The organism is uncultured Oscillibacter sp., from assembly GCF_910587525.1.
Classification (GTDB): domain Bacteria; phylum Bacillota; class Clostridia; order Oscillospirales; family Oscillospiraceae; genus Oscillibacter.
In genome coordinates this window covers 1-44,476 of record NZ_CAJULS010000006.1, presented here as the reverse complement: position 1 = coordinate 44,476, position 44,476 = coordinate 1, and the positions used below count along the sequence as shown (strand labels likewise).

Genomic DNA, 44,476 nt, shown 5'->3' with positions numbered 1-44,476 from the left:
ACCTGGAGGATCACAGGGGCCTTCTCCTCGCGGCAGGCCTCGGTGATGCCCTGGACGATCTCCATGTTGTTGACGTTGAAGGCGCCGATGGCGTAGCCCCCGTTATAGGCCTTCTTGAACATCTCGGTAGAAGTGACCAGTGCCATAACAATCATCTCCTCATTTTATTGCGTCCGCCCTTCCCCACTCTGTCTTTACAAGGCAGGCGGTTTCCTGCCAAATTGAAAAATACAGGATTTGAAAAGGCGAAAACGTTTTTCTCCCTAGATAATATCACAAAAAAATTAAAATGCAAGTATTTACAATTCTTTTTTTCAATGATATGATAAATTACACCATTGATTACTGTTTACGATCAGGGACAACACAAATTTTTAGGAGGTTTTTCCCATGAGTGAATTGAAAGGCGCCTGCATCTTTGGTCAGTCCGGAGGCCCCACCTCTGTCATCAACGCCAGCGCCTACGGCGTAATCAGCACTGCGCTGAAAAATCCCAACATCACCCGGGTGCTGGGCGCGGAGCACGGCATCAAGGGCGTTTTGAACGACCGCCTGTTCGATATGGACCAGGAGGACCCTGCGGAGCTGGAGCTGCTGAAGTACACTCCTTCCTCCGCCCTAGGTTCCTGCCGCTACAAGATTGCGGACCCGGACGTGGACGACACCGATTACAAACGTATCCTGGAGATTTTCAAGAAGTACGATGTCCGCTATTTCTTCTACAACGGCGGCAATGATTCCATGGATACCTGCAACAAGATCAGCAAGTATATGCAGAAGGTGGGCTATGAGTGCCGCGTGATGGGCGTGCCCAAGACCATCGACAATGACCTCTTCGGCACTGACCACTGCCCCGGCTTTGCCTCCGCCGCCAAGTATATCGCCACCAGCTGCATGGAGGTCTATCAGGATGCCCGGGTCTATGACACCGGCATGATCTGCGTCATCGAGATCATGGGCCGCCACGCCGGCTGGCTGGCCGGCGCTGCTGCCCTGGCCACCGCCTATGGCGCGGGCCCCGACCTGGTGTACCTCCCCGAGGTGGACTTTGACATGGAGCAGTTCCTCAGCGATGTGGACCGCATCTATAAGGAGAAGGGCAACTGTATGGTGGCTGTCTCCGAGGGCATCCACTACGCCGATGGCTCTTTTGTCTCTGAGGCGAAGACCTCCGCTACCGACGGTTTCGGCCATGCCCAGCTTGGTGGTCTGGCCGCCACACTGGCTGAGGCCTGCAAGGCAAAGACCGGCGCCAAGGTCCGGGGGATCGAGCTGAGCCTGCTACAGCGCTGCGGCGCCCATCTGGCCTCTGAAACCGATATTGAGGAGTCCTTTATGTCCGGCAAGGCCGCCGTGGAGAATGCCGTGTCCGGCATCACCGACAAGATGGTGGGCTTCGAGCGCAGCTATGAGAACGGTCAGTATGTCTGTAAAACCAAGCTGCTGGGCCTCACGGATGTGGCCAACACAGAGAAGAAGGTGCCTTTGGAGTGGATCAATGAGACTCACAACGGTGTTAAGAAGGAATTTATCGACTACGCCCTGCCTCTGATCCAGGGTGAGCCCACCCTGCCCAAGCAGGACTCTCTGCCCCGCTTTGCCAGATTGAAGAAGGTTTTGGCGAAGTAAGCGCCGTCTCGTCATTGAAACAACCCCGCTCTTTAGGAGCGGGGTTGTTTTTCTCATTTCTCGATACCGGACCAGGACAAACGCCATTCCCCATCCTGGTAGACCAGCTCCATAGTTAGATAGCTGTAACTCTCCCCTTCCTCCAGGTTCAACCGGTGTTTGACGGAGACCTTGGCGGAGACTGGGTCCTGGTCATTGTCCGGCATGTAATCCACAGAGGCGATGGAAAGGTACTCCCAGACGTCTTCCCCATAGGCGTCTGCGTCCGCATCTGCCGCCAACAGGTCAGAGATGCCGGAGAGGTCATTGGAAAACAGCGCCGGGAACAGCCGGTCTGTGGTTTCGTAAAGCCCCTGCATCCAATCTGGCACCGTCTCATCCGAGGGAACTACCCGGAAGCTGGACGCCATGTCCCGGAAACGGGTCCCCATTCCCTCCTCTGCCTCCAGGAAATAGCGGGAAATCAGGACAAATGTTCCCCCGCGGCCATCTTCCACAAACCAGAGCTCCGCCTGTTCAGAATCCCAATCTGTGCCGTTGCTCGCCCGAAGATAGAGGCTGCCTGGCAGGATGGCGGCCATTTCTTCCGAGGTCAACTGCGCATAATAGTCTTTCACAACGTTCTCCGCATCCGTCTTAACCATATCGGGAGCCGTTCCGGGCAGATGGAGGATATCCAGTCCCAACTCCGGGAAATCCTCTGGTAAAGGATTGGTACTTCTGATACGGTAAAGTCCATTATCTTCACAAATATAAAATTGCTCCTCGTTCACATAAATGAGGAAATCCGCTGCTTCTTCCTGAGATAACGGCGCGTAGCTGAGCAGGCGGAGGGTGCCGCCGTTGCTGCCGGGCAAAGGCAGAAATGTTTCCCGATTGTCAGGGACTACATATTCAAGGGGGGGATTATCGTAATTGTCTGGATCCTGAAATTCCGGCTGAGGCCAAAAGCGGCCCGCTGTCAGCAGTATTGCCAGACATGCCGCCGCTGTAAGGCAGTATCTGGCCCAATGCCGCTGCCGTTTTTCACTGCGGGCGACCAAATACGGATCCACTTCGCCAATGGCGTTAAACAGCCGATCCTGCTGATTCATAAAACCTCCTCCTTTTCCAAATACTGCCGCAGTTTCTCTCGGCTGCGGTACAGACAGGTCTTTACGGAGTTCTCCCGCATCCCATACCGGCCCGCGATCTTTGCCAGAGGCTCACCAAACCAGTACCGGCGCAGAAATACATTGCAGTCCCGCTCCGGCAGTGTATACAGAAAACGGCTGACCGCCTGCCCCAACTCTGCTGCCTCCAGCGTCTGCACAGTGTCATTGGCGGAGGCACACTCCGAAAGTTCCTCCAGCACCAGGGGAAACTCCCCTCCGCCCCGTTTCTCAGCCCGGGCGGACTTATAGCGGTTAAAGGCCAGGTTTCGGGTAATTTTGCCCAAAAACGGCGCCAACAGCGTGGGGCGATTCTCCGGTATAGCGTTCCAGGTCCCCAGCCAAGTGTCGTTGACACACTCCTCTGCATCCCGGGCGTCATGCAAAATATTACGGGCAATGGTTTTGCAGTACGGTCCATACGCCTTAGCAGTCTCCCGGATAGCTTCCGGGTTCCGTCTCCAGTACATCTCAACAATGACATGGTCCTCCATTCATTCACTCCTCTCTGATCTTTTGAAAGGCCTCTCACCTATCCAGACAACAAATCATCGGAAAAGTTCTCTCCGAACAGAAAAAATCCGGCGCAAAGAGCGCCGGATAAAACTCAGCGGTTTTTCTGATAGATGGTCCACAGTCCGTCCATTAAGAGGAATTTGTCATAGACAATAGGATTCCGGCAATACCGGACGATCACCGGGGCGTTGCCCCCGGTGGCCACCACGCTGACCTGCTGCCCTGGGAACTCCTCACAAATACGGTCGATGATACCGTCCAGCATTCCGGCGGTACCATAGACAATGCCGGAGCGCATACAGTCCTCCGTGGTCTTGCCAATCAGCGCCTTCGGGTGCTGGAGGGAGATGTCCGGCAGCTGGGCAGCCCGGCGGCTCAAAGCCTCCAGAGATACATTGACACCAGGGAGCAGAAGTCCCCCTTCATAGTTCCGCCCCTGGGAAATCACGCCGATAGTGGTGGCTGTACCCATATCGATAGTGATGATGGGCGGAGAAAATTTCTCTAGAGCGGCCACAGCGTCGGCTACAATATCCGCCCCCACCTGGGTCTGGACAGTCAGACGAATGTTCAGTCCTGTCTTGACGCCGGGGCCCACTACCATGGGCGGACGGCCTAAAAGCCTTGTCAGAGCTTTCTCCATCATGAAATTCAGGGGAGGCACCACACTGCACAGGATTGCACCGCTGACCTGGTTATAGTCAAAATGGTATAATGTAAACAGGTTCATTAGGTCCACGCTGATCTGATCGGCGGTTTTCCGGCTGTCTGTGTCCAGAGAGGCCAGGAACCGCAGATTCTTTCCCTTGTCAAACAGCCCTACCGAAGTGTTGGAATTCCCTACGTCAATGGCCAGTAACATGGCAGCCTCCTCCAATTCAGATTTCTTTTTATAATGTTATGATAGCACGATTTTTCCCCTCTTGCAAGCTTTCCAAAAAGCTGGTATACTAAAATGGAAAAAGGAGGCGCGCAATGTTTTTCACAGATATCCCCTCCCCTGTGGGCTCTGTGCGTCTGGCCTCTGACGGAACGGCTCTCACCGGGCTTTGGCTGGAAAACCAGAAATATTTTGCCGCCGGATTGGACCCGGAGGCGCAGAAGGCGCCGGCACTTCCCATATTTCGGAAGGCCGCGCTTTGGCTGGACGATTACTTTGCTGGAAACTGTCCCCCTGCCCTGCCGCCTCTGTCCCCTGCGGGGAGTGCGTTCCAACAAGCCGTTTGGAGACAGCTGCTGGAGATCCCCTGTGGGCAGACCCGTACATACGGGGCCCTGGCGGCGGCGCTGGGTTCCTCTCCCCGGGCAGTGGGAAACGCAGTGAGCCATAATCCCATTTCCATTCTTATCCCCTGTCACCGTGTGCTGGGCGCGGGCGGCAGCCTGACGGGCTACGCCGGAGGCGTGGAGAAAAAGCGGTTTCTCTTGACGCTGGAGGGTGTGAACACAGCAAGGTCTAGCACCCTTGAACGTGAAAAAAGGCCGGGGTTCCAGTATCTGCCGGAGGCCAGGAAGAATCTGCCCTTCGCCCCAGACGAGCCGCTTCCCCCGCCGGAGCCGGGGAAGTTTCCCTGCCCCTGCTGCGGCTACAAGACCCTTCCCGTGCCGGAAAAGGACGCCGTTGCCTATATCTGCCCAGTCTGTCTCTGGGAAAATGATGTATTCGACCCTGGCGAGGACCAGCCCAGCGATGAAAACCACGGCATGACCCTCCGCCAGGGCCGGGAGACCTTCCGGCGTCTGGGCGCCGTCCGAAAGGACCTTGTAGGGTATGTGCGCAGGCCTCTTCCGGAGGAAATACCATAAAAGAGAGGGCATTGGAAACCCAATGCCCTCTTTTAAAATTTACAGGATAATGCAGATCAGCCCGCCGCTGCCCTCGTTGATGATGCGGGTCAGGGTCTCCTGAAGCTTCTTCCGGGCATCCTCCGGCATCCGTTTCAGCTTGGCCTGGAGATCATCGTTCACCAGCTCGTGGAAGCTGCGTCCAAAGATGTTGGACTGCCAGATCTTGCTGGTATCCCCCTCGAACTCCTGAAGCAGGTAATTCACCATATCCTCAGACTGCTTTTCGTTGCCCACAATCGGCGAGACGGCGGTCTCGATGTCCGCCCGGATCATGTGGATGCTGGGGGCGCTGGCCTTGAGCTTCACACCGTACCGGCCGCCCTGTTTCATGATCTCCGGCTCCTCCAGCGTCAGCTCGCTGATGCCGGGGACGACAATGCCGTAACCCGTCTCCCGCACGTCCCGCAGGGCCCCGGCTACCTTGTCGTATTCCGCTTTCACCGCCGCCAGACGGGTCAGCAGGCTCATGAGGTCGCCGTCATCTCCCACCTCAAAGCCGGACTGCTCTGACAGCGTGTGGTAGAACAGTTCCCTGGGCAGACTCAATCTGGCCGTGGCCACGCCGGTCCCCAGATCAATACCGGTGATTTTCGCTTCACTGATATTTTCGCAGCCGCCCAGAGCGCTGATGACACCCTCGATCTCCCGGATGTGTCGCAGCTCCGCCGTTCCCTGGCGGATGGCGTCATACAGCCCTGCCTTGATGGGATGATCCGCCGGCAGAGCGTCCACCCAGGGGGGCAGGAACAGGTCCAGCTCCTGCATGGGGAACTCATAGAGGACGGCCTTGAGGATATTGGCCACATCCTCCTCCCCCAGGTCCAGGCAGTTCACCGGGGCGCAGTTCACCTCATACCGGGAGGCAATATCCCTGGCAATGGCCTCCGCCCGGTCTCCCCTGGGGTCAGCGGAGTTCAGCAGTACGATAAAGGGTTTTCCCAACTCCTGGAGTTCCCGGATTACCCGCTCTTCCGCCTCCAGATAGTCCTCCCGGGGAATGTCGGACACCGTGCCGTCGGTGGTAATGACGATACCGATGGTAGAGTGCTCTGAGATGACTTTCCGGGTGCCGATCTCCGCCGCCTCGGTCATGGGAATCTCGTGGTCAAACCAGGGTGTGGTGACCATTCGGGGTGCGTCGTCTTCAAACTGGCCGATAGCGCCCCGGACCATGTAGCCCACGCAGTCGATAAGACGCACGGAGAAGGATCCGCCATCCTCCAGCTGGATCTGGGCGGCCTCCTCCGGTACAAACTTCGGCTCTGCCGTCATGATGGTACGCCCAGAGCCGCTCTGGGGTAGCTCATCCCGGGCCCGCTCCTTGCGGTAGACGTTTTCAATGTTGGGGATCACCTGGGTTTCCATAAAGCGCTTGATAAAGGTGGACTTGCCCGTGCGCACCGGTCCCACCACACCGATGTAAATATCCCCCGCCGTGCGGGTGGCAATATTCTGGTAGATTGTAGTATTCATAGCATCCCGTCCTTTTTCCGCTCCATATTCATGGTTCACTCTATGTCCCAAGAGATAAAAGTATGACAGCCCGTCTTTTTTTAGCAAAAATGTACAAATTAAGCCCGGCTTTTTCTTGTAGTTTCCGGTCATTTTTTGTATTTACAGAGACAATTTAGCATGATAAACTGCTAATGTACTAAACGGATGGACAGCCGTCCAAATCTGGAGGATGAAATGATGAAGAATCGAAAGAAGTTTTTGGCCCTGTCGCTGGCGCTGGCCGTGGTCCTGTCTCTGGCCGCCTGCGGCGGAAAGAAGGACGAAGCTCCCATTATCGGCGGAGCGGATGGTCCCACCGGCATTCAGGTTACCGACAGCGATATGGCCTATATCAAGGATAAGGGCACCCTGATCGTTGGCATCACCGAGTTTGAGCCCATGGACTACCAGGATGCCAGCGGTGAGTGGATCGGTTTTGACGCCGATCTGGCCAAGGCCTTTGCCGAGAGCCTGGGCGTGGCCGCTGAGTTCCAGCTCATCGAGTGGGACAGCAAGGTGATGGAACTGGAGGGCAAGACCCTGGACGTAGTTTGGAACGGTATGACCCTCACCGATGATGTGAAGGCCGCCATGGAGTGCTCCAACCCTTACTTTAACAACGCTCAAGTCGTGATCGTCCCCAAGGATAAGGCTGATCAGTATCAGACCGTGGAGAGCCTGGAGGGTCTCCAGTTCGCCGCAGAGAACGGCTCCGCCGGTCAGGCCGAAATCGAGAAGCTGGGCAATTCCTGCACCGCTACCCAGGACCAGGCCACCGCTCTGCTGGAAGTTCAGTCCGGCACCGCCGACGCCGCCGTTATCGATTACCTGATGGCCGTCGCCATGACCGGTGAGGGCACCAGCTATGCGGACCTCACCTATACTGTGAGCCTCAATGACGAACAGTACGGCGTTGGCTTTCGCAAAGGTTCTGATCTGGCCGCCGCTCTCAATGAGTTCTTTAAGGCCAGCTATGCCGACGGTTCCATGCAGCAGATTGCCGACACCTATAAGATCGGTGACAAGCTGGTGGAACAGAAGTAAACAGGCGCGCTGAATCCGCAGGGGCCGATTTCAAATCGGTCCCTGCTTTCTCCCTGCAATCTGATCTTTGAGGAGTTGACAGCCATGTTCATGACCGTTGTAGGCGCCCTCAATGAGGGTTTTGTTCAGACGCTCGCCCTCTTTGCCGTCACGCTGGCCGGGGCGCTGCCCTTGGGCCTGATTGTATCATTCGGGTCTATGAGCCGCTTTACCCCATTGCGGTGGCTCACCCGGACAGTGATCTGGGTCATCCGGGGCACCCCTCTGATGCTCCAGCTGTACATTATCTTTTTCATCCCCGGCATGGTGTTGCCCTCCGGCAACCCCTGGCCCGCCGGAACTGCGGGACGGTTTATGGCGGCGGCAGTGGCCTTTATCATCAATTACTCCTGCTACTTTGCCGAGATCTATCGGGGCGGCATCCAGGGAGTCCCCGCAGGCCAACAAGAGGCGGGAATGGTGCTGGGTATGACCAAGTCCCAGATCTTTTTCAAGGTTACGCTGCTACAGATGGTAAAGCGCGTCGTACCGCCCATGTCCAACGAAATCATCACCCTGGTAAAGGACACCTCTCTGGCGCAGGTCATCTCAATTCAAGAGGTTATCTGGGCGGGCAAGGCCTTTTTGAAGAGCTCTCACGGCTACAAGGGACTGCTGTGGCCCCTGTTCTTCACCGGTGTGTACTACTTGGTGTTCAACGGCGGGCTGACGCTGCTCTTTGGCTGGGTGGAGAAAAAGCTGGACTATTTTCGGTGAGGAGGCGATAACATGGCAATTTTAGAAGTACACGACATCGAAAAACACTTCGGCGCCACCCGTGTGCTGGAGGACATCACTTTCTCTCTGGAGCAAGGTCAGGCTTTGGCCATCATCGGCTCCTCCGGCAGCGGCAAGACCACCCTCCTGCGGTGCCTTAATTTTTTGGAGACCCCGAACCAGGGCCGCATTCTGGTGAATGGAGAACTTCTATTTGACGCTGCGGACCCTAAGACCCAGCTGGAGAGCGAGATCCGGAAAAAGCGTCTTCACTTCGGCCTAGTGTTCCAGAACTTCAATCTCTTCCCCCAATACACAGCCCTGCAGAACGTCACCTTGGCCCGTGAGCTTCTGGCCAAGGAGCGGGGCGATGAGACTAAAGAACGCATTCTGGAGGCCGGCAGGGAGCTGCTAGCCCAGATGGGCCTTGCGGACAGGACCGACCACTATCCCCACCAGCTCTCCGGTGGACAGCAGCAACGGATAGCAATTGCAAGGGCTTTAGCTTTACACCCTGATATTCTCTGCTTTGACGAGCCCACCTCCGCCCTGGACCCGGAGCTCACCGGCGAGGTCCTGCGTGTCATCCGGGGACTGGCGGAACAGAAGACCACCATGATCATTGTCACTCATGAGATGACCTTTGCTCGGGACGTGGCGGATCGCATCATCTTTATGGATGGCGGCGTCATTGTAGAGCAGGGCGATCCTAGACAGGTCATCGAACACCCCCAGGAGGAGCGGACCCGGCAGTTCCTGTCCCGGTATGAGGAGGGCTGACATGGAGGCTCTAAAGCTTACCAGTCCTGCTTTTCGGGAGGGCTGTCCCATTCCAAAACGGCACACCGGTTTTGGGGAGGACCTCTCCCCTGCCCTGCGCCTGTCCGGCCTCTGTGATAACGCAGTTTCCGTTGCGCTGATTTTAGAGGATTTAGACGTCCCTCTCTGTAAAACCTACTGCCATTGGCTGATATGGAACCTGCCTCCTATGACAGATATTCCGGAGGGAATTCCCCACGGACCGTCAGTCTTATCCCTGGGAAATGCCGTTCAGGGTATTGGATACGGCGCTAACCGCTACCGCGGCCCCCATCCGCCGCCGTTTTTGCGCATCCCCCACCGGTATGTTTTTCGTTCCTATGTGCTGGACTGCCGTTTGAACCTCCTGCCCGCCTCCCGGCGGCGGACACTTATGAAAGCCATGTCCGGCCACATTTTGCAGGAAGCCTCCCTTCTGGGCATCTTCCGGCGAACATAAGATGAAAAGAGCGTGGAGCACGCCGCAAGGCGGTCTCCACGCTCTTTTCTTATGCCCGTTTTTTGGGAATCAGCAGCAGCTTTTCTCTGGGAATATCCTGCTCCTCCTCCAGTTGATTTGCCGACAGGATCGTTGGAATGGTGGTATTGTACTTCTTCGCCAGATCCCAAGCGGTCTCCTGTTTTCCCAGACACCGCAGTACCAGAGACGGCGCGCCGCTCAAATCCTTGACAGACTCTGTATCCAGCTTGGCGGCAGAGATGCAGATTTTCTTCACCCGTGCGCTGGCCTCGGCCCGGAAATCCACAGGAAAGCGTACCTCAATGCCTCGGTCACCCAAGGTACCCTGCACCTCTTCAGCGCAGACAGCCCGGGCGGTGATTCGGCAGTCCTCTGGCAGCTCCAGCTGGCAGACCACATCGATGCATCGCTCCGCTACCAGCGGCACGCCGCCTTCATCCAGATACAGCGCCTGAATAGAGGCCCCAGTGCGCAGGGTGACGCCCTCTCCCTCCCTGCTGACAGACACCGGTCCGCAATTGACCGACAGGGACAGGATGGAGTCAGCTACCACACCAATCTCCAAAACCTCCCGGACAGTCTGCCGGCGCGTCATGGTCTCGCAAAAGCTGGTCAAATTCAGCGGCCCGGCTTCATAAGTCATGTCATAAGCGGTGGAGTAAAGGTCGTTTAATACTGTGACCTCCTCCTCTGTCCGGAGGAGGGCCACAGCGTGAAAATACAGTGTCACCGAAATTTGACGGCCCTCGTCGTCCGCACCATCAATCTGGAAGTCTGTCCCGGTGAGCTGCAGCTGCACAGTGGCCGCCGCTCCCTCCGAGGCCCCCTCCATCTCCATGATCTGGGAGAAAGGCAGCTCGGCGGAGGTCGTACAACAGCGGCCCTCCGCCGTGCGATAGAGCAGAGTGACACTGAACATCCCTTTGAAAACCAGCTTGCTGCCCACGACCTTTGCCTCGGTAACGGTGCCGCATACCCGGCTTGTCAGTAACTCCGCTGCGCCCTCCCGCCCGGGAGAGAGGTTTATCTCCTCTGAAAAGGTATAATCCTTTTCAGCAATGTGAGTCAGTAAAATAGCATGCTGCTGTTCCTGCCGCTTTTCCACACAGAGATTATCCTCCGCCTCCACATCGGTGCAAAAGTCCAGGGGAGCCCGCTGATAGCCAGTGAGACGCGTTACCAGCTTGCAGTGGGTGAAAACTTTTCTTGGATTCAGCATTCGGGTCTCCAAAAATTCCGACTCGGTCTCCGCCGTCAGATATGTACAGCCTGCCATGGCCCGGCTGTCACTCTCCACTGTAAAGGGCATGGCAAATTCCAGCGTGCGGATACCGCTCTCCCCGTCCGGCGTATACAGCACCGTCACCCGGATGGTACCGGACACCTCTGCTTTCCCATCCCGCAGTTCCCTGCTGTGGAGGAATACTTTCCCCTCTGTCTCAATGATCCGCGCAATGTCCGGGCAGTAGTCCGGCACAATGGTCTCCGTCGTCTCCTCTTGGGTCAATGCCAGTTCTCCGCCCACCTCATAGGCGTTCAGACCGGCTCTTTTCAATTCCAGCTCCATAAATGACAGTCCTTCCTTTCCCGGCAGTTCATGTCCCAGTCTATGAACCACCAGAGACGTTTATGCCATCTTTTGAAGGACAGCCTATTTTTGCATGGTGAATGATAAAGCAGGATCAATCCTTGATCTTAAACAGCCGGCGCAGAATACCCCGCAGGGCTTTGGGCGATTTCCAGACCACGATGTTCATATGAATACTCCTTTCTACCGCTTACAGCAGGCAAGACCACACGCAATCAACAAAAATGCTACCAGGAACATCAGCAACCCCGCGGGGAAGATAGCCGCAATCAGGATCCCAGCTCCCAGCGCTACCGCGAGAACCCCCAGAAACCAACTGCCTCCCGGCCCTCGATTGCACATGTGTCCCGCCCCCTCTTCCGGATATAGTGTGGACTGCCTATGAAGTATGACACACAGCTGCTTTCATAGGTGTGTCAACTACAACAGTATATCCTCAGAGTCTGTCCGTGGTGCTAAGCAATAAAAAGGACCGCTGGACAATTGCATCCAGCAGTCTTTAAAAATGCGATATAAAGATATTTTTATTCAATATAATGGAATTATTTTTTCCCTTTTTGCCTCTGCCAATCCTGAAGCGGTTTCAGTTCCTCATAAAGCCGCAAATAACCACTGTGGCGGCTCTTTTGAATTTTTCCCTGGTTCAAAGCCTCCAACACGGCACAACCTTTCTCCTTGGTGTGGCTGCACCCAACAAATTGACACTTATCCAGATAAGGAGCAAATTCCAAAAAGGTCTCCGGCAGGCGGTTCTTCAACTCCAGATTCAGCTCATCCGTCTCAAAGGAGGAAAAACCTGGGGAGTCCACCACCTCGGCCCCACAGCTCAGTTTGTAAAGCTCCACATGGCGGGTAGTGTGGCGGCCCCGCCCGAGGGCCTGACTGATCTCTCCCACCTGAATACGGAATGCAGGGTCCAGTGCATTCAAAATGCTGGACTTTCCAACACCGGAATTTCCTGTAAAGGCAGATAACTTTCCAGCAATCAGAGCTTTCAAATTCTCCATGCCCTCCCCGGTCTCCGCGCTGACGCGGAGTGTTGGAAAGCCGGCGGCATGGTAGATTTCGTATAGTTCATCCGCCTGGTCCAAGTCGCATTTATTCAGGAGAACCACGACCTGGCACCCTTTCAGCGCCGCGGTAGCTGCCACCCGGTCTATGAGGTACGGGTCTGTCCTAGGAATGGCGGCAGAGGCGATGACCACCAACTGATCGATATTAGCCACGGCAGGTCGGGCAAAAGTATTCCTTCTTGGGCAAATGCGCTCCACAAATCCTTCGCCTCCGCCCAGTTCCCGGATCTCTACCAGATCTCCCACCAGGGGGGAAATTCCGTCCTTGCGGAATTTCCCCCTGGCGCGGCAGGTGAGAATCTGACCGTTTGTCTCTACATAATAGAAGCCGCTGAGGGCTTTTTGAATTCGTCCCTCTGCCATCATGTGCCAAACGTAATGTCTTCTTCACGGAATAGTTCACCGTCAATATAGACAGTTATATGGGCTGTCCCTGTTCCCTCCAGAGGAATGAAATAGCTGCCGGGACGGCAGTCCACAGGCTCATTCAGCAGGCACTCCGTATCTTGGAAAATCTGCAGAACGGCACTGTCACGGTCTGTAGGCAAGGGGATGGTATAGCTATACGTCATAATGTCGCCTACTCCCTCTTCCGGACCATCGCTGACCACCACGTTAATCTTTGTACCGGGGGCCACTTCTCCGGACGCGGGGTCCTGACGAATGATCAGCCCCGCATCCACCTCAGAGCTGTTTTCATATGTGACCTCACCAATATCCAGTCCAAATCCTTGCAGCATGGCCCTGGCCACATCGACCGAGATATTATTTACGGGGATAACATGAACCGGCTGCGGCCCTTTGCTGAGAACCACCCGAATGGTATCCCCGTTTTTCAGCACCGATCCCTCGGCGGGCTCAAAGGAGATCACGTGACCCTCAGTCACCTCATCGTCATACTCTCGTTCTGCTTCCTCAATGGTCAGATTGAACTTCTTCTTCAGATCCTGCATCATCACCGTGACTTCCGCCATGGAGCGGTCCTTCAGGTTCAGCATATTTCCAGTCTCCTGACCGGCGCTGATCCAGACCTGGATCTCCAGATTGTCTCCTTTGCGGGTCTCCCCTGCCGCCGGCTCCTGTTTGGCAATCTCTCCCGGGGCGTATTCGTTGGAGTATAGGGCCTCGTCCTGCTGCGTAATGGTGAAAATGTCCTTGACCTCCGGCAGATTGCCGGCATTTTCCAGGGTGTAGCCTAACACACTGGGAACAGTGTACTGCTCCGGCGCCACTGGCTGAAAAGAGCCCAGAATGGAGCGGAACAGCACTCCTGCCAGCGCCAGCGCCAGCACACAGGCCACCACAACCAACGCTACACGTCCCTTGCTGACGCCTCTCTCCGGTGGATCGTAGTCGTCGTAATCCCGGCGGCGTTCCCGCTCCCGGACAGAAGTGGAGCGGTGAGAAACCGCAATGCTGCTGCCGTGGGGCCCGCTGGTCCTCAGCTTCATAGTGGGCTCGTCCACCTCCTCAGGCCGCAGATCCCGCATCTCAAAGTCCAGATTGGTGTCCGGATTTTTGCGAAAAGCCTCCAGATCCAGAATCATTTCATCCGCAGAGCCATACCGGCGGTTGATATCCGGGGCCATGGCCTTCATGCAGATCAGCTCCAGCTGTTCAGGAATCTCAGGATTTACCTCCCGGGGGGGCAGTGGAATGGAACTCAGGTGCTGAATGGCAACGGACACAGCGGAGTCCCCCTCAAAGGGCAGCCGTCCCGACAGCATCTCATACAGCACCACACCGGCGGAATAGATATCGCTGCGGGCATCGGTCCGGTCGCCCCGAGCCTGTTCCGGCGAGATATAGTGGACGGAGCCCAGGGCCTCCTGTGTCAAGGTCTGGGCAGAATTTTCAAGGCAGGCGATGCCAAAGTCGGCCACCTTCACGCTGCCGTCCCGCAGAACCATAATATTCTGGGGCTTGATATCCCGGTGCACAATCCCCCGGCTGTGGGCGTGAGAGAGGCCGCGCATGATCTGCGTGATAAAATGGAGGGACTCCCGCCAATTCAAACGGCCACGTTTCTCCATATACTGCTTCAGCGTGATACCGTCAATGAGCTCCATGACGATATACTCGATGTCACCGCCCTTGGACACATCGTAGACAGATACGATATTGGGGTGAGACAGCTGAGCGACTGCTTGGGACTCCGCATTAAAACGGCGGCGGAAATCTGCGTCCTGGGCTAAATCGCTCTTTAATATTTTAATGGCTACCAGGCGGTTCAGCCGGTGGCATTTGGCCTTGTAGACCACCGCCATTCCGCCCATACCGATTCGCTCTAAAATCTCATAGCGATTATCCAGCATTTTTCCGATGTATTGGTCCATACGTCTCCCCCCTTCTTACAGCATTTGCAGCAGCACAGCCGTCACATTGTCCGGCGCGCCGTGCTCCTTGGCGATCTGCAGCAGCCGCTCCAGGGAATGTTCCGGGCCCTGGCCGCCGAGGATCTCGGAGAGCATCTCCTGGTCTGTGACAGTGTTGACCAGACCGTCACTGCACAGTAGCAAAAATTCCCCTGCCGCCAAGGGGCAGATGTACCCGTCGCATTCGGCGTCAATATCCGGGCCCAGAGCCCGGGTGATCAGGTTCCGGTTGGGATGGCGGCGCGCTTCTTCGGCGGTGATATCTCCCCGCTCCACCATACTCTGTACCAGAGAGTGGTCCCTGGTAACCCGGGTGATTTTTCCGGCGGCGATATGGTAAGCCCGGCTGTCCCCCACGTTGGTAATGACTGCCCCGCCCTCATAGACTACAGCAGAGACCAGTGTGGTGCCCATGCCGCCATACTCCGGCGACTCTCCGGCAGCGGCCCGGATGGCCCAATTGGCCCGTGAGACGGCGTAAGATGACGCCTCCCGCAGCTGTTCCGGGTCCATGGAGGCAGACAGTACTTTCTCCAGCTCCTCCAGATAGGTGGTGACGGCGATGCGGCTGGCCAGTTTTCCGCCGGCAACACCGCCCATGCCGTCACAGACCACGCAGATTGTGTGGCCGGAATCGGTCTCCTCCCTCACTGCGTAGGCATCCTGATTTTCCTTGCGAACCAATCCTACGTCAGTGATACCCTGTACTCGAATCATTGGGAATCCTCCCCTTTCTGTGCTTCTTCCATTGCCTTCCGGCGGAGCTGTCCGCAGGAGGCGTCAATATCTCCGCCCAGACTCCGCCGCACGGTGGCAGTGAGGCCATGGGATTCCAGGCGCTTTTGAAAGGCTGCCAACCGCCTTGATGGCTTCAAAGAGCTCTCCGCCACGTCGTTCAGAGGGATCAAGTTCACATGGCCGGGCATTCCCCGCAGTTTTTGGGCGATCAGATCCGCCTGCCAGTCGTGGTCATTGACGCCATCGATTATGGCGTACTCAAAGGAGATCCTCCGTCCGGTTCTCTGAAAATAATCGTGGCAGGCGGCAAAGAGCTCCTCCACATCATAAGCCCGGTTCACCGGCATGATCTTTGAGCGGGTCTCACTGTCCGGTGCATGGAGAGAGACAGACAACGTCAATTGCAGTCCCGTCTCCGCAAGGCGGCGAATACCAGGGACCACTCCACATGTAGACAGGGAGATGTGACGCATTCCAATGTTCAGCCCCTTCGGGTGGTTCACCAGCTCCAAAAAACGCAGGACCGCGTCAAAGTTATCCAGCGGCTCTCCGATGCCCATCAGAACAATATTAGAAACCGTCTCCCCAGTATCCATCTGAGTGAAGATCACCTGGTCCAAAATCTCAGCTGGCGTTAGATCCCGGACCTTTCCCGCAATAGTGGATGCACAGAAGGCACAGCCCATCCGGCAGCCCACCTGGGTGGAGACGCACACGGTATTGCCGTAGCGGTACCGCATGAGAACGGACTCGACGCAATTGCCGTCCGCCAGCTCCCACAGGTATTTGACGGTCCCGTCCAGCCGGGAGACCTGCTTTCGGGCCGCCTTCGGCACAGCCAAAGGGCAGGTCTGCGCCAGTTTCTCCCGGAGGCCCTTAGGGACGTTTTTCATCTCATCATAGGATTGTATCCCCTTGTGAAGCCAGGTAAACACCTGATTTCCGCGAAAGGCCGGTTCCCCCATAGCCCGCAGGACCTCCGTCAGCTCCGAAAGAGTCATGGACTTCAGCTCGTTCATAATTTCCTCTCTTGCCGCCGCATACGGCAGATGTAAAAGCCGTCGGTTCCGTGGCGCTGGGGCCACAGGGTGATCTCCCCCGGGACCTCGCCCAGGAACGGCATGGAAAAGGTTTCCCGGGAAAAGTCCGGGTGCTCCGCCAAAAAGGAGTCTACAGTCTGGCCATTCTCCTCCGGTAAAATGGTACAGGTGGAATATATCAGTACACCGCCGGGCCGGACATAGGCGGCCGTGTTGTCCAATATGTCATGCTGCACCACCGGCAGAGCAAAGAGATCGCCGGCCTTTTTGTACCGGATATCCGGCTTTTTCCGGATAATTCCCAGGCCCGAACAGGGGGCGTCCACCAGCACCGCGTCAAATCGCTCCGCCCACTCCGGACAGGCCGTCCTGCCATCGGCGGCAGCGGTCTCAATACAGGTAAGCCCCAGCCGCTCCGCACCCTCCCGGATGCGCTTCAGCTTGTTCGCGTGGAGGTCGCAGGCCAGAAGGTTCCCCCGATCCTCCATAACGATGGCAGCGGCAAAGGATTTGCCCCCGGGAGCGGCGCACACGTCCAGCACCCGGTCTCCCGGTTTTACATCCATCGCTATGACCGCCAGCCGGGCCGCCGGGTCCTGGATATAAAACAATCCATCCCGGAAAGCTTTCAGGCGTTCCAAATCCCCCGTCCCGGACAGAAGGAGACAATCCGGAAGCCAGGGATGGGATTCGGCCTTTACGCCCTCCAACTCCAGCGTCCTGCAGAGCTCTTCCGCCGTCCCCTGTCTGGGATTGACCTGAGCCGCTGTGAGCGGCTGGCTGTTGCTGGCGGCGAGAAATTGCTCCGTCTCCTCCCTGCCCAGCATGGCTAAAAGCCGCTTCACCAGCCACTTGGGATGGCTGTACCGGATGGAGAGGTACCTTGCCTCGTCCCATTCCGGAATGGGCGGCAGATTGTCTTTATTCTGGGATATCTTCCGCAGAACAGCGTTAACCAGGCCGGCGGCCTGTCCCCGTCCCGCCGTCTTTGCCAGCTCTACGGAGGTGTTCACCGCGGCGCTGTCCGGCACCTTGTCCAGAAACAGAATCTGATAAGCGCCGATGCGGAGGATATCCAACAGGGGCGGCTGGAGGTGGTCCGGCTTCTGGGAGCAGTACGCAGTGAGATAGAAGTCGAGCAGCAGCCGGTTCTGGGTCACACCGTAGACAATCCTGCTGCAAAGCGCCGCCTCCGGACCGGACAGGCCGTCCCGGCCCAACTGGGCTTTCAGGGCGGCATCCGCCCAGGCCCCGCTCACTCGGCAGCTGGACAGCACCCGCAGGGCCGTCTCCCGGGCGCTCACCGGCTGCCTCCCCTGCGCCCGTTATTGCTTCGGCCCAGGAAGATCAGCACGAACCGCAGCAGCTGCAGGGCGGACATCAGCAGTGCCGCCACATAGGTCATGGCCGCCGCCCGCAGAACCTTCTTTGCCCCGCCGATTTCATCTCCCTCCAGCAGACCCTGGCCCTCAATGGTCTCGATGGCCCTGGCGGAGGCGTTGAACTCCACTGGCAGCGTCACCAGCTGGAAGAGCGTGGTCAGGGAAAACAGCAGAATTCCCGCAAGAAACAGCGTCTGGCTGTACAGTGCCATACCGATAATCAGCAGGATAAAGGAGAATTTGGAGCCGATCTGCGTGGCGGGAATGATAGCCCCCCGCAGCCGCACAGGGCCGTAGTTCTCAGCGTACTGGACAGCGTGGCCCGCCTCATGGGCCGCCACCCCCACCGCCGCGATGGTCGGGGCGGCGTAGACAGAATCCGAGAGATAGATGGTGTTATCTCTGGGATCGTAGTGGTCCGTCAGCTTTCCCCGGCAGGAACGGATGGGAACATCGTACACGCCGTGGGCATGGAGAACTGCCTCTGCCGCCTGGGCGCCGGTCAGACGCCTGCGGTTGTCGATGGCACCGTACCGCCGGAAGTTTCCGCTGACCTGGGCCTGGGCCCAGAGGGAGAGGATCATCACCGGGATCAGCAGGATACAGTAGATGTTGTTGGCAAGAAAATCTCCGTAGTTGTAGTAATAAGGCATAGAATTCCTCGATTCAGCATTGGATTGGGTGCCCCAGTAGATAGGCTGCCGCAGTCATCCGCTTGCCTCCCTGGGCCTGGAGCTCTACAATTCGAAGCACGCTCCCATTTCCGCAGGCAATATCGATGCCCTGTTTGCCAGCTGCCGTGATGGTTCCGGGCTCAGCTGCGGTCTTCTCCCCGGTCTCCCGTACGGAGAACAGCTTCATAGGCTCCCCGCCGATAATATCCGTAGAGGCACAGGGCCAGGGAATCAGCCCCCGCACCTGACAGGCGATCTCATGGGCGGAACGGGTCCAGTCTACGGGGGACATCTCTTTGCTCAGCATAGAGGCATAGGTCTGCAGGCGCGCATCCTGAGGTGTCCGCCCGGCAGTCCCTGCTGCCAGGGCTGTCACCGCCTCAGAAAGTGCCTCGGCCCCCAGTTCTGCCAACCGGACCGTCAAAGCCTGGGCGTCCTCCTCCGCCCCGATGGGCGTCGGCTTCTGCAGGATCACATCTCCGGCGTCCAGCTCCTTTGCCATATACATGATTGAGACGCCGGTCTCTGTTTCGCCGTTCAAGATTGCCCAGTTGATGGGAGCTGCCCCCCGGTACTTGGGCAGAAGGGATGAGTGGACATTGATGGAGCCATAGAGCGGAACATTCAAAATATCCTCCGGCAAAATCTTTCCGTAAGCCGCCACCACGATCATCTCCGGTGCCAGCTCCCGCACCAAGTCCAATGCCCCTCCGTCCCGCATAGTGACGGGCTGATAAACCGGAAGGCTTTCTGTAATGGCATACTCCTTTACTGGCGAGAAGGTCAGCCGATGCCCCCGGTTTTTCGGCTTATCCGGCTGGGTGAAGACACCGCAGACCGCGTGGCCGTCCGCTACCAGCCGCCGCAGAGACGCCACAGCGAACTCCGGTGTTCCCATGAACAGAATGCGCACAGACTCATTCCTCCTCTTCGTCCAGATACTCCTGCAGTTCCTCCTCCGTGAGGAAGTGGTCAATGTGCTCCGTATACATATGTCCGTCCAAGTGCTCGATCTCATGGCAGAACGCCCGGGCTGTCAGCCCCTCGCCCTCAGCCTCGAACCAATTGCCGTCCCGGTCCTGGGCTTTGATACGCACCACATTAGGCCGGGTGACAATCCCCCATTTTCCAGGAACGCTGAGGCAGCCCTCCAGCCCTGTCTGCTCGCCGCTCTGGGCAATAATTTCCGGGTTAATCAGCTCCAGATACTCCTCTGTCTCCTCATCCAGCACAAGACAAGCCCGACGCAGAACCCCTACCTGTGGAGCAGCCAGCCCCGCGCCGCTGGCCTCCGCCAGCGTCTCCGACATGTCGTCCAGCAGCTGGTGCAGCCGGGCGTTAAAGTCTGTCACAGGGCGGCAGACCTTGGTCAGGCAGTCCTCGCCCTGTTCTACGATTTTCCGCAATGCCATAAATTTTATCCTCCCAAATGGTCCGAACCGCTGTTTTGGAACTCACTCCAGCCCGTTGCAGTCCGCAAAAATATGTAGTCCGCGATTTTCGCGGTTATTGGCAAATTCCTTCAAGACCCAGCTCACCAGCTCCCGGGTTGGCTTGTCGTTCTTTCCCACCAGCAGCACCCGGTAGCGGTAGCGGTTGTTCAGCTTCACCACCGGAGCAGGTGCAGGTCCCAGAACCTCTGGCTGGCTGGCCGCAATCTTCGGCGCAGTGCATAGAACCCGCAGGCGCTCCCGCAGGGCCGCCGCGGCCCGCAGAACACACCCCTCCTCCGACCCGGAGACCGTAAAGGTAAAGAGGTCGGCAAAGGGCGGATAGCGCCGCAGCCGACGCAGGCGGATCTCATTTTTATAAAACCCATCGTAGTCCTGCCGGGCGGCACATTGGATCACGTCGTTTCCCGGCGTGTAGGTTTGAATCACCGCCCGGCCCGCCCGGTTTCCCCGGCCCGCCCGTCCCACCACCTGGGTCAGCAGGCTGAAGGTACGCTCGGCGGCCCGGTAGTTGTCCACATACAAAGAGAGGTCGGCGGACAAGACGCCCACCAGTGTCACATTTTCAAAATCCAGCCCCTTGGCCACCATCTGGGTGCCCAGGAGAATCGGTACCCGCTCCTTCTCAAAGTGAGATAAAATCTCCTCATGGCGGCCGGAGGCGGTATCTGCATCCATTCGCAGTATCCCCACCTCCGGAAACAGCTCCCGCAGCTCCTCCTCTACCCGCTGAGTGCCGGCGCCCACATGCTTCATCATACCGCCGCATACTGGACAGTTATCACTCACTCTCTGGGAGTGCCCGCAGTAGTGGCACATCAGCCGCCCGTTGGCGGAGTGGTAGGTCAGCGCCGTACTGCACCGGGGACACTCCGGCACATGGCCGCACTCCCCGCACAGCAGCATGCGGCTGCTGCCCCGGCGGTTCAAAAACAGAATGCTCTGTTCTCCCCGGGCAAGATTCTGTTCCAGTTCACCGCGCAGAATGCCGCCGATCAAGCCGGAATTCCCGGCACGGATCTCCTCCCGAAGATCTGCAACCAGCACGTTTGGCAGGCTGTGCCGGTTATATCGCTGCTGGAGTAACGCCCTGTGGTAAATTCCGCTCTCTGCGGCCCAGGCTGTCTCCACCGCTGGTGTGGCAGAACCCAGCACAAGCGTGGCTCCATGCCGGCCGCAAAGGTATTTTGCCACGTCCCGGGTGTGATACCGTGGCGGGTTCTCTGATTGATAGCTGCTCTCCTGCTCCTCATCCAAAATAATCAGCCCCAGCTTCCGCAGCGGCGCGAAAATGGCGGAGCGGGTACCCAGAACCACCTGGACCTCCCCCCGCCCAATGCGCTTCCACTGGTCATAGCGCTCTGTCATGCGCAGGCCGCTGTGAAGCATAGCAGCCCGGTCTCCAAAGTAGGAGGAAAACTTTCGCATCATCTGCGGTGTCAGCGCGATCTCCGGCACCAGCACCATGGCGTCCCTGCCCCGGGCCAGCATCTCCTGTACCAAACGCAAATAGACCTGGGTCTTGCCACTGCCGGTGACGCCCTGCAAAAGCGCCGCCTGTGCCAAGGGCTCTTCTGTCAGAGACAGGACCAGGTCAAAGGCCCTCTGCTGTTCTCCACTCAGTACGATGGCCGGGCCAGGTTCCGCCTGTTCCAGGGTGGAAAGCCGCAGAGTTTCCTCCTCGGAAAAGGCCACAAGGCCCATCTTTTCCAAAGTCCGCAGCGTCCGCATGGACGCACCGGTGAAATAGCACACATCGGCAACGGAAATCCGTCCGGCGGAGGCCAGGAGATTCACCGTCTCATAGCGCTGAGGCGCGGAGCGCCGTTTTGCTTCCACTGCGGCCAGGGCCTCCTCGGCCGGAAGAGCAAGCTCTACCATACGACGGGATTTGTCCCCGATCTTTCGCCGGGCGGCAGTCTCACAGGTGACCACGCCGGTCTTCTGGAGCCTGCGCAGCACCGCCTCTGTCTGCTCGCCGCAGCTGGAGCGCAGTGTTTCCAAATCCGCGCTGCCGCCGTTGGCGTACAGCACGTCCAACACTGGAACAGCCTGCTTAACGGAGGCGGCCATGCCGTCTGCCGTCAGCCGGTCCATCTGCAGGTCCGACAGCATCCAGACCTCTCGAAGCTGATACCAGAGCCCCGCAGGCAGAATGGTCTTCACAGCCTCGAAGAGGGTGCAAAAGTACCGCTGCCGCATCCAGAGCGCCAGCTCAATCCCCGCCCGATCCAGTACCGGCTGCCGGTCCAGTACCGCCGTCAGCAACTTAAGCCGCTTGTCTCGCGGTCCCGTTCCCAGCGCCAGAATCACACCCTCGGAGCTCCGATTTCCCCGTCCAAAGGGGACCATCACCCGGACACCGGGGACCGCCGCCTCCAACATGGCCTTCGGCACCAAATAATCATAGGGCTTGTCTATGGCATAGGGCGCGGCACTGACCGCGACCTTACAAATCACAACGGCCTCCATGCCCCGCCCCCTTTCGTTCCGGTTACTCCGCCGTGTCCTCGTCCGCCGTCAGATTCGCATTGCCGGCTTCCAGACGGCCCTCTGCCACCTCATGGATAGCCAGGGTTACCGGCTTCTCGTCCAGGGGCTCACCCGCCGCTTCGGCGGCTTCGGCGATCTGGCGGGCACGGCGGGCCACCACGTTCACCAGCATATAGCGGTTGGGTACATAGCTTGTCAGTTTGTCCATTGCAGGATACAGCATCATAATACTCTACTTCCATTCTGCCAAATCAGGCTTAAAAATTTTGCCGGAAACTGCCGCGTGTAAAAATAGGGCCTCAGTTTCCGTTTATGATCTCCATGCGCTCCTTAGGCTTGCAGTGCTCTGCGGTCATGATGGCCTCCAGCTCCCGCACCGCGTTTTCCACATTGTCATTGATGACAAAGTAATCGTAGGTGTGGGCCGTCTGAAACTCCACCTTGGCCCGCAGCAGCCGCTTCTGGACCTTATCCGGGCTGTCGGTGCCCCGTTCGGTGAGGCGGCGCTCCAGCTCCGCCCAGCTGGGCGGAGCAATGAAAATGCTCACCGTCTCCGGCCGCTTGCTCTTCACCTGGATGGCTCCCTGGATCTCGATATCCAGAATCACATCCTCACCCCGGTCCATGGCCTCATCCACATACCGTTTGGGTGTGCCATAGAAATTGCCCACATACTCCGCGTACTCCAAAAACTCCTCCCTGGCGATCCACTGGCGGAAGGTGTCCACCTCCAGGAAGTGGTAATGCACGCCGTCCTCCTCACCGGGGCGAATCTCCCGGGTGGTGGCGGATACGGAGAAATATACGTTTTCCCGCCGGTCCAACAGGGACTTGAGTACGGTACTCTTACCAACCCCGGACGGGCCGGAGACAATAAAAGTCTTTCCCCTCTTCATATGCGCTCACTCTCCTCTGTATTCTCCTCTCTGCCGCCAAACCGCTCCGGCGGCAGGGCTGACAGAATTACATGGTCACTGTCCATCACAAAGACGGAGGCAGTCTTCCGCCCGTAGGTGGCGTCGATCAGCATTCCCCGCTCCCGGGTCTCCTGAATCATACGCTTCACCGGAGCAGAGTCCGGACTGATGACGGCCACCAGCCGCTCCTCCGAAACCAAATTCCCAAATCCGATGTTAATCAGCTTCATGGCTCACTCTACATTTTGAACCTGCTCGCGCATCTTCTCCACTTCAGCCTTGAGGCCCACCACTACCTGGGCAATCTCCACATCGCCGCACTTGGAGCCGATGGTGTTGGATTCCCGGTTGACCTCCTGAATCAAAAAGTCCATTTTCCGGCCCATGGGCTCGTCAGACTCCAACATGGTTCTCAGCTGGCTCACATGGCTGCGCAGACGGACGGTCTCCTCGTCCACCGCCACCTTGTCGGCGTAGATGGCCGCCTCTGTGAGGATGCGCTGCTCGTCCACCGTGGTGCTCTGGAGTACCTCCTGCATTTTGGCGGTGAGCTTGCGGCGGTACTCCGCCACCGTCTCCGGGGAGCGCTGCTCCACCTGGCCGGTATAGGAGAGAATGTTGTCCAGCCGGTTTCTGATATCCTCCGCCAATTTCCCACCCTCTGTGGCCCGCATGGCGTTGAAGGCAGCCAGCGCCTCCTCCAGCACGGCGCACAGGTCCTCGCTGACTGTCTCCAGGTCCTCATCCGCTTTGGTAACGGTGAGAACGTCTGGAAAGCGGGCCAGCTGGTCCGGCGTAATTTTATAAGCCGTAGGACCGCAGACCTCCGCCAGCGCGTTCAGGGCGGCGGCGTACTGGGCCGCCAGCTCCCGGTTGACGGCGACCTTCGCCACATCGGCGGCGGAGGCATCCACAGTGATGAACACGTCCACTTTTCCCCGGGAGACAGCCTTCTGGACGCACTGTTTTACGGCATCCTCGGCAAAGGCATATATCCGCGGCATCTTCACCGCGCAATCCAAATAGCGGTTATTAACGGAACGCACCTCCACGGTGATGTCCCGCTTGTGCAGTTCCCGCCGGGCCCGGCCGTAGCCGGTCATACTCTTGATCAAATCGCTTCCCTCCCCAGCTCTCAGCAGCAGCAGACATATCCGCCGCCGTTGCAAAGCGCATAAATACAGCACAGATCCAAACACAGATTGCCTGGGCAGACCTCCGTCCCAAAAGGTCCGCCTCCGGGCCGGTAGGCTCCCCGGGGACCGCCGGCCATAAAATTCAGCGCCTGACGGTATTCCGGGTTGCCCGGCTCCATCTGGCAGGCGGTCTCATAGTACCGCTTGGCCTCGTCCATCCAGCCCCGGCGGTAACAGATCACACCCTTGAGGAAGTTCCACTCGGCGTTGTGGTCGCTGTAATTGGCCAGCAGCGCCTCCGCCCTGCTCAGATCGCCGCTGTTAACGGCCATGCGCGCCTGCTGAAGCACAGAGGATGTGGAAGAACCAGAAGAATGGTACTGCTGCCCGCCTCCATATCCATAGTTGTATCCGCCATAGCTGCCGCCGGACCGCACGCCGCCTCCGCTGCGCTCTTTGGTGATCTGCTCATAGGCGGCGTTGATCTCCTTCATTCGCTCCTGGGCAAGATCCGCCAGAGGGTTGTCGTGGTAGTTGTCCGGATGGTACTTTCTGGCCAAGTCCCGATAGGCCTTTTTGATTTCCTCATCCGTTGCGCTCTCAGAGACGCCTAAAACCTGATAGGGATCATTCATGTGGTTTCCTCTTCATTCTTGTGATTCTTTCTGATCCTGCCCCGCCTGACTGCCTGGAACGTGCCGTCCAACACAGCTTTTCCCACCTGAAACAGGCCGTTGTAAAAAGTGCTCTCCAAAACCGGCGTCCATATGCCGAAATCCCACAGCTCAAAGGCTGTTGCCATCCTGTGAATGGAGTGATCCAGCGTAGCGGCGAATTCCCGCCGCGCCTCCGCCGTCCAAACGCCGCTCACTAACCCAAAACGCAGCGCCACAGGGTTATAGTTTCCGGAGACGGCGTCTTTTTTCAGATCGTCCGCCGCATCTACCAGATAGACCCACCGGCCCAGGTGATACAGCAGCTGTTCCAACACCCGCCGCCGGACAGGGTCATCCACCTCCTGGGCAGCTGCCTCCAGCAGAACTGCAAAAGCATCTGCCGCCCGGTCAATGGAGGAACACCGCTCCGCCTCCAGCTGTCCCAAGAGCTCCAGCTGGAGGCGGGTCCGCTCATCAAAGGCAGGCCGGAGGGCCGCTGCCTTGCGATACACCGGTTCCAGAATTTTCGATACGCTCCTGTACTTCAGTCCATGGAACCAGTCGTGATCCGCCACGCCGTCCCGCAGCTGCCAATAGGCGAGAATGACGCTCTCGTCCGCTGCCAGCTCCAAGGCGGCATTGGCCGGCTGAAAGCTCCGCCGCCGGAGGGGACTGACGAGGCATCTGGCCCTGCATGCCTCATCCTCTCCTGGCTCCGAGAGGATGATGGCCAAAAATGTGAAATCATAATTCAGGATAAACCGGGCCGCCGGACCATACCGCCGGCCCAAGGTATGGCACAGTCCGCAATAGATCTGTCGAAACCGCTCCGTCTCCTCCTCCGGCAGCATTCCGAGGGGCGGCCTGACGTAGCCGTACATCAGAACAGCCGGACGATCTGGAAGGAGAGGCCGCCTTGCCGCCGCAGGCGGCGGTCATAGGAGACCGCCAGCAAAATGCCCGCAGCAAAACCAATCCCGGCAATCAGATACTGGATTGCCGTACTGGACGTCACCGTCATGGTGATGAAATAGCCGGCAAGGAACAGCAGCACTGGTGTGAGATATACCAATGCAATAATCCGCAGCATATTGCCGGTGTCGCTCTGTACCACCACCTTCTGTCCGGGCCGGGCACCGATGGGATTCAGGGCCTTGGCGTGAACCGCCGCGCCGGTGACGCCGCAGCCGGCGCACTCCTCGCAGTCGTGTCCGCACGCGGATTTCCGGGGCACGGAGATCTCGGCATGGTTTGCGTCGATGATCCGCTCCACGGTTGCTACCTGCGTCATGTCTCCTCACCTTCCTCTCCGTCCTCCTCCGGATTCATGGCGGCGATCTGGTCGTCTTCCGGAGGCTCCGGTTCATCGCCGGGTTCCCGGATGATCACCTGTATTTCATACTCTCCAGTGACGCCAATGTCGCCGCCGGAATCAATTTCCACTGTGGCCGGAATGGCGTAACTGCCCAAAGCCGAGCCGTAATCGCTGAGATCCGCCACCAGAGTGATATGCTCTCCGCTGATAGCCGCCACATCCGCCTCGGTGCCAAAGACCGTCACCACGACCTCAGGCATCTGGACATCCAGATTTTTGCCCTCGGGGGCATTGTCAAACCGAATACGGTCTGTAACCACTCTGGCCGTAGTCTTGTCCGGATAGGAGATGGTCAACGTGGACCGGGTGACACCGCTGAGGTTTGTGCATCCATCCGGGACCGTGATGCCATAGGTGTGGGTGCTCTCCGTATTTCCAACAGACAGTAGATCGAAGTCACCCAGGACGATAGTCTCCCGATCCCGGAGCACTTCCGCCGGTCCCGAAACCATAATGGTCTCCGGATCCAGGTGGGGTCTCATGCTCCGCAGCCGGGCTCCTGGGGCGTCAATATAATTCATGGTGAGCCGCAGTTCCTTGGTCACAAACACCGGAAGCGATACCTGTATCTGCTCCACTGTGGTCCGAATGCCGGCGTTCTCCAACACCTCGCCGTCCACAGTATAATACTGCGCTGCCAGCGTCTCGGAAATGCTGCCCGTGGCGCTGCCGATATTCAGCTTGACTTTCGCGTAAGCGACCTGGTCTATAACGTCCTGCCGGCCCCAGATTTCAATACTGCTGTGGGACATCTGCAGCTGTCCGGCATTGTAGCCCTCCGCCACGTTGCCCACCAGCTCGCATTTGACCTCCACGGTCTTGCTGTAAAGCTCACTGATGTTCACAGTCGCCATGGAAATGCTCCGATCAGTCACCTGCACACTGCCGGAAAACTGCGGAACCACCGATACCTGCGTCGATATCCGCTGTTCCCCGGCGGCCGTAATATCCCGAAGATCCACCAGGACCCGAATACTGGAGCTGTTCATCCAGGCGACGGTTGTGCGTTTTCCCTGTACGGTGACGTCCATCGTGGTGTCCGTCCCCTCGTCTTGAAGCATCAGCCCCCGGTCCGCCAGAACGGTGTCCTGGCCCATATAGAGGATAGGGATGTCCGTAATCTCCATCTCTATCGTCCGGTCTCCCGTCTCATCTACAAAGAACCAGATCGCAACCGCCACGCAGAAGGCCAGCAGGAGATACAATACCTTGCGCATACCGGTCTTCTCATTCTCCATCGTCCGCACCTCCGTTCTTCCGGCCCCGCAGCAAGCGGGTCAGACTGAACTTCTGCTTCTCTTCGCCGGACTCCTCCTGCGGCAGCAGCTCGTTACGCAGCAGATTCTCCAACGTCTCCGGCTTCAAATGGCGCTTCAGCATCCCGCCGATAGCCACTGAGATAGAGCCTGTCTCCTCCGAAACAATGACCACCACCGCGTCGGAGTTCTCGCTCATGCCGATGCCAGCCCGGTGGCGCATTCCCAGGTCCCGGCTCAGGTTTACATTTTTGCTCAGAGGAAGCATACAGCCTGCCCCCAGCACCCGGCCATGGCGGACAATCACTGCCCCGTCGTGCATGGGCGCCTTGACGAAAAAGATATTCTTCAAAAGCTCACTGGAAACCGAGGCGTCCAAAACGGTGCCGCTGCGGACCAGATCGTCCAGCATGATCTCCCGCTCGAACACAATCAGTGCGCCGGTGCGGCTTTGAGACATCTCCGTACAGGCCAGCACCGTCTGCCCAATCGCCTGGTCCATCACGTTCCCCGCCTCGCTGTGGCTGAAAAAGGCAATAATCCGGCGGCTGCCCACCTGCTCCAGAATCCGGCGGATTTCCGGCTGGAACAAAATGATCAGAGCCAGCACGCCCCACTCCATCATCTTGCTCAGCAAGTAATAGATTCCCTTGAGCTGGCAGACATAGGACAGGGCCAGTACGATGAAGAAGACCAGCAGTCCTTTCAGCAGGCTGGCGGCCTTGGTGCTGCGCACCAGGGTCAGCACCTTGTACAGCAGAAACGCCATGATGACAATATCCAGCACATCGGTGATCTGGAGCGTCAGCAGATACCTGCCGGCAAACGCGGGAATCTGTGAAAACTTCGGTTCCATAGTTGGGTCATCATCCCTTTCAGGCCATGAATATTTCAATTATATAAAATATGCGGGTAGATTGCAAGGCAAACCGGGGAAAAATTCACGGACTGTTCAGAAAATCCCAGCGTTTTCAGGGAAATCCGCCACCGGAAGGGATTGGAAAATAAAAACCGCCTGCCGGCGGTTTTTATTTGCAGTCATTTTTTCTTGTCAGGAGAGGATCTCCCGCATGGCAGAGACCAGACAGGATACCTCCTCCGGCGTGTTGAAATCCGAGAAGCTGAGGCGAACGGTACCGCTCTCCAACGTTCCGGCGGAGCTGTGGGCCAGGGGTGCGCAGTGGAGTCCCGCCCGCACGGCAATTCCCCGTTCCGCCAGAGCCTCCCCCAATGCCTCTGCCTCCCGGCCTTCTGCGGTGAAGGACAGCACCCCCGCCTGGGCGTGAAGATCCGGCCGGGCATACACTGTCACACCGGGCAGCACCCGTAGCTCCTCCGCCGCCATCTGTGCCAGTTGACGCTCCCGGCGGCAGATGGCCTCCAGTCCCCTCTGCCGGACATACCGAACGCCTGCCAGCAGACCGGCGATGCCGGGCACATTGTGGGTGCCTGCCTCCAGACGGTCCGGTAAAAAGTCCGGCATCTCCTGTTGAATGGAAAGACTTCCGGTGCCGCCCTCCAGCAGAGGGCGGGGCATAACGCCTTTTCCGCACAGCAGTACACCGGTACCCTGGGGACCGTAAAGGCCCTTGTGCCCCGGCATGGCGGCAAACGCCGCCCCCAGCTCTGTCATATTCAACGGCAGTACACCGGCGGCCTGGGAGTCGTCTATGATCAGCGGCACGCCCCTTGCCCGGCACAGGACCGCCACAGCCTCAACGGGCTGGATAAAACCAAAGACATTGGAGACATGACTGCAGATCACTGCATCCACGCCTCCGTCCACCAGCTTGGCAAACGCATCTGACACCGCCTCCGGCTGAAACAGTGGTGCTTCTGCGATCCTCACGTCCGCCTCCAAAGCCGCCAGTGGACGGGTGACGGCGTTATGCTCGTAACCGGAGATCACTACCCGTCCTCCGGGGGGCACCAGGGTCTTGATGGCAATATTCAGCCCGTGGGTAGCGTTGAAGGTGAAGGCCACCTGCTCCGGGTTATCCAGGCCAAACAGCTCCGCCAGTTCACTCCGGCAGTCAAAGGCAGCCTCGGCAGCCGCCATGGCGGCAGGGTATCCTCCCCGCCCTGGGGAGCTCATGGCGCGCAGGGCCTCCACCATGGCCGCCTCCACGGCGGAGGGCTTTTGGAAGGTAGTGGCGGCGCTGTCGAGATAGATCATCTCCCCACCTCCCGGTACAGTCCTCGTTGGTACAAAAATATTTGAACAGGGTCCAATGATTCCCTGTGAAGGGCCGTTAACGCGTCCGTCAGGCCGCTGACTGTCACACGCACGGCATAGGCACAGCCCAATTCTGTCAGATCCCGGGGGGCGCGGAAAATCTGGCAGCGGATGCCCGCCCGTGCCAGCGCCCGCTGCATCCGCTGCGCATAGGTGACAGACCGTGCGATAATCAGATAGTGATCCACAGGCACTCCTCCTCTCTACCCATTCTATGGACGGATAGAAGAAAGGTGCGTCAAAAAAGGCTCCGCCGGTGGCAGAGCCCTTTCGTTCATTTCGCAGATATCCGGTTTCCGCGGGACTGCCCCTTATCCCGGGCCCTCTAAAAGTGCCACGGCGTAAGCTGCCATGCCGGAGCCATCCCCGGTAAAACCCAATCCCTCCTCAGTGGTGGCCTTTACATTGACCCGCTCCGGTTCAATCCTCAGCGCTTTGGCAATATTCTCTGTCATCTGCCCCTTGTAAGGGGCAATCTTTGGTGCCTGGGCCAAAAGTGTGGCATCAATGTTCACCACCGCATAGCCCTGCTCTGCCAGCAACCGTCCTACCTCAGCCAGCAGTTTCAGACTGGAGATCCCGGCGTAGGCCGGGTCTGTGTCCGGAAACAACTGCCCGATATCTCCCAGCCGGGCGGCCCCGGACAAGGCGTCCATGACGGCATGAACCAGCACGTCGGCATCGGAGTGACCCAGGAGCCCCCGCTCCCAAGGGATCTCCACACCGCCCAAAATCAACGCCCGTCCCTCCACCAGCCGGTGAACGTCATACCCATGACCAATGCGCAGGTTCATCATCGTCCTTCCTCCCGGGCCTGCAAAATGGCCTCCGCCAGGATCAGATCTACCGGAGTGGTAATCTTCAGATTTTCCTCCTCGCCCTCCACCAAAAATACCACTTTGCCCAGCCGCTCCACAGCGGAGCAGTCGTCGGTAACAGGAGTGCCGCTCTCCAGTGCCGACTGGAGAGCCGCTTTCAAAATACTGGCCTCAAACACCTGGGGTGTCTGAACAGCCCGGAGGACATCCCGTTCCAGAGTCTGCTCCACAGCGCCGTCTTCCCGGACAGCTTTGACGGTGTCTTTCAGTGCCACGGCAGGCGCCGCAGCACCGCAGCGGGCAGCAGCGCTGACCACGCGGCCGATCAGCTCCGGCGTCACCAGCGGGCGGGCACCGTCCTGTACGGCCAGCAATGCCGACTCCGGAGAGGCCTCCAGGGCCGCTAGCAGTACGGAGTGGACGCGGCTCTCACCACCCCGCACCACCTTGGCACACTTGTCAATGCCATATGTATGACACAGGTGAGATATCTCCACCAGTTCCTCCTCCCGGGCGGCCACCACGATCTCATCAATCTCCTCCGCCAATTGGAGCGCGGTCAGAGTCCGCACCAGCACCGGCACACCTTCCAGGGGTTCCAGCAGCTTGTTCACGCCCCCCATGCGGCTGGAAGCACCTGCGGCAGCCACCAGAGCGGTGCAGCGCGGGCGGTTCGTGTCTTTGATCTTGCGGAGAAAAGAAAACATATTGGCCTCCATGCACCCTCCGGCGCTTCCATATGCAACTGCGGCCGCCGGTCACACGGCGGCCTCCTGGGTCATAGCGCAGTCAACTCGGGCCTCCACGATCTCGTAGTCTGCCTGCTCTGTCAAAACAATCTCCGAAATCAGAATCCGCTTGGCGGTCTGGAGCATCTTCCGCTCCCCGGTGGACAGCCCCCGTCGGGTATCCCTGGTCATCAGGCCCTTGACCACCCGGGCCACCTCCCGCAGATCGCCGCTCTTGAGGCGATGCAGATTCTCCTGGTATCGTTTGTTCCAATTGGCGCTGCTCTCCACTTTCAAAGCAGGCATGGACGCAATGAGCGCCTCTGCCTCCTCCGGTGTGATGATGGCGCGAAGGCCGATGGTCCCGCTGTTGGACACCGGGATCTTCAGCAGCAGCCCGCCCACAGGCATTTTAAACACATAATACTCTTCCGTACTTCCTGCTACCTTCTCCCGGACAATGGCGTCTATGACGCCGGCCCCGTGCATTGGGTGCGCGACGAGATCCCCGATCCTGAACATGGCAAGCCCCTCCCCTTTTTCATCGGTTCATTGTGGTGCTTGGTACTCGCTGATGCGCCATCTCTATATTCCTATATTTTCTATATGATATCTTTATTATATCCTCCTTTTCCTATATTTACAAGCACTTTTTCAAAAAATTACAGATAATTTTTCAAGAATGCTGCAAAAAATGGCGGACAGTCAAAAACTGTCCGCCATTTTGAATGATGATTTACCGCTTGTTGGAGCGCCGCCAAATATGCATCTTCTCCGCCTCAGCGATCAGCTCCTCCCGGAACTGGGGATGGGCAATGCCGATGATGCCCTCAGCCCGCTCCCAGGCAGATTTGCCCTTGACGTTGAACTTGCCGTACTCCGTCACCAGATAGTGAAGGTTTGTACGGGTAGCAGTCACAATGGAGCCTTCCAGCAGTGTCGGCCGGATCCGGGACTTCAAATGGCCGCTCTTTTTATCCATGTAGGAGGATGAGCAGCAGATAAAGCTCTTGCCGCCCTTGGCCAGGTATGCGCCCATGACAAAGTCCTGCTGGCCGCCGGCGCCGGAGATATGGCGGGTACCGGAGGACTCGGAGGACACCTGGCCGAAGAGATCAATATCTACGGCGCCGTTGATGGAGATAAAGTTCTCAATCTGGGACACCCGGGCGATATCGTTGACATAGCTCACCGGCGCAGCCATGCACTCCGGATTGTTGTCCAGGAAATCATACAGCTTTTGAGAGCCTGCGGCAAAGGCGTAGGTCTGGCGGCCCCGGTCAAAGGGCTTGCGCATGCCGGTGATGCGTCCCGCCTCGGACATATCCACAAAGGCGTCCACATACATCTCCGTATGTACGCCCAAATCTCGCAGGTCAGACTCTGCCACCATCTTGCCGATGGCATTTGGCATTGCGCCGATGCCCAGCTGAAGGCAGGCACCGTTGGGAATTTCCGGAACAACCAGCCGGGCCACCGCCAGATCCACCTCGGAGGCGGCTCCGCCGCCGCCCAGAATATCCATGGGAGGATTCTCTCCTTCCACGATCATATCCACATCACTGATATGGATACAGTTGTCATAGCCGCCAAGGCACACCGGCATATTCTCGTTAATTTCCACAATGATGGTCTTGGCACATTCACAGACGGCTTTCAGGTGGGACCCGCCAGGGCCGAAGTTAAACCAGCCGTGTTTATCCATTGGCGCGACCTGAAACATAGCCACATCCAGAGACTGGATACAGTTGGTATAGTACCCCGGCAGCTCAGAATAGCGCAGGGGGATGTAAAAGGCGAATCCCGCGCTGACAGCCTTGCGCTCAATGCCGCTCATATGCCAGGAATTCCAGGTGAAGTGGCTGGCGGCATCCGGCACATCAAAAATTGCGGGCTGGTGGGTCAGGATTCCGCCCCGGATCTTCACATCCGTCAGCTCGTTCATCCGCTGCGCCAGGGCCTTGTCCAGCGCGATGGGAGAGCAGACGCTCCAGCCGTAATCCAGCCAGTCACCGGACTTGACCACCTTTACCGCCTCGCCGGCAGAGGTCAGCTTCTGTTTATACTCGTCCTGATAGCTCATTGTTGTTCCTCCTGTATTCCCTTTTCTATAGCCAAGCGGGTATGCTCCCGCTCAGATCGCTTCAGAGAACAACCACAGCCATGGCGGGCAGCTCGGAAAGATTGGCCGCCGTGATTGTCACACTTTTCACAAGACAAAATTATACCATACCGTCCCCATGATTGCAATGAAGATGTCAAAAAAATCACAAATTTTTTCATATAAAGAGAGGCAGACCTTTGGCCTGCCTCTCCAATGCGGTTTTCTTACTCCTCGATCTCCGCAGGTTCATCAGTCTCTTCCACAGCAGGGGTCAGCAAAGCGCGGATGGACAGAGAGATCTTCTGCTTCTCCTCGTCGATGGCAGTGATCTTCACATCCACGGTCTGGTTCTCAGACAGTACGTCCTCCGGCTTCTCAATGCGGCGGTCCGCGATCTGGGAAATGTGGATCAGGCCGTCCACACCGGGCACCACCTCGGCAAAGGCGCCAAAGCTCATCAGCTTGACAATGCGGACGGTGGCCACATCGCCAACAGCGTACTTGTCCATAAAGACCTGCCAGGGATTGACGCTGTGGTCCTTGACACCCAAAGAGATCTTCCGCTTTTCCGCGTCGAAGGAGATGACGTACACCTCCATGGGATCGCCGACCTTGCACACCTCGGCGGGGGTCTTGATACGGCTCCAGCTCAGCTCGGAGATATGTACCATGCCGTCCACGCCGCCGATATCCACAAACACGCCATAGCTGGTCATGGACTTCACAGTGCCGGAATAACGCTTGCCCTCCTCAATATTGGCCCAAACCTCTTCCTGAGCGGCCCTGCGGGCCTCATCGGTGACAGCCCGGATGGAGCCAACCACCCGGCGGCGGGCACGGTTGACCTCCGTGACACGCAGCTGCACCTTCTGCTTGACCATGGCGCTCAGATCCGCGCCGCGGGGCTGTCCGCTCTGAGAGGCGGGGACAAATACCCGCACACCCTTGACAGAGACCACGATGCCGCCCTTGTTCTCCTCGGTGACAGTACCCTCAAGCACAGTCTTTTCCTCGACGGCGGTCTCGATGTTCTCCCACACCTTGACAGCGTCCAGACGCTTTTTGCTCAGTTCGGCGTAGCCCTCTACGTCATTGACGCGGACGATGTAAGTCTCAATCTCGTCGCCCACCTTGACAATGTCCTCAGGCTTGGCATTAGGGTCGTCGCTCAGTTCGCTGAACTTGATGTAGGCGGCCTGCTTGGCGCCCACATCCACCTGCACCTCAGTCGGCGTGATGGCCGTGACAATGCCAGTTACTTTCTCTCCTGTATCTAAAGTTTTGAAAGACTGATTCAGTAATTCCTCGAAGGACTCCTCTTTGCCCTCGGCCGCTTTGATTTCTTCGCTCATCGTTGCATATACCTCCTTAATAATGCCCGCTGGCGTGGAGGCTCCGGCCGTAAGGCCCGCAACAGAACAACCATCGAACAAATCCGGCGAGAGCTCGTCCGCCCCCTCAATCTGGAGGACGCGGGGACATCTCTCTTTGCAAATTTCGGTCAAATGTTTGGTGTTGGCGCTTTTACGGTCTCCCACCACGACCATCACGTCCACCCGGGCGGCGATTTCCACCGCCTCAGACTGACGCTTGTGCGTAGCATTGCATATTGTATCAAATATTTTCGCGTTTGTACACTCTTTTTTTATGATTTTCCAAGAAGTTTCAAAAAGTTCACGAATACAGGTGGTTTGAGCCGCTACCGTCAGGGGGATCTCCCGGTTTTCGGAAGCGCTGCCCAGCCAGCGGCGAACGGCCTCCGGCCCGTCAAACACCAGGGGCTTCCGGCACCAGCTGGCCACGCCCGCCACCTCAGGGTGTCCCGGATCACCAATGACCACTGTCCGGCGGCCCTCCGTCTCAGCCTGGGCCACTAGACGCTGGATACGCACCACGTTGGGGCACGTGGCATTCACACAGCGCACTCCCCTGGCCTCCAGATCGTCCAACACGCTCTTCCGCTCCCCGTGAGAGCGAATAACCACCGTGTCCCCGGGCCCCAGTGACGACGGGTCGCCAGTTTTCCGGACGCCTTTCCGTGTCAGATCCTCCACCACATGGGCGTTATGGATTAGATCCCCCAGCATCCAGCAGCCGCCGGTCTCAGCGGCGGTCTTCTCCGCCAGCTCCACCGCCCGGCGCACGCCGTAGCAGAATCCGGCACTCTGTGCCAGCAGCACCTCATTCACAGCGGCTCTCCCCCTACGGACTGGCCGCCCAGAGCGTAAGCCGCCGCCAGGATATCGTCCGCGATCTTCTGCATCTCCTCAGACGTACCCCGCCGCCCGGTGTAATGGGGCACATAGGGCTCACCGAAGATAATGCGGGTGCGGCGGAACAGCCTCTTCTCCCCGTCCACAAAGACAGGCACCAGCACCGCGCCGGTCCGCACGCCGATCATCGCCACGCCCGCCTTGGCGTGGGCCGGCAGACCATCTATGTACCCCACGCCATTGCGGACCACGGTCCCCTCCGGGAAAATCAGCAGATTGTCGCCGTCCTTAATGGCCTGCATAGCAGTCCGCACAGTATTGATATCGTTGTTCCCCCGGCTGACGGGGAAAGCCCCCACCTTCCGCAGCAGCCAACCCAGCAGCGGATTTTTGAACAGCTCCTCCTTGGCCATAATGTGGAGGCGGTAGTTCCTGGGCAGCTTCAGCGCCACCAGGATGGGATCCCAGTTGCTGGCGTGGTTGGGACACAGCAGTGCACCGCGTTGGGGAAGCCGCTCCATCCCCTCTACAGAGACTGGGTGCAGGATGTCAGCCACAAACCCCGCCACATAATAAATGAAGACAAACAAACGGTTGAATGGCTTCATGCGCCCCCCGACCTTTCCCGAATGATAGAAAGCAGCGCCGCCTCGCTCTCCTGAAAATCCAAATCCGTGGTGTCCAGCAGCACGGCATCCTCTGCCTGGCGAAGAGGCGCGATGGGGCGGTGGATATCGTTCCAGTCCCGCTCCTCGATCTCCTGCAAGACCTTCTCATAAGGCTGCGGCATTCCTCTCTGCTCCAGCTCCAGACAGCGGCGGCGGGCCCGTGCCTCCGGCGAGGCAGTGAGGAATATCTTCACCTCCGCGTCCGGCAACACCTCGGTGCCGATGTCCCGCCCGTCCATAATGACACTGTGCTCCCTGGCCAGTTTCCGCTGCATCTCCAGCAAAAAGCCCCGCACACCGGGGTGGGCCGAGACGGCGGAGGCACACAGGGAGATCTCCGGCAGGCGGATGGCCGCCGTTACATCCTCTCCGTTCAGCAGCATACACTGCAGACCGTCCCTCCCATAAGCCAATTCCACGGTGACCTCCGGCAGGCAGGCGGTTACCGCCGCCTCATCCTTGGGGTCAATCCTATGGGTATGGGCATAATATCCTACAGTACGATAAATTGCCCCGGTATCCACATATAAGTAACCCAACTTTCCGGCAGCACTGCGCGCAAGGGTGCTTTTACCTGCGCCGGAAGGGCCGTCAATGGCAATGCGGATGGTATTCATCTCTCTTCTCTCCTGTCAATCATCGTTGTTCGCCGCCTCTGCCGCCGCAAATCCCGCGGCACGGCCTGTGGCCCAGGCAATCTGTAGATTAAATCCGCCGGTATAGGCGTCTACATCAATCAGTTCGCCCGCAAAGTATAATCCCTTTACAATCTTTGATCCCATGGTATTTGGGTTGATCTCACCCACTTTGACTCCGCCGGAGGTGACAATGGCGTCCGTCACCGGGCAGGGCCCGGCAATTACCACGGGAAAATGCTTCAAAACCGTCAGCAGGCCCCGGCGCTGTTCCCGGGTGACGTCGTGCACCTTCTGATGCGGATCGATCTCAGAAGCTTTCACAACCTCTGGAATCAGCTTCTTGGGCAGCAGATCGTCCAGGGCGTTGCAAAAATCGTGGTTGGCATATTTCTCAAAATCTCCCAGAAGCCGCCGGTCCAAGGTCTGTTCATCCAAAGCAGGTTTCAGATCGATCTCCAAATGGTAAGCCCGCTCTCCAAACCGCCGCATATGGGCGGAGGCCGAAAGAACCAACGGCCCGCTGACGCCGAAATGAGTAAACAGCAGCTCTCCGAAATCCGCATAGATTTTCTTGCTGTTTTCAAAAACCGTCAGTTCCACGTTCCGCAGGCTCAGCCCCTGTAACTCCCGGCCCAGACCGAAATCCCGCAGGGGAACCAGAGAGCCCCGCAGCGGCGTCACCGTGTGCCCCGCCTCCGCCGCTATACGGTGACCCTCCCCGGTGGAGCCGGTAGCGGGATAGGATACGCCCCCTGTAGCCAGGATCACCGCCTGCGCTGGGTATCGGCATCGCTCTCCCGACACGCCCTGCATTGTATTCTCCAGAATATCTAAACGCACCGCCCGGTCCCGGACCAGAGAGACTCCCAGAGCCTTCAGCCGCCGCTCCAAGGCAGCACTGACGTCAAAGGCCCGATCGCTGACCGGAAAGACCCGATTTCCCCGTTCGGTTTTCAAAGGCAGTCCCAGGTCCTCAAAAAATTTTATGGCATCCCGTCCGTCAAAGCGGGAAAAAGCGCTGTAAAGGAATTTCCCATTCCTAGGAATGCTGGCCAGAAGCTCTTCCATTCCGGCGTTGTTAGTCACGTTGCAGCGGCCTTTGCCGGTGATATTCAGCTTCTTCCCCAGCCGCTCATTGGGTTCCAGCAGTGTCACCTCGCCGCCACGCTCGGCGGCGGAAATGGCCGCCATCATTCCGGCAGCGCCGCCGCCGGCTACCACGATCCGCTTACTCATCGTCCGTCTTCCCAAATACATCGTAAGCGTTCCAAATATCCTCCAGCTCAGCAAAGGTCTTGGCCGCATTTGTCCCCAGCCGGACTCCGACGGCAATCAGCAGCGCGTTGATCAGGGACAGAGGCGCCACCATGGAGTCTACAAAGGAGATCATCTCACAGGGGGCCAGCAGGGCCGCATCCGCCATCTGATACACAGGAGACAGCTCATTGTCCGTGATCGCAATAATGGACGCTCCCCGGTCCTGGGCAAATTTCACGGTGTTCAGCGTCACCCGGGAATACCGGGGAAAACTGATTGCCACCATCACATCCTCCGGCCCAATTCGCAGCAGCTGCTCAAAGATCTCTCCAGCGGCGTTGGACTGCACAAGCGTCACATTCTCCGTCAGCAAGTGCATGTAAAAATTCAAATATCCCGCCACAAAGGAGGAGGAGCGAACCCCCAGAATATAGATGTGGCGGCAGCTCAAAAGCTGATCCACCACCCGGTCGAATTCACTCTGGTTGGCCTCGCCGGCCATCAGCCGCAGCTTTTCAATGTCCGACTGCACCACGGCCGGCAGGATGGACCGCCGGTCAAACATGTCCCCCGCCGCCTGAATACGCTGGGTGGAAGTCAGGCGGCTCCGGATCATCTCCTGCAGAGCCCGCTGCATGCTTGGGTAACCGTCATACCCTAGCTCCGAGGCAAAGCGTACCACCGTGGACTCGCTGACCTCCGCCAGCTTGCCCAGCTTGCTGGCAGTCAGAAACGCCGCCTTGTCGTAATTCTCCAAAATATAATTGGCAATCCGCTTTTGTCCCTTGGAAAAGCCCGCCATATTGGTCTCAATCGTATGTAAAATACTCTTCGCCACAATCGTTCCTCCGGCCTGTTTCAGACGACATATGGGCAATCCGCCGCTCCGGAAATCTCCGGACAGAAAACTGCATCCTGTGGTATTGTACCACAAATCCCAAAGGATTCAACCGTTTTTTGCAGGATTTTTTTGGAACTTGCAAAATTCAGACAGCAACTGCCGCTCTGTTCCAAACCTTTGACGAAAAAGGTATTTTTCTGAAATTATTTTAAAAAATAGTTTGACAAGAGAGCGGATATCTATTATAATACTAGTCGTGTCATTGCGAGGTAGCTTATGCTTTTAGATGTAAAATCGATCCTGCACACTCCGGGCGGGCGCCTGGAGTTCCAGTTTGATCTGGACCTCTCTGACGTGGAGTTCTCCGGCCGGTATCCGGTCTCCCACCCTGTCGCCGTCTCCGGTGAGGTGCGGAACGCTGCCGATGTGCTTCATCTGGACCTGACGGCCCGGACCACACTGGACGCCGTCTGTGACCGTTGCGGCAAAGCGTTTTCTCTGGAAACGGAGGTCCCCTGCCACTGTATGCTGGCAGAATCTCTGGAAAACGGCGAGAGCGACGAGATTGAGTTGCTGGAGGACGGCAAAGCAGATCTCGGCGAACTGGCCCGCACGGCGTTCATCCTCGGGATGGACACCAAAACCCTGTGTTCTGAAGATTGCAAAGGACTGTGTTCCCGCTGCGGCGCCGATTTGAACCTCGGCCCCTGCTCCTGCAAAAAGGAGATCGATCCGCGGTTGGCGGTTCTTGCCAAGCTTTTGGAGAACAAATAGAGAAATGAGATAAGGACAGGCCCAGCCTGCACCTTTGAACGATCAAGGAGGTGTCACAATGGCAGTACCCAAGAGAAAAGTATCCAAAGCAAGACGCGACAAACGCCGCAGCTCCACATGGAAGCTGACGTCCCCCGCTCTCGTCGTTTGCCCGAAATGCGGTGCGCAGCACCTGCCTCACAGAATGTGCCAGGAATGCGGTACGTATAATGGCCGCGAGGTCAAGGTCGTCAAGTCCGTTGTCGCAAAATAAGGGATTTTGTACGCTTGTTTAGGAGGGAAGATGCTTCTTCCCTCCTTACTTTTTGTCTTGCTATCCTGCCCTTTGGCGGGTATAATACCTATATCAACATTATCTACAGAGAGAAAGGAAGTGAGGGCCTATGAAACCCATTGTCGCAATTGTGGGGCGGCCCAACGTAGGCAAATCCCAGCTGTTCAACAAACTGGTAGGTCGGCGGGTATCTATTGTGGAGGACACCCCCGGCGTCACCCGGGACCGCATCTATGGCAAGACCGACTGGAACGGGCGGCAGTTTACCCTCATCGACACCGGCGGTATTGAGCCCCGCACCGATAACCTGATTCTGGAATTCATGCGGGACCAGGCACAGACCGCCATTGAGACCGCCACGGTCATCATTTTTTTGACAGACATTCGCACAGGGCTCACTGCCTCCGACCACGAGGTGGCCAACATGCTGCTGCGAAGCGGCAAGCCCATTGTACTGGCAGTAAATAAAATGGACTCCATCGGTGCGCCGGACCCGGACTTCTATGAGTTCTATAACCTGGGACTGGGAGACCCCATCGCCGTCTCCGCCGTCCATGGCCACGGCACCGGCGACCTGCTGGACGCCTGCGTGGCCTACTTCCCATCTGAGGAGACCGAGGATGAGGAAGACGACGCTATCCATGTGGCGGTCATCGGCAAACCCAACGCGGGCAAATCCTCTCTGGTAAATAAGATCCTGGGTGAGGAGCGGGTCATCGTCTCCGATGTTGCCGGCACCACCCGGGACGCCATTGACTCCCGGTTTGAAAACGACAAGGGCAGTTTCGTCTTCATCGACACCGCCGGCATCCGGCGGCGGTCCAAGGTATCCGAGGACATTGAAAAGTACAGCGTCCTTCGGGCCACCATGGCCATTGAACGGGCGGATGTGTGCCTGATCCTCATCGACGCCGTGGAGGGCGTCACGGAGCAGGACAGCAAGGTGGCGGGTCTGGCCCACGAGGCAGGCAAGGCCAGCATTATCGTGGTAAACAAGTGGGACCTGATCGAAAAAGACGGCAAAACCATGGACCGTATGCGGGAGGAGGTCCGGCAGGGCCTCAGCTTCATGGCCTACGCCCCCATCCTGTTCATCTCCGCCAAGACTGGACAGCGGGTAGACCGGCTCTTTGAGCTCATCGACTACGTCTCCAACCAGGCTGCCACCCGCATCACCACAGGCATGCTGAATAACGTTCTTGCGGATGCCCAGACCCGGGTCCAGCCCCCCACCGACAAGGGCCGGAGGCTCAAGATCTACTATATGACCCAGGTGGGCGTGAAGCCGCCCCACTTCGTGGCCTTCTGCAACGACACCCGTCTATTCCACTTCTCATACCAGCGGTATCTGGAAAACTGCATCCGCAATACTTTCGGTCTGGAGGGGACGCCCGTTATCCTCTCCGTGCGCCAGCGGGGCGAGAAGGAGGAGTGATCGCATGGAAAACTGGTGGCTTCTGATTCTGGTGATGTACGGCGGTTCAGCACTGGCCGCTTATCTGCTGGGCTGCTTCAACGGTGCTGTCATTGTCTCCAAGTATATCCTGCGGGACGATGTACGGAACCACGGCAGCGGCAACGCGGGGCTCACCAACTTCTACCGCACTTTCGGCGGCCCGCTGACGGCGCTGGTAATTCTGACAGATGTTCTCAAGGCAGTTTTTGCCCTCTTGCTTGGTGTCTGGGTCTTTGGATGGCTTCCCGGAGGCGGCCCGGCACTGTTCGGCCATCATATAGACGGTGTGCTGTTCGGCAAATACTGGGCGGGCCTCTTCTGCCTCCTGGGCCACATGTTTCCCTGCATGTTCAAGTTCAAGGGCGGCAAGGGCATTCTCTCCGGCGGCACCATCGCCATTATGATTGACTGGCGCATCGCCCTGGTGGTGTGGGGCGGGTTTTTGCTGCTGACTGTCCTCACCCGGTACGTCTCCCTGGGCTCTTTGTGGGCCGGGGCCAGCTTCCCCTTTGCCACCTGGGTGTGCTACCCGGACCCGGTGATCGTCATTCTGGGCTTCCTCTGTGGAGGGCTTGTGGTCTGGCAGCACCGGGCTAACATCAAGCGTCTCCTCTCCGGCACGGAGAGCAAATTCAGCTTTCGCCATAAAAAGGAGGGCGGTTTATGAAGACGGCAGTTTTAGGCAGCGGCGGCTGGGGTACGGCCCTGGCCCTGGTCCTCTGTGACAACGGGCACGATGTGACCCTCTGGTCTCACTCCCCGGAGAAGGCAGGCCAGATGGCCCAAACCCGGGAAAATTCCCTTCTGAAAGGCGTCCTACTGCCGGAATCCCTTCATATCACCGGGGAACTGGACTGTCTGTCCGATGCAGAGCTGGTAATCAGCGCTCCCCCCTCCTTTGCCGTCCGGGCCACGGGGGAAAAGATCCGGCCCTATCTGCGGCCCGAGACAGTTCTGGTAACTGTCTCCAAGGGTATCGAGCGTGAGACCGGACTGCGGATGAGCCAGGTCCTCCAGGAAACCACGGAGAACATCCGCAAAGTAGTGGCCCTCTCCGGCCCCTCCCACGCAGAGGAGGTGGGCCGCAAGCTGCCTACTGGCTGCGTCTCCGCCTGTCCAGATCGGGCTGCGGCCCGGTTTGTTCAGGATGCCTTTATGAACGATTACTTCCGCATCTACACCAGCTATGACATCATCGGCGTTGAGCTGGCGGCGGCGCTGAAAAACGTGGTGGCCCTCTCCTGCGGTATCTGCACCGGCCTGGGACTCCAGGACAACACCAAGGCCCTGCTGATGACCCGGGCCATGGCGGAAATCACCCGTTTGGGGGAACAGCTGGGCGGCACCCGGCGAACCTTCGGCGGTCTTGCAGGCATGGGGGATCTGATCGTCACCTGCACCTCTCTCCACTCCCGAAATTACCGGGCGGGTATCCTTATCGGGCAGGGCAAAAGCGTCCAAACTGCCATGGAGGAGGTAGGCGCCGTAGTGGAAGGCTATTACGCCGCCGAGAGCGTCTATCAGCTGGCGGAAAAGGAGCAGGTGGAGATGCCCATCTGCCGCTGCGCCTACGAGGTGTTATACCGTGGCAAGCAGGCCCGGGATGTGGTCAGGGAGCTGATGGGCCGGGCCAAAAAAGACGAACTGCTGGAACGAACCTGGATGTGAGTGGCAAAAACCGGGCGGGAATGTCCTCGCCCGGTTTTCTACAAAGAAAAAATCCCGGACATCAGTCCGGGATTTCGTTTGTACATGTCAAATCGCTCTGGTGACCTTACCGGAACGCATGCACCGGGTACAAACATACACATGGCGGGGCGTACCGTTGACGATGGCCTTCACACGCTTCACATTGGGCTTCCAGGGACGATTGGAACGCCGGTGAGAGTGAGAGACCTGAATGCCGAAAGTCACGCCTTTGTCGCAAAACTCGCACTTTGCCATCCTTTGCACCTCCTTGCTATTGCGCACTTTTATTATAATATCAGGAATACTTACAAAATGCAAGAAAAACTTTCATCAATTTTTCCTGCAGTTCATGCTGAAATCAGGCGACTGCCTTTTTGGCGATCTCGGTCAGCTGGGTGAAGGCGGCAGCATCGCTGATGGCGATCTCAGAGAGCATCTTTCGGTTAATCTCAATGCCGGCAGTCTTCAGACCGTGCATGAAGGTGGAATAATTCATCCCGTTGAGCTTGCAGGCAGCAGAGATGCGGGTGATCCACAGGGAGCGGAAGTCGCGCTTTTTCAGCCGGCGGCCGGTGTAGGCGTAAGTCAGGGACTTCATAACCGCCTGGTTTGCCACGCGGAAGTGCTTGGACTTAGAGCCCCAGTAGCCCTTTGCCATCTTCATGACCTTATTTCTTCTCTTGCGCGTCATCATCGCGCCTTTGATTCTAGCCATTGTAAAAAGCCTCCTATTCTATACAGCTTACTTGTAGGGGATCATCTTGCGCACAGCATCCACATTGGTGGCGTCCGCGTAACCGCCCGCCCGCAGACGGCGGGTGCGCTTGGTGTCCTTCTTGGTCAGGATGTGGCTCTTGAAAGCCTTGAGATCGGAAGAGCGTCGTGTAGGGAAAGAGTGTAGATCTCGGT

48 protein-coding genes are annotated in these 44,476 nt (G+C 57.9%); 11 read left to right on the top strand and 37 right to left on the bottom strand.

Annotated features, from left to right (window positions below; translation table 11 throughout):
- Positions 1 to 146 (bottom strand): class II fructose-bisphosphate aldolase (locus QZ326_RS01575; protein ID WP_295740530.1); only part of this gene is annotated, 146 nt, incomplete at its 3' end.
- A 244-nt stretch (positions 147 to 390) separates the two neighbouring features.
- On the opposite strand from QZ326_RS01575, the gene QZ326_RS01570 reads away from it, so the two are divergent.
- Positions 391 to 1,629 carry a 6-phosphofructokinase gene (locus tag QZ326_RS01570; protein ID WP_295740522.1) on the top strand — a complete coding sequence of 413 codons (1,239 nt, stop codon included), beginning with the start codon at positions 391 to 393 and terminating at the stop codon, positions 1,627 to 1,629.
- A 53-nt stretch (positions 1,630 to 1,682) separates the two neighbouring features.
- Here the strand turns inward: QZ326_RS01570 and QZ326_RS01565 are convergent, their stop codons facing one another.
- From QZ326_RS01565 to QZ326_RS01555, 3 genes are all read right to left on the bottom strand, one after another.
- Positions 1,683 to 2,315 carry a hypothetical protein gene (locus QZ326_RS01565; protein ID WP_295740521.1) on the bottom strand — a complete coding sequence of 211 codons (633 nt, stop codon included), beginning with the start codon at positions 2,313 to 2,315 and terminating at the stop codon, positions 1,683 to 1,685.
- 404 nt (positions 2,316 to 2,719) lie between these two features.
- Positions 2,720 to 3,274 carry an RNA polymerase sigma factor gene (locus QZ326_RS01560; RefSeq protein ID WP_295740520.1) on the bottom strand — a complete coding sequence of 185 codons (555 nt, stop codon included), beginning with the start codon at positions 3,272 to 3,274 and terminating at the stop codon, positions 2,720 to 2,722.
- 113 nt (positions 3,275 to 3,387) lie between these two features.
- Positions 3,388 to 4,158, bottom strand: a complete 771-nt coding sequence (locus QZ326_RS01555; protein ID WP_295740519.1) for a type III pantothenate kinase — start codon at positions 4,156 to 4,158, stop codon at positions 3,388 to 3,390.
- A 113-nt stretch (positions 4,159 to 4,271) separates the two neighbouring features.
- Between QZ326_RS01555 and QZ326_RS13350 the strand changes: the two genes are divergently transcribed.
- On the top strand, positions 4,272 to 5,102 hold the full coding sequence (locus tag QZ326_RS13350) for a methylated-DNA--[protein]-cysteine S-methyltransferase (protein ID WP_326171702.1): 831 nt from the start codon (positions 4,272 to 4,274) through the stop codon (positions 5,100 to 5,102).
- Between the two features lie 39 nt (positions 5,103 to 5,141).
- Here the strand turns inward: QZ326_RS13350 and spoIVA are convergent, their stop codons facing one another.
- Positions 5,142 to 6,617, bottom strand: a complete 1,476-nt coding sequence (spoIVA, locus tag QZ326_RS01540; protein WP_295740518.1) for a stage IV sporulation protein A — start codon at positions 6,615 to 6,617, stop codon at positions 5,142 to 5,144.
- A 216-nt stretch (positions 6,618 to 6,833) separates the two neighbouring features.
- Here spoIVA and QZ326_RS01535 point away from each other — a divergent pair, with 216 nt between their 5' ends.
- The 4 genes from QZ326_RS01535 to QZ326_RS01520 all read left to right on the top strand — a co-directional run bounded on the left by QZ326_RS01535 (position 6,834) and on the right by QZ326_RS01520 (position 9,696).
- Entirely contained in the window at positions 6,834 to 7,682 is an 849-nt protein-coding gene (locus QZ326_RS01535; RefSeq protein ID WP_365327993.1) for a transporter substrate-binding domain-containing protein, read from the top strand.
- 84 nt (positions 7,683 to 7,766) lie between these two features.
- A complete protein-coding gene (locus tag QZ326_RS01530) occupies positions 7,767 to 8,438 on the top strand; it encodes an amino acid ABC transporter permease (protein ID WP_295740517.1) in 672 nt (223 codons plus the stop codon).
- 12 nt (positions 8,439 to 8,450) lie between these two features.
- On the top strand, positions 8,451 to 9,218 hold the full coding sequence (locus QZ326_RS01525; RefSeq protein WP_295740516.1) for an amino acid ABC transporter ATP-binding protein: 768 nt from the start codon (positions 8,451 to 8,453) through the stop codon (positions 9,216 to 9,218).
- Between the two features lies 1 nt (position 9,219).
- Entirely contained in the window at positions 9,220 to 9,696 is a 477-nt protein-coding gene (locus QZ326_RS01520) for a YbhB/YbcL family Raf kinase inhibitor-like protein (protein WP_295740515.1), read from the top strand.
- A gap of 49 nt (positions 9,697 to 9,745) precedes the next feature.
- Here the strand turns inward: QZ326_RS01520 and QZ326_RS01515 are convergent, their stop codons facing one another.
- The 30 genes from QZ326_RS01515 to QZ326_RS01370 all read right to left on the bottom strand — a co-directional run bounded on the left by QZ326_RS01515 (position 9,746) and on the right by QZ326_RS01370 (position 39,371).
- Complete coding sequence (locus tag QZ326_RS01515; RefSeq protein ID WP_295740514.1) at positions 9,746 to 11,284, bottom strand: DUF3794 domain-containing protein; 1,539 nt, start codon at positions 11,282 to 11,284, stop codon at positions 9,746 to 9,748.
- 563 nt (positions 11,285 to 11,847) lie between these two features.
- A complete protein-coding gene (gene rsgA, locus QZ326_RS01510; protein WP_295740513.1) occupies positions 11,848 to 12,744 on the bottom strand; it encodes a ribosome small subunit-dependent GTPase A in 897 nt (298 codons plus the stop codon).
- Positions 12,741 to 14,714 (bottom strand): Stk1 family PASTA domain-containing Ser/Thr kinase, encoded by a 1,974-nt coding sequence (pknB, locus tag QZ326_RS01505; protein ID WP_295740512.1) that lies wholly within the window; start codon positions 14,712 to 14,714, stop codon positions 12,741 to 12,743. The genes rsgA and pknB overlap by 4 nt, the downstream gene beginning before the upstream one ends.
- A gap of 15 nt (positions 14,715 to 14,729) precedes the next feature.
- On the bottom strand, positions 14,730 to 15,470 hold the full coding sequence (locus QZ326_RS01500) for a Stp1/IreP family PP2C-type Ser/Thr phosphatase (RefSeq protein WP_295740511.1): 741 nt from the start codon (positions 15,468 to 15,470) through the stop codon (positions 14,730 to 14,732).
- On the bottom strand, positions 15,467 to 16,510 hold the full coding sequence (gene rlmN, locus QZ326_RS01495) for a 23S rRNA (adenine(2503)-C(2))-methyltransferase RlmN (RefSeq protein WP_295740510.1): 1,044 nt from the start codon (positions 16,508 to 16,510) through the stop codon (positions 15,467 to 15,469). Before rlmN ends, QZ326_RS01500 begins: the two co-directional genes overlap by 4 nt.
- A complete protein-coding gene (gene rsmB, locus QZ326_RS01490; RefSeq protein ID WP_295740509.1) occupies positions 16,507 to 17,835 on the bottom strand; it encodes a 16S rRNA (cytosine(967)-C(5))-methyltransferase RsmB in 1,329 nt (442 codons plus the stop codon). The genes rlmN and rsmB overlap by 4 nt, the downstream gene beginning before the upstream one ends.
- The gene (locus QZ326_RS01485; protein WP_295740508.1) at positions 17,832 to 18,566 is read right to left on the bottom strand and encodes a zinc metallopeptidase; all 735 of its coding nucleotides are present in this window, start codon (positions 18,564 to 18,566) and stop codon (positions 17,832 to 17,834) included. The genes rsmB and QZ326_RS01485 overlap by 4 nt, the downstream gene beginning before the upstream one ends.
- Positions 18,567 to 18,579: 13 nt before the next feature.
- Positions 18,580 to 19,500 (bottom strand): methionyl-tRNA formyltransferase, encoded by a 921-nt coding sequence (gene fmt, locus QZ326_RS01480; protein WP_295740507.1) that lies wholly within the window; start codon positions 19,498 to 19,500, stop codon positions 18,580 to 18,582.
- A 4-nt stretch (positions 19,501 to 19,504) separates the two neighbouring features.
- Positions 19,505 to 19,999 (bottom strand): peptide deformylase, encoded by a 495-nt coding sequence (gene def / locus QZ326_RS01475; protein ID WP_295740506.1) that lies wholly within the window; start codon positions 19,997 to 19,999, stop codon positions 19,505 to 19,507.
- A gap of 42 nt (positions 20,000 to 20,041) precedes the next feature.
- The gene (gene priA / locus QZ326_RS01470) at positions 20,042 to 22,510 is read right to left on the bottom strand and encodes a primosomal protein N' (protein ID WP_295740505.1); all 2,469 of its coding nucleotides are present in this window, start codon (positions 22,508 to 22,510) and stop codon (positions 20,042 to 20,044) included.
- A gap of 22 nt (positions 22,511 to 22,532) precedes the next feature.
- Positions 22,533 to 22,757, bottom strand: coding sequence for a DNA-directed RNA polymerase subunit omega (rpoZ, locus tag QZ326_RS01465; RefSeq protein ID WP_295740504.1), 225 nt, complete (start codon positions 22,755 to 22,757; stop codon positions 22,533 to 22,535).
- Positions 22,758 to 22,830: 73 nt separating this feature from the next.
- Positions 22,831 to 23,427, bottom strand: a complete 597-nt coding sequence (gmk, locus tag QZ326_RS01460) for a guanylate kinase (RefSeq protein ID WP_295740502.1) — start codon at positions 23,425 to 23,427, stop codon at positions 22,831 to 22,833.
- Positions 23,424 to 23,678, bottom strand: a complete 255-nt coding sequence (locus QZ326_RS01455; RefSeq protein WP_295740499.1) for a DUF370 domain-containing protein — start codon at positions 23,676 to 23,678, stop codon at positions 23,424 to 23,426. Before QZ326_RS01455 ends, gmk begins: the two co-directional genes overlap by 4 nt.
- 3 nt (positions 23,679 to 23,681) lie before the next feature.
- Positions 23,682 to 24,563, bottom strand: coding sequence for a YicC/YloC family endoribonuclease (locus QZ326_RS01450; RefSeq protein WP_295740497.1), 882 nt, complete (start codon positions 24,561 to 24,563; stop codon positions 23,682 to 23,684).
- 20 nt (positions 24,564 to 24,583) lie between these two features.
- On the bottom strand, positions 24,584 to 25,219 hold the full coding sequence (locus QZ326_RS01445; protein WP_295740495.1) for a DnaJ domain-containing protein: 636 nt from the start codon (positions 25,217 to 25,219) through the stop codon (positions 24,584 to 24,586).
- Positions 25,216 to 26,121, bottom strand: a complete 906-nt coding sequence (locus tag QZ326_RS01440) for a DUF5685 family protein (RefSeq protein WP_295740493.1) — start codon at positions 26,119 to 26,121, stop codon at positions 25,216 to 25,218. Before QZ326_RS01440 ends, QZ326_RS01445 begins: the two co-directional genes overlap by 4 nt.
- The gene (locus QZ326_RS01435) at positions 26,121 to 26,531 is read right to left on the bottom strand and encodes a SoxR reducing system RseC family protein (protein ID WP_295740491.1); all 411 of its coding nucleotides are present in this window, start codon (positions 26,529 to 26,531) and stop codon (positions 26,121 to 26,123) included. The genes QZ326_RS01440 and QZ326_RS01435 overlap by 1 nt, the downstream gene beginning before the upstream one ends.
- Complete coding sequence (locus QZ326_RS01430) at positions 26,528 to 27,853, bottom strand: YbbR-like domain-containing protein (RefSeq protein WP_295740489.1); 1,326 nt, start codon at positions 27,851 to 27,853, stop codon at positions 26,528 to 26,530. The genes QZ326_RS01435 and QZ326_RS01430 overlap by 4 nt, the downstream gene beginning before the upstream one ends.
- A complete protein-coding gene (cdaA, locus tag QZ326_RS01425) occupies positions 27,843 to 28,727 on the bottom strand; it encodes a diadenylate cyclase CdaA (RefSeq protein ID WP_295740487.1) in 885 nt (294 codons plus the stop codon). Before cdaA ends, QZ326_RS01430 begins: the two co-directional genes overlap by 11 nt.
- Positions 28,728 to 28,922: 195 nt before the next feature.
- Positions 28,923 to 30,047, bottom strand: coding sequence for an aminotransferase class V-fold PLP-dependent enzyme (locus QZ326_RS01420; protein ID WP_295740485.1), 1,125 nt, complete (start codon positions 30,045 to 30,047; stop codon positions 28,923 to 28,925).
- The gene (locus QZ326_RS01415; protein WP_295740483.1) at positions 30,044 to 30,295 is read right to left on the bottom strand and encodes a DUF3343 domain-containing protein; all 252 of its coding nucleotides are present in this window, start codon (positions 30,293 to 30,295) and stop codon (positions 30,044 to 30,046) included. Before QZ326_RS01415 ends, QZ326_RS01420 begins: the two co-directional genes overlap by 4 nt.
- A gap of 123 nt (positions 30,296 to 30,418) precedes the next feature.
- Complete coding sequence (ispF, locus tag QZ326_RS01410) at positions 30,419 to 30,904, bottom strand: 2-C-methyl-D-erythritol 2,4-cyclodiphosphate synthase (protein ID WP_295740481.1); 486 nt, start codon at positions 30,902 to 30,904, stop codon at positions 30,419 to 30,421.
- Positions 30,901 to 31,632, bottom strand: a complete 732-nt coding sequence (gene ispD / locus QZ326_RS01405; RefSeq protein ID WP_295740479.1) for a 2-C-methyl-D-erythritol 4-phosphate cytidylyltransferase — start codon at positions 31,630 to 31,632, stop codon at positions 30,901 to 30,903. The genes ispF and ispD overlap by 4 nt, the downstream gene beginning before the upstream one ends.
- A gap of 51 nt (positions 31,633 to 31,683) precedes the next feature.
- Positions 31,684 to 32,175, bottom strand: a complete 492-nt coding sequence (locus QZ326_RS01400; protein WP_295740477.1) for a CarD family transcriptional regulator — start codon at positions 32,173 to 32,175, stop codon at positions 31,684 to 31,686.
- 214 nt (positions 32,176 to 32,389) lie between these two features.
- On the bottom strand, positions 32,390 to 33,736 hold the full coding sequence (locus tag QZ326_RS01395; protein WP_295740475.1) for a butyryl-CoA:acetate CoA-transferase: 1,347 nt from the start codon (positions 33,734 to 33,736) through the stop codon (positions 32,390 to 32,392).
- A 245-nt stretch (positions 33,737 to 33,981) separates the two neighbouring features.
- Positions 33,982 to 35,946 carry a bifunctional 4-hydroxy-3-methylbut-2-enyl diphosphate reductase/30S ribosomal protein S1 gene (locus QZ326_RS01390; RefSeq protein ID WP_295740473.1) on the bottom strand — a complete coding sequence of 655 codons (1,965 nt, stop codon included), beginning with the start codon at positions 35,944 to 35,946 and terminating at the stop codon, positions 33,982 to 33,984.
- Positions 35,943 to 36,527 carry a 1-acyl-sn-glycerol-3-phosphate acyltransferase gene (locus QZ326_RS01385; RefSeq protein ID WP_295740471.1) on the bottom strand — a complete coding sequence of 195 codons (585 nt, stop codon included), beginning with the start codon at positions 36,525 to 36,527 and terminating at the stop codon, positions 35,943 to 35,945. The genes QZ326_RS01390 and QZ326_RS01385 overlap by 4 nt, the downstream gene beginning before the upstream one ends.
- Before the next feature lie 47 nt (positions 36,528 to 36,574).
- Positions 36,575 to 37,255, bottom strand: a complete 681-nt coding sequence (cmk, locus tag QZ326_RS01380) for a (d)CMP kinase (protein ID WP_295740469.1) — start codon at positions 37,253 to 37,255, stop codon at positions 36,575 to 36,577.
- Positions 37,256 to 37,270: 15 nt separating this feature from the next.
- Positions 37,271 to 38,512, bottom strand: coding sequence for an aminoacetone oxidase family FAD-binding enzyme (locus tag QZ326_RS01375; RefSeq protein WP_295740467.1), 1,242 nt, complete (start codon positions 38,510 to 38,512; stop codon positions 37,271 to 37,273).
- A complete protein-coding gene (locus tag QZ326_RS01370) occupies positions 38,505 to 39,371 on the bottom strand; it encodes a MurR/RpiR family transcriptional regulator (protein WP_295740465.1) in 867 nt (288 codons plus the stop codon). The genes QZ326_RS01375 and QZ326_RS01370 overlap by 8 nt, the downstream gene beginning before the upstream one ends.
- A gap of 279 nt (positions 39,372 to 39,650) precedes the next feature.
- On the opposite strand from QZ326_RS01370, the gene QZ326_RS01365 reads away from it, so the two are divergent.
- From QZ326_RS01365 to QZ326_RS01345, 5 genes are all read left to right on the top strand, one after another.
- Positions 39,651 to 40,148: a DUF177 domain-containing protein gene (locus QZ326_RS01365; RefSeq protein ID WP_295740464.1), complete on the top strand. Its 498-nt coding sequence runs from the start codon at positions 39,651 to 39,653 to the stop codon at positions 40,146 to 40,148.
- A 58-nt stretch (positions 40,149 to 40,206) separates the two neighbouring features.
- The gene (gene rpmF, locus QZ326_RS01360) at positions 40,207 to 40,401 is read left to right on the top strand and encodes a 50S ribosomal protein L32 (protein WP_016323570.1); all 195 of its coding nucleotides are present in this window, start codon (positions 40,207 to 40,209) and stop codon (positions 40,399 to 40,401) included.
- Positions 40,402 to 40,531: 130 nt separating this feature from the next.
- A complete protein-coding gene (gene der / locus QZ326_RS01355) occupies positions 40,532 to 41,857 on the top strand; it encodes a ribosome biogenesis GTPase Der (protein ID WP_295740462.1) in 1,326 nt (441 codons plus the stop codon).
- Positions 41,858 to 41,861: 4 nt separating this feature from the next.
- Positions 41,862 to 42,545, top strand: coding sequence for a glycerol-3-phosphate acyltransferase (locus QZ326_RS01350; protein WP_295740460.1), 684 nt, complete (start codon positions 41,862 to 41,864; stop codon positions 42,543 to 42,545).
- Positions 42,542 to 43,546: an NAD(P)H-dependent glycerol-3-phosphate dehydrogenase gene (locus tag QZ326_RS01345; RefSeq protein ID WP_295740458.1), complete on the top strand. Its 1,005-nt coding sequence runs from the start codon at positions 42,542 to 42,544 to the stop codon at positions 43,544 to 43,546. The genes QZ326_RS01350 and QZ326_RS01345 overlap by 4 nt, the downstream gene beginning before the upstream one ends.
- Positions 43,547 to 43,633: 87 nt before the next feature.
- Here the strand turns inward: QZ326_RS01345 and rpmB are convergent, their stop codons facing one another.
- Positions 43,634 to 43,822 carry a 50S ribosomal protein L28 gene (gene rpmB, locus QZ326_RS01340; protein WP_016323574.1) on the bottom strand — a complete coding sequence of 63 codons (189 nt, stop codon included), beginning with the start codon at positions 43,820 to 43,822 and terminating at the stop codon, positions 43,634 to 43,636.
- Positions 43,823 to 43,925: 103 nt separating this feature from the next.
- Positions 43,926 to 44,282 (bottom strand): 50S ribosomal protein L20, encoded by a 357-nt coding sequence (rplT, locus tag QZ326_RS01335; RefSeq protein ID WP_295740455.1) that lies wholly within the window; start codon positions 44,280 to 44,282, stop codon positions 43,926 to 43,928.
- Between the last annotated feature and the right edge of the window lie 194 nt (positions 44,283 to 44,476).

Bases quoted from the DNA above. Each gene is read 5' to 3' on its own strand.
- QZ326_RS01570 (WP_295740522.1), top strand. From the start codon at position 391: ATGAGTGAATTGAAAGGCGCCTGCATCTTTGGTCAGTCCGGAGGCCCC.
- QZ326_RS01560 (WP_295740520.1), bottom strand. From the start codon at position 3,274: ATGGAGGACCATGTCATTGTTGAGATGTACTGGAGACGGAACCCGGAA.
- QZ326_RS01555 (WP_295740519.1), bottom strand. From the start codon at position 4,158: ATGTTACTGGCCATTGACGTAGGGAATTCCAACACTTCGGTAGGGCTG.
- QZ326_RS13350 (WP_326171702.1), top strand. From the start codon at position 4,272: ATGTTTTTCACAGATATCCCCTCCCCTGTGGGCTCTGTGCGTCTGGCC.
- spoIVA (WP_295740518.1), bottom strand. From the start codon at position 6,617: ATGAATACTACAATCTACCAGAATATTGCCACCCGCACGGCGGGGGAT.
- QZ326_RS01535 (WP_365327993.1), top strand. From the start codon at position 6,834: ATGATGAAGAATCGAAAGAAGTTTTTGGCCCTGTCGCTGGCGCTGGCC.
- QZ326_RS01530 (WP_295740517.1), top strand. From the start codon at position 7,767: ATGTTCATGACCGTTGTAGGCGCCCTCAATGAGGGTTTTGTTCAGACG.
- QZ326_RS01525 (WP_295740516.1), top strand. From the start codon at position 8,451: ATGGCAATTTTAGAAGTACACGACATCGAAAAACACTTCGGCGCCACC.
- QZ326_RS01520 (WP_295740515.1), top strand. From the start codon at position 9,220: ATGGAGGCTCTAAAGCTTACCAGTCCTGCTTTTCGGGAGGGCTGTCCC.
- QZ326_RS01515 (WP_295740514.1), bottom strand. From the start codon at position 11,284: ATGGAGCTGGAATTGAAAAGAGCCGGTCTGAACGCCTATGAGGTGGGC.
- rsgA (WP_295740513.1), bottom strand. From the start codon at position 12,744: ATGATGGCAGAGGGACGAATTCAAAAAGCCCTCAGCGGCTTCTATTAT.
- pknB (WP_295740512.1), bottom strand. From the start codon at position 14,714: ATGGACCAATACATCGGAAAAATGCTGGATAATCGCTATGAGATTTTA.
- QZ326_RS01500 (WP_295740511.1), bottom strand. From the start codon at position 15,470: ATGATTCGAGTACAGGGTATCACTGACGTAGGATTGGTTCGCAAGGAA.
- rlmN (WP_295740510.1), bottom strand. From the start codon at position 16,510: ATGAACGAGCTGAAGTCCATGACTCTTTCGGAGCTGACGGAGGTCCTG.
- QZ326_RS01485 (WP_295740508.1), bottom strand. From the start codon at position 18,566: ATGCCTTATTACTACAACTACGGAGATTTTCTTGCCAACAACATCTAC.
- def (WP_295740506.1), bottom strand. From the start codon at position 19,999: ATGGCATTGCGGAAAATCGTAGAACAGGGCGAGGACTGCCTGACCAAG.
- priA (WP_295740505.1), bottom strand. From the start codon at position 22,510: ATGGAGGCCGTTGTGATTTGTAAGGTCGCGGTCAGTGCCGCGCCCTAT.
- rpoZ (WP_295740504.1), bottom strand. From the start codon at position 22,757: ATGATGCTGTATCCTGCAATGGACAAACTGACAAGCTATGTACCCAAC.
- gmk (WP_295740502.1), bottom strand. From the start codon at position 23,427: ATGAAGAGGGGAAAGACTTTTATTGTCTCCGGCCCGTCCGGGGTTGGT.
- QZ326_RS01455 (WP_295740499.1), bottom strand. From the start codon at position 23,678: ATGAAGCTGATTAACATCGGATTTGGGAATTTGGTTTCGGAGGAGCGG.
- QZ326_RS01445 (WP_295740495.1), bottom strand. From the start codon at position 25,219: ATGAATGATCCCTATCAGGTTTTAGGCGTCTCTGAGAGCGCAACGGAT.
- QZ326_RS01440 (WP_295740493.1), bottom strand. From the start codon at position 26,121: ATGTACGGCTACGTCAGGCCGCCCCTCGGAATGCTGCCGGAGGAGGAG.
- QZ326_RS01435 (WP_295740491.1), bottom strand. From the start codon at position 26,531: ATGACGCAGGTAGCAACCGTGGAGCGGATCATCGACGCAAACCATGCC.
- QZ326_RS01430 (WP_295740489.1), bottom strand. From the start codon at position 27,853: ATGGAGAATGAGAAGACCGGTATGCGCAAGGTATTGTATCTCCTGCTG.
- cdaA (WP_295740487.1), bottom strand. From the start codon at position 28,727: ATGGAACCGAAGTTTTCACAGATTCCCGCGTTTGCCGGCAGGTATCTG.
- QZ326_RS01420 (WP_295740485.1), bottom strand. From the start codon at position 30,047: ATGATCTATCTCGACAGCGCCGCCACTACCTTCCAAAAGCCCTCCGCC.
- ispF (WP_295740481.1), bottom strand. From the start codon at position 30,904: ATGATGAACCTGCGCATTGGTCATGGGTATGACGTTCACCGGCTGGTG.
- ispD (WP_295740479.1), bottom strand. From the start codon at position 31,632: ATGTTTTCTTTTCTCCGCAAGATCAAAGACACGAACCGCCCGCGCTGC.
- QZ326_RS01400 (WP_295740477.1), bottom strand. From the start codon at position 32,175: ATGTTCAGGATCGGGGATCTCGTCGCGCACCCAATGCACGGGGCCGGC.
- QZ326_RS01395 (WP_295740475.1), bottom strand. From the start codon at position 33,736: ATGAGCTATCAGGACGAGTATAAACAGAAGCTGACCTCTGCCGGCGAG.
- cmk (WP_295740469.1), bottom strand. From the start codon at position 37,255: ATGAATACCATCCGCATTGCCATTGACGGCCCTTCCGGCGCAGGTAAA.
- QZ326_RS01375 (WP_295740467.1), bottom strand. From the start codon at position 38,512: ATGAGTAAGCGGATCGTGGTAGCCGGCGGCGGCGCTGCCGGAATGATG.
- QZ326_RS01365 (WP_295740464.1), top strand. From the start codon at position 39,651: ATGCTTTTAGATGTAAAATCGATCCTGCACACTCCGGGCGGGCGCCTG.
- rpmF (WP_016323570.1), top strand. From the start codon at position 40,207: ATGGCAGTACCCAAGAGAAAAGTATCCAAAGCAAGACGCGACAAACGC.
- der (WP_295740462.1), top strand. From the start codon at position 40,532: ATGAAACCCATTGTCGCAATTGTGGGGCGGCCCAACGTAGGCAAATCC.
- QZ326_RS01350 (WP_295740460.1), top strand. From the start codon at position 41,862: ATGGAAAACTGGTGGCTTCTGATTCTGGTGATGTACGGCGGTTCAGCA.
- QZ326_RS01345 (WP_295740458.1), top strand. From the start codon at position 42,542: ATGAAGACGGCAGTTTTAGGCAGCGGCGGCTGGGGTACGGCCCTGGCC.
- rpmB (WP_016323574.1), bottom strand. From the start codon at position 43,822: ATGGCAAAGTGCGAGTTTTGCGACAAAGGCGTGACTTTCGGCATTCAG.
- rplT (WP_295740455.1), bottom strand. From the start codon at position 44,282: ATGGCTAGAATCAAAGGCGCGATGATGACGCGCAAGAGAAGAAATAAG.